The sequence below is a fragment of the Streptomyces sp. NPDC005799 genome, assembly GCF_040630525.1.
In the GTDB taxonomy this organism is placed as follows: domain Bacteria; phylum Actinomycetota; class Actinomycetes; order Streptomycetales; family Streptomycetaceae; genus Streptomyces; species Streptomyces griseorubiginosus_B.
Window position 1 is genome coordinate 1 of record NZ_JBEXXQ010000068.1, and the last position, 52,243, is coordinate 52,243.

71 protein-coding genes and 4 pseudogenes are annotated in these 52,243 nt (G+C 69.5%); 67 read left to right on the forward strand and 8 right to left on the reverse strand.

Annotation, left to right across the window (positions count from 1 at the left end):
* The first annotated feature begins 185 nt into the window (after positions 1–185).
* The 15 genes and pseudogenes from ABZ453_RS43245 to ABZ453_RS43315 all read left to right on the forward strand — a co-directional run bounded on the left by ABZ453_RS43245 (position 186) and on the right by ABZ453_RS43315 (position 9,181).
* Positions 186–506: a hypothetical protein gene (locus ABZ453_RS43245; protein ID WP_359024291.1), complete on the forward strand. Its 321-nt coding sequence runs from the start codon at positions 186–188 to the stop codon at positions 504–506.
* Entirely contained in the window at positions 503–946 is a 444-nt protein-coding gene (locus ABZ453_RS43250) for a hypothetical protein (protein ID WP_359024293.1), read from the forward strand. Before ABZ453_RS43245 ends, ABZ453_RS43250 begins: the two co-directional genes overlap by 4 nt.
* Positions 943–1,389: a hypothetical protein gene (locus tag ABZ453_RS43255; protein WP_359024295.1), complete on the forward strand. Its 447-nt coding sequence runs from the start codon at positions 943–945 to the stop codon at positions 1,387–1,389. Before ABZ453_RS43250 ends, ABZ453_RS43255 begins: the two co-directional genes overlap by 4 nt.
* A 181-nt stretch (positions 1,390–1,570) precedes the next feature.
* A complete protein-coding gene (locus tag ABZ453_RS43260) occupies positions 1,571–2,173 on the forward strand; it encodes a hypothetical protein (RefSeq protein WP_359024297.1) in 603 nt (200 codons plus the stop codon).
* A gap of 179 nt (positions 2,174–2,352) precedes the next feature.
* The gene (locus tag ABZ453_RS43265; RefSeq protein WP_359024299.1) at positions 2,353–4,191 is read left to right on the forward strand and encodes a hypothetical protein; all 1,839 of its coding nucleotides are present in this window, start codon (positions 2,353–2,355) and stop codon (positions 4,189–4,191) included.
* On the forward strand, positions 4,191–4,553 hold the full coding sequence (locus tag ABZ453_RS43270; protein ID WP_359024301.1) for a hypothetical protein: 363 nt from the start codon (positions 4,191–4,193) through the stop codon (positions 4,551–4,553). Before ABZ453_RS43265 ends, ABZ453_RS43270 begins: the two co-directional genes overlap by 1 nt.
* Positions 4,550–4,765 (forward strand): annotated as a pseudogene (locus ABZ453_RS43275) (WhiB family transcriptional regulator); the annotation flags it as partial. The gene ABZ453_RS43270 and the pseudogene ABZ453_RS43275, both read left to right, overlap by 4 nt.
* A 406-nt stretch (positions 4,766–5,171) precedes the next feature.
* On the forward strand, positions 5,172–5,912 hold the full coding sequence (locus tag ABZ453_RS43280) for a hypothetical protein (protein ID WP_359024423.1): 741 nt from the start codon (positions 5,172–5,174) through the stop codon (positions 5,910–5,912).
* On the forward strand, positions 5,909–6,124 hold the full coding sequence (locus ABZ453_RS43285; protein WP_359024303.1) for a hypothetical protein: 216 nt from the start codon (positions 5,909–5,911) through the stop codon (positions 6,122–6,124). The genes ABZ453_RS43280 and ABZ453_RS43285 overlap by 4 nt, the downstream gene beginning before the upstream one ends.
* Positions 6,121–6,339 carry a hypothetical protein gene (locus ABZ453_RS43290; protein ID WP_359024305.1) on the forward strand — a complete coding sequence of 73 codons (219 nt, stop codon included), beginning with the start codon at positions 6,121–6,123 and terminating at the stop codon, positions 6,337–6,339. The genes ABZ453_RS43285 and ABZ453_RS43290 overlap by 4 nt, the downstream gene beginning before the upstream one ends.
* Positions 6,340–6,434: 95 nt before the next feature.
* Entirely contained in the window at positions 6,435–6,734 is a 300-nt protein-coding gene (locus tag ABZ453_RS43295; protein ID WP_359024307.1) for a hypothetical protein, read from the forward strand.
* A complete protein-coding gene (locus ABZ453_RS43300) occupies positions 6,731–7,309 on the forward strand; it encodes a hypothetical protein (RefSeq protein ID WP_359024309.1) in 579 nt (192 codons plus the stop codon). Before ABZ453_RS43295 ends, ABZ453_RS43300 begins: the two co-directional genes overlap by 4 nt.
* A gap of 4 nt (positions 7,310–7,313) precedes the next feature.
* Positions 7,314–8,024 carry a hypothetical protein gene (locus tag ABZ453_RS43305; RefSeq protein WP_359024311.1) on the forward strand — a complete coding sequence of 237 codons (711 nt, stop codon included), beginning with the start codon at positions 7,314–7,316 and terminating at the stop codon, positions 8,022–8,024.
* On the forward strand, positions 8,021–8,461 hold the full coding sequence (locus ABZ453_RS43310) for a hypothetical protein (RefSeq protein ID WP_359024313.1): 441 nt from the start codon (positions 8,021–8,023) through the stop codon (positions 8,459–8,461). The genes ABZ453_RS43305 and ABZ453_RS43310 overlap by 4 nt, the downstream gene beginning before the upstream one ends.
* A 42-nt stretch (positions 8,462–8,503) precedes the next feature.
* Positions 8,504–9,181, forward strand: a complete 678-nt coding sequence (locus tag ABZ453_RS43315) for a hypothetical protein (protein WP_359024314.1) — start codon at positions 8,504–8,506, stop codon at positions 9,179–9,181.
* 12 nt (positions 9,182–9,193) lie between these two features.
* Here ABZ453_RS43315 and ABZ453_RS43320 read toward each other — a convergent pair whose 3' ends face one another.
* On the reverse strand, positions 9,194–9,529 hold the full coding sequence (locus ABZ453_RS43320; RefSeq protein ID WP_359024316.1) for a DUF6233 domain-containing protein: 336 nt from the start codon (positions 9,527–9,529) through the stop codon (positions 9,194–9,196).
* 309 nt (positions 9,530–9,838) lie between these two features.
* Between ABZ453_RS43320 and ABZ453_RS43325 the strand changes: the two genes are divergently transcribed.
* The 3 genes from ABZ453_RS43325 to ABZ453_RS43335 all read left to right on the forward strand — a co-directional run bounded on the left by ABZ453_RS43325 (position 9,839) and on the right by ABZ453_RS43335 (position 11,570).
* Positions 9,839–10,219: a hypothetical protein gene (locus ABZ453_RS43325; protein WP_359024318.1), complete on the forward strand. Its 381-nt coding sequence runs from the start codon at positions 9,839–9,841 to the stop codon at positions 10,217–10,219.
* The gene (locus ABZ453_RS43330) at positions 10,203–10,409 is read left to right on the forward strand and encodes a hypothetical protein (protein ID WP_359024320.1); all 207 of its coding nucleotides are present in this window, start codon (positions 10,203–10,205) and stop codon (positions 10,407–10,409) included. Before ABZ453_RS43325 ends, ABZ453_RS43330 begins: the two co-directional genes overlap by 17 nt.
* A gap of 978 nt (positions 10,410–11,387) precedes the next feature.
* Positions 11,388–11,570, forward strand: a complete 183-nt coding sequence (locus tag ABZ453_RS43335; RefSeq protein WP_359024322.1) for a hypothetical protein — start codon at positions 11,388–11,390, stop codon at positions 11,568–11,570.
* Between the two features lie 6 nt (positions 11,571–11,576).
* On the opposite strand, the gene ABZ453_RS43340 is transcribed toward ABZ453_RS43335, so the two are convergent.
* From ABZ453_RS43340 to ABZ453_RS43350, 3 genes are read right to left on the reverse strand one after another with little or no spacing between them, the layout of a single operon-like run.
* Positions 11,577–11,858, reverse strand: coding sequence for a WXG100 family type VII secretion target (locus ABZ453_RS43340; protein ID WP_359024324.1), 282 nt, complete (start codon positions 11,856–11,858; stop codon positions 11,577–11,579).
* A gap of 59 nt (positions 11,859–11,917) precedes the next feature.
* Complete coding sequence (locus ABZ453_RS43345) at positions 11,918–12,310, reverse strand: GIY-YIG nuclease family protein (RefSeq protein WP_359024421.1); 393 nt, start codon at positions 12,308–12,310, stop codon at positions 11,918–11,920.
* Positions 12,258–12,605 carry a hypothetical protein gene (locus tag ABZ453_RS43350; protein ID WP_359024425.1) on the reverse strand — a complete coding sequence of 116 codons (348 nt, stop codon included), beginning with the start codon at positions 12,603–12,605 and terminating at the stop codon, positions 12,258–12,260. Before ABZ453_RS43350 ends, ABZ453_RS43345 begins: the two co-directional genes overlap by 53 nt.
* 147 nt (positions 12,606–12,752) lie before the next feature.
* On the opposite strand from ABZ453_RS43350, the gene ABZ453_RS43355 reads away from it, so the two are divergent.
* The 12 genes from ABZ453_RS43355 (at position 12,753) to ABZ453_RS43410 (ending at position 19,343) form a co-directional block, all read left to right on the forward strand.
* A complete protein-coding gene (locus ABZ453_RS43355; RefSeq protein ID WP_359024326.1) occupies positions 12,753–13,058 on the forward strand; it encodes a hypothetical protein in 306 nt (101 codons plus the stop codon).
* Positions 13,055–13,321, forward strand: a complete 267-nt coding sequence (locus tag ABZ453_RS43360) for a hypothetical protein (RefSeq protein WP_359024328.1) — start codon at positions 13,055–13,057, stop codon at positions 13,319–13,321. Before ABZ453_RS43355 ends, ABZ453_RS43360 begins: the two co-directional genes overlap by 4 nt.
* On the forward strand, positions 13,321–13,506 hold the full coding sequence (locus ABZ453_RS43365) for a hypothetical protein (RefSeq protein ID WP_359024330.1): 186 nt from the start codon (positions 13,321–13,323) through the stop codon (positions 13,504–13,506). Before ABZ453_RS43360 ends, ABZ453_RS43365 begins: the two co-directional genes overlap by 1 nt.
* 55 nt (positions 13,507–13,561) lie before the next feature.
* Positions 13,562–15,211, forward strand: coding sequence for a hypothetical protein (locus ABZ453_RS43370; RefSeq protein WP_359024332.1), 1,650 nt, complete (start codon positions 13,562–13,564; stop codon positions 15,209–15,211).
* A gap of 3 nt (positions 15,212–15,214) precedes the next feature.
* Positions 15,215–15,919, forward strand: coding sequence for a nuclease-related domain-containing protein (locus ABZ453_RS43375; protein ID WP_359024333.1), 705 nt, complete (start codon positions 15,215–15,217; stop codon positions 15,917–15,919).
* Positions 15,920–15,965: 46 nt separating this feature from the next.
* On the forward strand, positions 15,966–16,604 hold the full coding sequence (locus tag ABZ453_RS43380; protein ID WP_359024335.1) for a hypothetical protein: 639 nt from the start codon (positions 15,966–15,968) through the stop codon (positions 16,602–16,604).
* Positions 16,601–17,104, forward strand: coding sequence for a hypothetical protein (locus ABZ453_RS43385; RefSeq protein WP_359024337.1), 504 nt, complete (start codon positions 16,601–16,603; stop codon positions 17,102–17,104). The genes ABZ453_RS43380 and ABZ453_RS43385 overlap by 4 nt, the downstream gene beginning before the upstream one ends.
* Positions 17,101–17,691 carry a hypothetical protein gene (locus ABZ453_RS43390; RefSeq protein WP_359024339.1) on the forward strand — a complete coding sequence of 197 codons (591 nt, stop codon included), beginning with the start codon at positions 17,101–17,103 and terminating at the stop codon, positions 17,689–17,691. The genes ABZ453_RS43385 and ABZ453_RS43390 overlap by 4 nt, the downstream gene beginning before the upstream one ends.
* 143 nt (positions 17,692–17,834) lie before the next feature.
* Positions 17,835–17,996 (forward strand): hypothetical protein, encoded by a 162-nt coding sequence (locus ABZ453_RS43395; protein WP_359024341.1) that lies wholly within the window; start codon positions 17,835–17,837, stop codon positions 17,994–17,996.
* Positions 17,997–18,009: 13 nt separating this feature from the next.
* Positions 18,010–18,225: a hypothetical protein gene (locus ABZ453_RS43400; RefSeq protein ID WP_359024343.1), complete on the forward strand. Its 216-nt coding sequence runs from the start codon at positions 18,010–18,012 to the stop codon at positions 18,223–18,225.
* Positions 18,226–18,389: 164 nt separating this feature from the next.
* Positions 18,390–18,764 carry a hypothetical protein gene (locus ABZ453_RS43405; protein ID WP_359024345.1) on the forward strand — a complete coding sequence of 125 codons (375 nt, stop codon included), beginning with the start codon at positions 18,390–18,392 and terminating at the stop codon, positions 18,762–18,764.
* Positions 18,765–18,914: 150 nt separating this feature from the next.
* Positions 18,915–19,343, forward strand: coding sequence for a hypothetical protein (locus tag ABZ453_RS43410; protein WP_359024346.1), 429 nt, complete (start codon positions 18,915–18,917; stop codon positions 19,341–19,343).
* 364 nt (positions 19,344–19,707) lie between these two features.
* Here the strand turns inward: ABZ453_RS43410 and ABZ453_RS43415 are convergent.
* Positions 19,708–19,914, reverse strand: a pseudogene (locus tag ABZ453_RS43415) (IS5/IS1182 family transposase); the annotation flags it as partial.
* 1,125 nt (positions 19,915–21,039) lie between these two features.
* On the opposite strand from ABZ453_RS43415, the pseudogene ABZ453_RS43420 reads away from it, so the two are divergent.
* From ABZ453_RS43420 to ABZ453_RS43595, 36 genes and pseudogenes are all read left to right on the forward strand, one after another.
* Positions 21,040–21,165: pseudogene (locus ABZ453_RS43420) on the forward strand (IS5/IS1182 family transposase); the annotation flags it as partial.
* Between the two features lie 172 nt (positions 21,166–21,337).
* The gene (locus ABZ453_RS43425) at positions 21,338–21,553 is read left to right on the forward strand and encodes a MerR family transcriptional regulator (RefSeq protein WP_359024348.1); all 216 of its coding nucleotides are present in this window, start codon (positions 21,338–21,340) and stop codon (positions 21,551–21,553) included.
* Positions 21,554–21,930: 377 nt separating this feature from the next.
* The gene (locus ABZ453_RS43430; RefSeq protein WP_359024350.1) at positions 21,931–22,143 is read left to right on the forward strand and encodes a hypothetical protein; all 213 of its coding nucleotides are present in this window, start codon (positions 21,931–21,933) and stop codon (positions 22,141–22,143) included.
* Positions 22,144–22,190: 47 nt separating this feature from the next.
* Positions 22,191–22,421 (forward strand): hypothetical protein, encoded by a 231-nt coding sequence (locus ABZ453_RS43435; protein ID WP_359024352.1) that lies wholly within the window; start codon positions 22,191–22,193, stop codon positions 22,419–22,421.
* A gap of 27 nt (positions 22,422–22,448) precedes the next feature.
* Complete coding sequence (locus ABZ453_RS43440) at positions 22,449–22,739, forward strand: HNH endonuclease (RefSeq protein WP_359024354.1); 291 nt, start codon at positions 22,449–22,451, stop codon at positions 22,737–22,739.
* A 4-nt stretch (positions 22,740–22,743) separates the two neighbouring features.
* Entirely contained in the window at positions 22,744–23,190 is a 447-nt protein-coding gene (locus ABZ453_RS43445) for a DUF6221 family protein (RefSeq protein ID WP_359024356.1), read from the forward strand.
* Positions 23,187–23,441, forward strand: coding sequence for a hypothetical protein (locus tag ABZ453_RS43450; protein ID WP_359024358.1), 255 nt, complete (start codon positions 23,187–23,189; stop codon positions 23,439–23,441). The genes ABZ453_RS43445 and ABZ453_RS43450 overlap by 4 nt, the downstream gene beginning before the upstream one ends.
* 1 nt (position 23,442) lies before the next feature.
* A complete protein-coding gene (locus tag ABZ453_RS43455; protein ID WP_359024360.1) occupies positions 23,443–23,982 on the forward strand; it encodes a hypothetical protein in 540 nt (179 codons plus the stop codon).
* A 22-nt stretch (positions 23,983–24,004) separates the two neighbouring features.
* The gene (locus ABZ453_RS43460; RefSeq protein WP_359024362.1) at positions 24,005–24,355 is read left to right on the forward strand and encodes a hypothetical protein; all 351 of its coding nucleotides are present in this window, start codon (positions 24,005–24,007) and stop codon (positions 24,353–24,355) included.
* 288 nt (positions 24,356–24,643) lie between these two features.
* The gene (locus ABZ453_RS43465; RefSeq protein WP_359024363.1) at positions 24,644–24,862 is read left to right on the forward strand and encodes a hypothetical protein; all 219 of its coding nucleotides are present in this window, start codon (positions 24,644–24,646) and stop codon (positions 24,860–24,862) included.
* Complete coding sequence (locus tag ABZ453_RS43470; RefSeq protein ID WP_359024365.1) at positions 24,850–25,086, forward strand: hypothetical protein; 237 nt, start codon at positions 24,850–24,852, stop codon at positions 25,084–25,086. The genes ABZ453_RS43465 and ABZ453_RS43470 overlap by 13 nt, the downstream gene beginning before the upstream one ends.
* Positions 25,087–25,102: 16 nt before the next feature.
* Complete coding sequence (locus ABZ453_RS43475; RefSeq protein WP_359024367.1) at positions 25,103–25,543, forward strand: AAA family ATPase; 441 nt, start codon at positions 25,103–25,105, stop codon at positions 25,541–25,543.
* A 302-nt stretch (positions 25,544–25,845) separates the two neighbouring features.
* Positions 25,846–26,127: a hypothetical protein gene (locus tag ABZ453_RS43480; protein WP_359024368.1), complete on the forward strand. Its 282-nt coding sequence runs from the start codon at positions 25,846–25,848 to the stop codon at positions 26,125–26,127.
* Positions 26,090–27,679 carry a terminase gene (locus ABZ453_RS43485; RefSeq protein ID WP_359024370.1) on the forward strand — a complete coding sequence of 530 codons (1,590 nt, stop codon included), beginning with the start codon at positions 26,090–26,092 and terminating at the stop codon, positions 27,677–27,679. Before ABZ453_RS43480 ends, ABZ453_RS43485 begins: the two co-directional genes overlap by 38 nt.
* Positions 27,680–27,696: 17 nt before the next feature.
* Entirely contained in the window at positions 27,697–27,906 is a 210-nt protein-coding gene (locus tag ABZ453_RS43490) for a hypothetical protein (RefSeq protein ID WP_359024372.1), read from the forward strand.
* Positions 27,903–29,231: a phage portal protein gene (locus tag ABZ453_RS43495; RefSeq protein WP_359024374.1), complete on the forward strand. Its 1,329-nt coding sequence runs from the start codon at positions 27,903–27,905 to the stop codon at positions 29,229–29,231. Before ABZ453_RS43490 ends, ABZ453_RS43495 begins: the two co-directional genes overlap by 4 nt.
* Positions 29,228–30,124 carry an HK97 family phage prohead protease gene (locus tag ABZ453_RS43500; RefSeq protein WP_359024375.1) on the forward strand — a complete coding sequence of 299 codons (897 nt, stop codon included), beginning with the start codon at positions 29,228–29,230 and terminating at the stop codon, positions 30,122–30,124. Before ABZ453_RS43495 ends, ABZ453_RS43500 begins: the two co-directional genes overlap by 4 nt.
* A 67-nt stretch (positions 30,125–30,191) precedes the next feature.
* On the forward strand, positions 30,192–31,439 hold the full coding sequence (locus ABZ453_RS43505; protein WP_359024377.1) for a phage major capsid protein: 1,248 nt from the start codon (positions 30,192–30,194) through the stop codon (positions 31,437–31,439).
* 67 nt (positions 31,440–31,506) lie between these two features.
* Positions 31,507–31,911, forward strand: a complete 405-nt coding sequence (locus tag ABZ453_RS43510; RefSeq protein ID WP_359024379.1) for a hypothetical protein — start codon at positions 31,507–31,509, stop codon at positions 31,909–31,911.
* Entirely contained in the window at positions 31,911–32,570 is a 660-nt protein-coding gene (locus tag ABZ453_RS43515; RefSeq protein WP_359024381.1) for a hypothetical protein, read from the forward strand. The genes ABZ453_RS43510 and ABZ453_RS43515 overlap by 1 nt, the downstream gene beginning before the upstream one ends.
* A gap of 12 nt (positions 32,571–32,582) precedes the next feature.
* Positions 32,583–33,398 carry a hypothetical protein gene (locus ABZ453_RS43520; protein ID WP_359024383.1) on the forward strand — a complete coding sequence of 272 codons (816 nt, stop codon included), beginning with the start codon at positions 32,583–32,585 and terminating at the stop codon, positions 33,396–33,398.
* On the forward strand, positions 33,398–33,862 hold the full coding sequence (locus ABZ453_RS43525; RefSeq protein WP_359024385.1) for a hypothetical protein: 465 nt from the start codon (positions 33,398–33,400) through the stop codon (positions 33,860–33,862). The genes ABZ453_RS43520 and ABZ453_RS43525 overlap by 1 nt, the downstream gene beginning before the upstream one ends.
* A 9-nt stretch (positions 33,863–33,871) precedes the next feature.
* On the forward strand, positions 33,872–34,183 hold the full coding sequence (locus ABZ453_RS43530; protein ID WP_359024387.1) for a hypothetical protein: 312 nt from the start codon (positions 33,872–33,874) through the stop codon (positions 34,181–34,183).
* 3 nt (positions 34,184–34,186) lie between these two features.
* Positions 34,187–35,173 carry a phage tail tube protein gene (locus ABZ453_RS43535; protein ID WP_359024389.1) on the forward strand — a complete coding sequence of 329 codons (987 nt, stop codon included), beginning with the start codon at positions 34,187–34,189 and terminating at the stop codon, positions 35,171–35,173.
* Between the two features lie 9 nt (positions 35,174–35,182).
* Positions 35,183–35,692 (forward strand): hypothetical protein, encoded by a 510-nt coding sequence (locus ABZ453_RS43540; protein WP_359024391.1) that lies wholly within the window; start codon positions 35,183–35,185, stop codon positions 35,690–35,692.
* Positions 35,693–35,700: 8 nt separating this feature from the next.
* A complete protein-coding gene (locus ABZ453_RS43545) occupies positions 35,701–36,261 on the forward strand; it encodes a hypothetical protein (RefSeq protein WP_359024393.1) in 561 nt (186 codons plus the stop codon).
* 85 nt (positions 36,262–36,346) lie between these two features.
* Positions 36,347–40,000 carry a hypothetical protein gene (locus tag ABZ453_RS43550; protein ID WP_359024395.1) on the forward strand — a complete coding sequence of 1,218 codons (3,654 nt, stop codon included), beginning with the start codon at positions 36,347–36,349 and terminating at the stop codon, positions 39,998–40,000.
* A complete protein-coding gene (locus ABZ453_RS43555; RefSeq protein ID WP_359024397.1) occupies positions 40,001–42,445 on the forward strand; it encodes a hypothetical protein in 2,445 nt (814 codons plus the stop codon).
* 14 nt (positions 42,446–42,459) lie between these two features.
* Positions 42,460–42,900 carry a hypothetical protein gene (locus ABZ453_RS43560; protein ID WP_359024399.1) on the forward strand — a complete coding sequence of 147 codons (441 nt, stop codon included), beginning with the start codon at positions 42,460–42,462 and terminating at the stop codon, positions 42,898–42,900.
* Between the two features lies 1 nt (position 42,901).
* Positions 42,902–43,411: a hypothetical protein gene (locus tag ABZ453_RS43565; protein ID WP_359024401.1), complete on the forward strand. Its 510-nt coding sequence runs from the start codon at positions 42,902–42,904 to the stop codon at positions 43,409–43,411.
* Positions 43,412–43,477: 66 nt separating this feature from the next.
* Entirely contained in the window at positions 43,478–43,771 is a 294-nt protein-coding gene (locus ABZ453_RS43570; RefSeq protein ID WP_359024403.1) for a hypothetical protein, read from the forward strand.
* Complete coding sequence (locus ABZ453_RS43575; protein WP_359024405.1) at positions 43,771–44,700, forward strand: N-acetylmuramoyl-L-alanine amidase; 930 nt, start codon at positions 43,771–43,773, stop codon at positions 44,698–44,700. Before ABZ453_RS43570 ends, ABZ453_RS43575 begins: the two co-directional genes overlap by 1 nt.
* 56 nt (positions 44,701–44,756) lie before the next feature.
* Positions 44,757–45,068: a hypothetical protein gene (locus tag ABZ453_RS43580; protein ID WP_359024407.1), complete on the forward strand. Its 312-nt coding sequence runs from the start codon at positions 44,757–44,759 to the stop codon at positions 45,066–45,068.
* 51 nt (positions 45,069–45,119) lie between these two features.
* Positions 45,120–45,452 carry a hypothetical protein gene (locus ABZ453_RS43585; protein ID WP_359024409.1) on the forward strand — a complete coding sequence of 111 codons (333 nt, stop codon included), beginning with the start codon at positions 45,120–45,122 and terminating at the stop codon, positions 45,450–45,452.
* Positions 45,449–46,126 (forward strand): collagen-like protein, encoded by a 678-nt coding sequence (locus tag ABZ453_RS43590; RefSeq protein WP_359024411.1) that lies wholly within the window; start codon positions 45,449–45,451, stop codon positions 46,124–46,126. The genes ABZ453_RS43585 and ABZ453_RS43590 overlap by 4 nt, the downstream gene beginning before the upstream one ends.
* 135 nt (positions 46,127–46,261) lie before the next feature.
* Entirely contained in the window at positions 46,262–46,900 is a 639-nt protein-coding gene (locus ABZ453_RS43595; protein ID WP_359024413.1) for an HAD family hydrolase, read from the forward strand.
* A 797-nt stretch (positions 46,901–47,697) separates the two neighbouring features.
* Here the strand turns inward: ABZ453_RS43595 and ABZ453_RS43600 are convergent.
* Both ABZ453_RS43600 and ABZ453_RS43605 read right to left on the reverse strand, forming a co-directional pair.
* On the reverse strand, positions 47,698–48,393 hold the full coding sequence (locus ABZ453_RS43600) for an ISAs1 family transposase (RefSeq protein ID WP_359024415.1): 696 nt from the start codon (positions 48,391–48,393) through the stop codon (positions 47,698–47,700).
* A 211-nt stretch (positions 48,394–48,604) separates the two neighbouring features.
* Positions 48,605–48,904, reverse strand: a pseudogene (locus ABZ453_RS43605) (transposase family protein); the annotation flags it as partial.
* Between the two features lie 425 nt (positions 48,905–49,329).
* Here ABZ453_RS43605 and ABZ453_RS43610 point away from each other — a divergent pair.
* Positions 49,330–50,511 carry a helix-turn-helix transcriptional regulator gene (locus tag ABZ453_RS43610; RefSeq protein WP_359024417.1) on the forward strand — a complete coding sequence of 394 codons (1,182 nt, stop codon included), beginning with the start codon at positions 49,330–49,332 and terminating at the stop codon, positions 50,509–50,511.
* Between the two features lie 1,102 nt (positions 50,512–51,613).
* Here ABZ453_RS43610 and ABZ453_RS43615 read toward each other — a convergent pair.
* Positions 51,614–51,850: a helix-turn-helix transcriptional regulator gene (locus tag ABZ453_RS43615; protein WP_359024419.1), complete on the reverse strand. Its 237-nt coding sequence runs from the start codon at positions 51,848–51,850 to the stop codon at positions 51,614–51,616.
* Positions 51,851–52,243 lie beyond the last annotated feature (393 nt).

Below are 52,243 nucleotides of genomic sequence, written 5' to 3' on the forward strand. Positions count from 1 at the left end.
CCAGATCGAGGGCTACACCCAGCTGCCCGACGACGAGGCCGCCGCCTGGCGCTCCCAGCAGGACCAGGCCGCCGAGGACGGTGGCAGCTGATGCGCCCCGAACACCTGCTGCTCGCCACCGCGTTCACCGTCGCCGTCGTGATGGTGGCCTGGGCGGCCCTGCTCGGCACGGATGGTGAGCGCTGATGCCCACCCCTGCCCAGCGTCCTCGTCTGCCCGAGACCAGCGAGGCCCAGATCAAGGCCCGCTACGCGTGGAACGAGGGCAAGGCCGGCAAGCCCCGCAAGGCGGCGGACATGGCCGTCGTCGAGCCGTGCACCGTCGACGGCTGCGGCACACCCGTCACGGACACGTTCCGTCCGCCGGCCGACGGCATGACCCGTGTCACGAGCTACGCCGATGGCGTCGCCGAAGAGCACTGGTACTGCGTCGGCCGGTGTGCGGCGATCGCCTGCGCCCGCGCCGAGCTGCGCGCCATCCCGATGCGCTCGGACGGTGACCGGTGACCGCCTCCCGCGTCGACGTGATCCTGAGGGTGCTGCGCGCCGAGCAGCCCGTACGGCCGTTGTTCGCCTACGAGTTGGGTGAATCGCTCGTGCAGCTGCTCGGTCCCCACAGCAGCGATCCGACCTGGCAGGCCCCGCCCGGCCTGCTCGCCGCCTCGATCGACGCGGCTCTGACCCGGGCTGAGGAGAAGGACATCTCCGCCGACACCAGCGTCGGCGGCGGGACGGCGTTCACTCCTCACGCCCTGGTCCTCGAGCTCGACGGACCCGACTTCCGCGCGACCTGCAGGTGCGGCCAACCCATCGGCCGCACCCCGCAGGACCGGCCTGTTGACGGCCTGGTCGGTCTGTGGGAACAGCACGCCACCCGGGCCGACCCGGACGCCGCGTGGGCCGACGCGCTCACCTCCCTTCACCCGACCTCGATCGGAGCGTCATGACCACCCGCGAACTGCCGCACGACCCCTACATCACCGCTGTCGTCAACGCTTTGACGGCGGCCGGCCTCGAGCCGTCCGATGCCGAGACCCGGGACACCGAGGAGAACCGCTTCGCCCCGGACGCCGGAGCGGAGCTGGACGCGCTCCTCGTCTGGGACGGCGACGCGAGCGGCCTCAACACCGACGTATACGAGGACGGCTTCGTCCTCCTGTGGGAGCACCCGGCCGAGCAGTGGCAGTGGGGGCCCCGCAAACGGCACGGCGAGCTGGTGCACGAGCCGGAGTTCCTGCCCTTGCACCGGTGGGCCGACCCGGCTGCCGTCGTCGACGTCGTCCGCGTCCTGTCCGCCGGGCTCGCGGTGCCCGGCGGTCAGGACGCCCGGCTGTGGGCGGGCTACATCGCCGCCGCCGAGGCCGTCACCGCGTGGGACGAGGGGCCGTGAGGGGCGGCAAGCCGCCCGCCTGCGAGTGGCGCGCGGTGTCGCTTCACAGCCTCACCTACGCGCGCCTCTACACCTCCGGCTGGTGGTGCGACCGGCACGCGCCCCGCACTTGGCCCACCCACCAGCGCCTATCCGAGAACGCTGCCCCACCAGCGCCGAGCACCGACAAGGACACGACGACATGAGTGCACCGGCCAAGCCCCGGATCCCGACCCCCGGCGACCTCGCCCGCCGCCACACCGACACCATCCCTGCGCCAGCCCCGGCATCCCAGCCCGACGCAGCGGCCGCCGAGCCCAGCCCCGCACCGGCACCGGCACCGGCACCGGCACCGGCACCTGACACTGCGGACACGGCCGCCGTGCTGGAGGAGCGGTCGGCGCAGCTGCGCCCGATGTACGTGCCGCGCCAACTCACCGTCGAGGAATCCATCAAGCCCGGAGTGCTGGCGGACACCGAGTACTTCCGCTCGGTCTTCCGCTGGTGCCTGACCCACAGCGTCCTGCCGCCTCACGCCCGCCTCCTCGCGCACGACCTGCTGCATCGGGCGAACGCCAAGAGCGGCCTGCTCGGGTCGGCCCACCAGCCCGACGTCGAGCAGCTCGCGCTGGCCACAGGCCTCACCGAGATGCAGACCACCGTCGCGCTGCAGGTCCTGCACACCCGCGGATGGATCGCCTACCGGCCCGACACCGGCACACGGCGCCTGTACGACCTCGTGATCCCGGCCCTGGTCCTCGAGCAGGCCCGCGGCCACCGCTACCTGCACCAGCAGCGCGAGTAATCCCCCGACGGCTGGTCGGGCGATGACCACACCCCGCCCGCCCAGCGCCCAAGGCCAACCGGCCGGCGGCCACCCCCGAGGGCGTCCCCCGCGCCCCGGCCGCCACCCGGGCCCCGCTCCGCCTCTCCCCCTGGCGGGCGGGGCCCGGCCCCCACCAACTGCCTGGAAAGAGACCCGTCTTGTCCACCGTCGCGCTGGCAGCCGCCCCGGCTGCACCGCACCCCCAGCCGCCCCGCGCGGCTGCCGGGGCGCGCCCGCGTAACGGCGGACTCACCATCCGCGTGCCCCTGCGCCTGGTCGTAGGAGCTCAGTACCCCGATGCGGCCCTGAGCTCCTACGTCAAGGTGGCAGCGCTCTCCCTCCGCCCGGAGGGATGCACCGCCAAGGTCGCCACCCTCGCCGCCTACCTCGGCCTGTCCAAGTCCGCGGTGGAGCGAGGCCTGCGCACCCTCACCCAGCCGGACCCGGTCGACGGCCTCACCGAGGTCCCGTCCGTACGGCGCACCCTGCGCGGCGGCCGCGGCCAGTCCGCACACCGCACCGTCCGCCCCCTCACCGAGGGCGAGTTGTGGGTACGCATCCCCGTCCGCGCGGCCGAGACCCTCAGCCCCCGGCTGCTGCGCCTGTACGCGCTCCTCGCCTACTCCACCGCCCGCCACATCCCCGTCACGGCCGCCGAGCTCGGCGAGATGCTGCACCACCACAGCGGGCAGAAGGCCGGCGAATGCCTCGGCGAGCGTCAGGCCCGCCGCCTGGTCGACGACCTCGAAGAGACCGGCTGGCTGAGCGTCCACCGCCGCGAGGGCGAGCAGGGCCGCCACGCCTACGAAACCCACCGCCACCCCCTGCACGCCATCCCCAGCAGTCCGGCCCCGGCCGGGGCCCTCGAGGACCTGACACCCGACAACGGTGGGCAACTGCCGTTGTGGGAGGAGGCGTCACCAGTCGTCTATGACGGATCGGGTCCGGGCGATCATGACGGATCCCTCGCGTCTAAGGAAGATCACCCGACTGACCGACGTGATGAGACGGCCCCTGTGGGGGTTTCCCGCCGTAGGCGAGGTGACCGTGAGTGGGGTCCCGCGCCTGTGGACAACGCGGCCGCAGCCGTGCCCGACACGTTCCGGCCCGGCACGGCTCGCGCTCCGCGCGGGAACCACCCCACCGCCGCCAGCACGCCCGCCCCGCACGCCGGGCCGGACCTGCGCTGGACGCGCCGTATCCACGACAGCCTGGCCCCGGTCCGCCATCTCCTCGACGACGTCAGCAGGTTCATGCTGCGCCGAGTCGCACGCGAGATCGGCCGCCAGCTCGACGGCGCCGCCCACAACCTGATGACCCCGCAGCGGATGGCCGACCGGATCGCCGCCCGCTACCGCGACGCCCGCACCATCGGTGACGTCGGCGCGTGGCTGCTGGCCGTGGCCATCGTCCCCAAGGGCTGCGGACTGCCGCTGTGCGAGGACGGGCGGACATGGCCGACCGGCCAGCCATGCGAGACCTGCGCCCACAAGCGACAGATCACCCGCGAGGAGTGGCGGCGAGCCCGGGCGTGGGAGGAGCGGCTCGCCGAGCTCGGCCACCACGATCAGGCGCCGCCCAAGGCCACCTACCAGGAGCGCTCGCAGGCCTCCGGCGCGGAGGTCCTCGCCGCGGCCGCCGAGCACGGGCCGGCCGCCGCGCTCCACCGCTACGGCGTGCTGCGCGCGGGCGAGCTGCTGCGCGCCCACTACGGCGCGCTCCCCCAACTCCCGGTCACCGCGCCCCCGTCGGCGCCGACCGTTCCGCCGTTCCCGCGTGTCCTCGAGGAGGCGTCCATGCGCGACGACTACATGCCCGCCACGTTCCGCGCGGCAGTCGGCCGCGCCGAGCTGACCGGGGCCCAGACGATCGCCTGCCCCGTGGCGGGCTGCCTCGCCGACGAGGGCCAGCCCTGCACCAGCCCGCGCGGGCGGCGCCGCAGCGAGCCCCACACCGCCCGAACTGCCGCCGCCTCGCAGCGCGGAAAGGAGTCCTGATGCCCACGATCCCGCACCCCACCCAGGGCGTGACCAGCTGCACCCGGTGCGGCGCCCAAATCCGCTGGGCCACCGGCTCCGGCACGCTCAAAGGCCCCCGCATCCCCCTTAACGCCCTGCCCAGCCCCGCCGGCGGACTCGCCGCGCACACCACCGGGCTCGGCGGCCTGGTCGTGCGCGAGCTCGACCAGGAGCGGCCCGAGCCGGAGCTGCTGGAGTGGAAGGCCGTCGCGCACTGGAACACCTGCACAGGCGGCAACAACAGCCAGCAGACTCCGCCCGCCCCCTCGCGGTCACGGCCCGCGCGGCGCAGGCCCACCGCCCAGCCCCCGCTGTGGGGCCAGCAGCGGTGGGGCCGATGAGCGGCCAAGCCCCGGCGGCGGCCGCGGACTGGCACGCCTCCGCAGCCTGCGGCGGCACCAACGCCCGGTCGTTCTTCACCGCCCAGGGAGAGACGGCGAGGAAGATCTGCGGCGGCTGCCCTGTCCGCGCCGAGTGCCTGTACGACGCCCTCGACAGCAAGGCCCCTAACGGCATCTGGGGCGGCCTCACCTACAAGGAACGCCGCGCCCTCCCAATCCTGCCCACGGGACGAGCCGCCGCGATCACCATGCTGCGCGAGCACCTGCCCACGATGGCCCCGGCCACCCCAGCCGCGGCCACCAGGCCGAAGAAGCCGAAGACTCCCGTACGGCGGAAGAGGACCCCGGCCACGCGGAAGCGGCAGGCAGTCCCGGCCCCGCGCGAGGACGTCGCCCAACTCCTTCGCCAGGGCCTATCCATGCGGAAGATCATGAGGGAACTCAAGGTCTCCCAGCGGGTCGTCACCGCCACACGGGACGCCTACAAGATCCCGTACCAGACGGGACCCGGCTTCCGGTATTCGCCGGAGCGGCGGGCGGAGAACGAGCGCCGCACCATCGAGATGCTGCGCACCGGGGCGACCTACCAGCAGGTCATGGACGAGGTCGGCATCACCGATGCCGACCATCACCGCTATCCGCCGCAAGGCCGGCCTACCCCCGTCCGACAACCACGGCGGCCCGCCCGCACGCTCCCGGACGCAGGCCCTCGCCGAGTCCGTCGAGTCGTACGGCGAGGGGCACGCCCGTTGGACAGGGCCGATGGCCGGCCGCATGCCTCAGCTGTACGCCGAAGGCAGCCGGTTCAACGCCCGCGCCGTGGCCTTCGAGCAGCACCACGGCCGCCCGCCCGCCGGCCGCATCCGCAGCAACTGCGGCGTCACCACGTGCATGACGGGCGCCCACCTCACCGACCGCACCCTGCGCCACGCCCAGCCTGAAGAGGAGCCCGACACCGTGCCCACCCCTCCCGCCGCAACCCCGGCCCCCTCCACGCCCCCCGTCGATGACCTCCTGGCATGGGGCGACAACCACTCAGACCCGGAGATCCGGGCGCAGGCGGCCCGTGTCCGAGGCGCCCTCACCGGGCTGCGGCAGCGGTACGCCGCCGACCAGGAGCTGAGCGCCATCAGCACCGAGGCCGCCGACCTTGAGAAGCGCCTCGCCGAGCTCCGCGCCCGCGAAGCCGAGCTCGCGCCGAAGAAGCAGAAGAAGGTCACGCTCGGCTACTCCTCGCCCGAGGTGCGGGCCTGGGCCAAGGCCAACAACGTGGACTGCCCAGCCACCGGGCGCGTGCCCAACAGCGTGGTCACGGCATGGCGCGCGGCCACAAGTAGCACCAGCGGAGCCACCCCGTGAGCGACGTCCCCGAGTGCGCCCTGTGCCACCAGCCGATCCGGTCCGCCGCCGCCCGCGAGCGGCGGGTCGGTGGCCGCTGCTGGCGCAAGCTCCGCCCCGACCAGCGCGCAGCGATCCGCCAGGACCCCGCCCGCTTCCGCTCCGCCCTCTCCCGGCCCGCCCCGGTGGCCGATGCACAACTCCGCCTGGAAGAAGAGGAGTCCAGCCAGTGAGCAATAAACAGACCACCACGACCACGCCGTGCCCGTCCTGCCAGCAGCCCAAGGGCCCCGGCAAGTACCTCTGTTACCCCTGCTGGGGAAACCTGCCCGGCCTCGCCCGCCGCGCCCTGTCCCGCCGGGACAGCAAGGCCATGGCCCGCCTGCAGGAGCTGCGCCTCCAACTCGCCATCGGCGTTCCCCTCGCCGAGATCGAGGTGACGCCATGACGCCGCATCAACGATCCGCCCGTGCCTTCCGCCTGGCCGCCCTCGGGGCCCTCGGCAGCGCTGGGTGGCTAGCCACCCATCACGAGTGGATTCCTATGGCCAGCCTGTTGTGGGGCGCCTTCGTCCTGGCCGTCCTCGGCGGACGCTGCCAGGAGATCCACCTCACCAACCGGGCCCTGCATGAGCGGGCACGCCGAGCCGCGCACACCGACGCGGCCACGCTCGCAAAGCCCGTGCCCTGCTGCTCTTTCTGGCGGCACTCAGGCCGAAAAGTCCACGGGCCTGAGTGCACCCGGCCGGCCAGATTCCGGCGAGACGACTACCGCCTGGACCCGGCCAGCGCTGCCGCATTCACCGAGATCACCGCCCACTTCGACGACCGGAGCCCAGCATGAGCGACACCCGATGGAACGGCGAACCCTGCACCGCCCGCCGTATCACCGCGATCGTCGCGGACAACCAGAACTTCCCCCTGTACTGGGCCCGCCACCTCGTCGGCACCCGCCGCAACATCGTCGAAGTCGTCTACGGAAAGTCGACTTTCTACCTGGACGACGAAGACGGCTCGGGCTGGAACAAGGTCACCCACGGCGGATCCCCGCACTGGGCACACAGCAACATCAGCATCGAAGCCGCCAGCATCGAGCCCCGCAGCACCGCTCAGACCGACCCCGACAAGGCCTGCCCGCACGACAACTTCGGCGCCTACGTAGCGGTTAACAAGGTCACCGCCAGCGAGACCGACCCCACCGTGGTCGGCTACCACGCCGACATCAAGGTCACCTGCTCGGACTGCAATGAGCCCTTCCGGTGGACCGGCGTTCCCGCTGGCAGCTCACCGCGACAGCCAATGTGCAGCGTCGACGAGACCGAGCTCCGGGCACCGCTCCGCCCAGCCTCCGCAGACCCGGACTTCGGCATGGGGCTACCTGGCTTCTCCATCAGCTACCGCGGCCCGAAGGAGGGCTGACGCCATGAGCAGCACATTCCACATCGCCTGCCTCTCTCACGATCCGGCCGTCTCGGTGACGGACCTCGGTTACAACTCCGCAGGCGAGGCAGAGGCCCAGATCCGATCGGGAGTTGAGGGGCATCCGAACTGCGATCTTCTGATCATTCGCTGGTCAGGGGCACCGGTAGAAGTCGGCTGCCCTGGCCACGACCGCGCTGCCGGCACCCGGCCGCCGGCGCACTGGTGCCGCATCTCGCACTCTCACACCAAGTGGGTCCACACGACCTGGCTGCGCGTCCTCGTCCATGCGCGCCTGGGCGCAGGGTTGCCCGACAAGATCGCGAACCATTTCGACGTGGCGTGCTGGACCGAGCAGAGAGTCTGGCGGCTGCGCGAGGAGATCGGCCTCGACCTGACCGAGCAGGTGGACGAGTCCAGCGCCGCGCCCGTCGACGTCGTCCACCCAGGGACGAGCCCGCAGGTAGACGACGCATTCGGGGTGGACGAACAGCCGCTCGATGCGCTCGGTACGACGAGCCTGCTCCGCAGCTGGAGGCATGAGCCGGACGGCACCTGGTCCGTGCCGGTCGGCGGCGGCGTCCTCACTCTGCCTGCCGACACCAGCCCGGCACGCCGCGACCAGCTGCGCTTCCTCCTCGCCACCTACCCCACTACCGGCTATACGACAGACGCCCAGGCGCGCGCCGACTTCACAGGAAAGGACGGCGCATGAGCGCGCCCCGCGGCCGCCGGGGCTACCAAGCGGACGCTGTCATCGTCGACGAGGTCAATACCACCCCGCTCAGGACGGTGACCTTCGACGAGGACGGTGTCGAGCACGTCGTCTTGGACTGGCCCGCCATCGAGTGGCCCCGCAAGTCCGGCAAGAAGAACCTGCTCAAGCAGCTGTCCGGCGAGATCACATTCGAGGTCTCCACCAGCGAGGCCCTGCTCGCTGCGCTCAGGCCTCTGTTCGCGGAGGCGCTGTCCCGTCGCGAGCGGATGCTTGCCCGCCTCGCCGCCGATCTGCGGATCCCGGTGCATCTCGCCCGGCAGCGGTTCAACACGGTGCTGCAGGTCCTCGAGAACGCCGGCCTCGCCGACGGCTACGGCCACCTCACCATCACCCAGCCCGTACGGCCGCCGGTCCTCCTCCCAACCAGACGCTGACCAACCCACCCACCCCGCACCACCAGCAGGAAGGCGGACCCCATGATCTGCACCCTGTGCACCACCCGCGAACTCGAGTACGGCAGCCTCTGCCACGCCTGCACCGAGGCCACCCACCACCGCCTCGTCCGTCTGCCCCGCATGTGGGAATCCCTCGACGCGTGGCTAACCCCAGGCGCCGCCGGTCCGGCCCAATACGGCGGACGCGTCCGCCGCGCCGAGGCCCCGCTCCCCGTCGACAGCGAGGTCCTGGACCTGCGCGTCGGCGGCGGCATCGTCGGAGTCCTCGAAGACTGGCGGGAAGCGGTCTACGAGACGCGCAGCTGGGCGCAGCCAGCCCTCGCCGCCTCGCTCGCGCACCGCGTCACCATCGCCGCATCGGACCTTGACGACCAACTCGACTTCATCGCCCGCTGGTACGCCGGCGCATCGTTCGGCTGGGACATCCGCCGGCTGGTGGAGCGCGTCCGCGCCGTCGTCCAGCCCGGCCGCGACCTCGAGGAACCTCAGTTCCTCGGCTACTGCATCGCCGTCGACACCGGCGGCATCGTCTGCGGCAACCGCCTGTACGCGGACATGACCAAGGCCGTGCAGTGCGAGTGGTGCCTGTGCACATATCCGCCGGACTCCTGGCTGGCCCTGCGCCACTTCCAGCCCGGACAAAGCCAACTTGTAGGCGAGCCGACCCGGGACGCCAGCGGCCTCGAGCCCGCCGCCTGACACTTGGCCACGTCAGTCCAGGACGCCAAGTGCGGTGTCCGGCCGGCAAGCGGGGCATGCCTTCACTCCGTCGACGAGTGCACGCACCGCCTGCTCGCGGGTGATACCACGGCCCCGCTTGCCCGCGTTCCAGCAATCCCCGACGTGGACATACACCGCCTCCCGCCCGGACAGGCCACGCTCGAGGAGCCACTCCGGTGCGGGCGGTCGTGCCTCGAGACCGCGCTGCCGCTCTGCCTCGCGGCGCTCTTCGTCAGCGATCCATCGGCGAGTGCGTTCCAGGTCCCGCAGCTGCACGCGCTCGAGGAAGCGGAGCAGCAGGAGTCTCGACAGGCCTGGATAGTTCACACGTTCGATTCTAGGAGCTAGGGTGGCGGGCGCACACTCAGGGGGACGGGATGTCCGGTGCCACCGAACCTTGACCGCGTGCCATCGAACCTTGACGGCCGCGAGTTTGTGTCATCGAAGTTTGATCACTCCTGGTAGAGGCTCGGCAAGACCGGATGCGGCACTCAAGGACGGACTCCCGGGGCTGCCGGGCCGGCCGCCGGGCCAGGAGTCCGCGCGACACCAGCAGGCTCGTGACCAGGGCTTATGTCGATCAAACTTCGATGGCACACGATCAAGGTTCGATGGCACAGGACACGGGAGGTCATCGTGGAGCGCATGCGCGCCGAGGAGCTGCGCCAGCACGGCATCGACCCGGCCGCCCTTCCGCTGGCGCCGGGGCCAGAGCCGACGCGCCAGGAGTTCCGCACCCGGCTGAACACCCTTCCGCTCGCACCGTGCGCGGTGTGCGGCGAGCCGGGGATCACGACGAAGGTCATCAATGCAGGCGACGGACCACGCTGGCTCCACTTGTGCTGGCCCCATGCCCGCGAGATGAGGCCTCCCCACCCCGGCGGCCCGACGACCGTCGAGGAGATCCTCGGCCTCCTGCGCGAGGTGGCGAAAGAGGCAGCAGCGGAGATGGGGCTGAGCGTCCCGCTGTCCATCTGGACGGACGAGGAATGCTGGCACGATGAGCACGCCGGTTGACCCGCGGCGCTTTCACCTCACTCTGTCCGGCACCGGCGGTCCGATCATGCACGGCTGGTGGCGGCGCGAGGTGACAGCGCACAGCAAGTTCTCATCCTGGGTGGGCAGCTGGGGCCGGCCTGGTACGCGCATCACCCTCGTCGACGAGCAGGAGGGCGCGGTGTTGACGAGCTGGTCGGACAACACTTGATCGTCTGCCATGCTGAGGATCATGGCTCACCGCCCATACCCGGACCGCGGCCGCGCCCTGCGCCAGGTCCTGCGACGCCACAGCAACCAACCTGCCGTCCCCCATGCACGAGACGCGGCACCGGCAACAGGCCGCACTCGCCGCCCTGCCGCACGCCGGTGAATACCGACTCTCCACCCGCTGACCGCATACACCGAAGCCTCCAGCGCGCCGAGCGCCGATTCACTCTCGTCGAGACGCCCGCCTCGCGGCCATCCTCTGCCGGTGCAAAACAAGGAAGAGCGCCAGGAGGAGGTCATCGGACAGCGACGGACTCTCGCCCGGCAGCCTGACCAGATTGGGACGCGAACCGAGCCGGTCGTAGAAGATCTCAAGAGGACCGATCGCACGCACTCGGCTACCCCGGCGGTCGTGCCTCAGCTCATAGGGGCCAATCCGCAGCAGCCGCTGGCCGAGCCTGCTGTACTCGCAGCTCCACTGGCCGACAGCGAGAATCCGGCCCAATCTGCTGTACGTGATCTGGGCGCCACCCACTGTACGCAGACGCCCACCCAGGCGGTCATACCCAAGCGCCCAACTCCCCAGGGCACAAGGCCGGTTCCCCAACTGATCGTAGGAGATTGTGGCATCACCAATCTTCCGCAATCGGCCCCCGAGCATGTCGTAAGTCAGCTCGATATCCACGCGCCGCCTCACCTCCGAGAAGGGCGCCGTTCCCCGGCCAGAGCGTCAATCATCGGACCGCTCCGGGCTCGCCTGTTCTTGAGGCGGGAACAGGGAATCTTCCAGGGCAGGCAGCCCGAAGAGCATGAGAAGCAGTACCACTGGGACGAGCAGAGCTATCACAGCCACGGCACCTCCCCGGTAGCTGGCGAACACTGCTGTCGCTCAACGGCAAGCCAGCCACGTTCACCGTGCGTCCAAACGGGGGGCGCCGCACACCGGGACTGGGCCTACATCGGCCGATCGGGTGATTACTTGTCGTCGGATGCCCGGGCCCATGGCTCACCGCCCGTACCGGACCGCGGCCGCGCCCTGCGCCAGGTCCTGCGACACCACAGCAACCAACTGCCGTCCCCCATGCGCGAGATGCGGGACCGGCAGCAGACCGCGCTCGCCGCCCTGCCGCACCCCGGCGAGTACCGGATCTCCACCCGCTGACCCGCGTCAACTCTCGGCAGGCTCAGGATGCCGAGCGGCCTTCTTCACTGCACCCTCGACGTCATGGCGCGCCTTCTCCGCATCCTTCGCGTGCGCGGTGACGGCCGCCTGCACCACCTCGGCCGCGGTGCGCCAGGCCCGCCACGACTCGTCGTACGCGTCAGCCTGCTCGCCACTCCAGCCGCCCTGAGTTGACGGGCCGTACTCGTCACGCAGGGAGAGGACACGCGCGTGCGCCTCGTCGGCCGCGCGCTGCAGGTTCACGAGTTCTTCGAAGGTGTGTGCCACGTGCAGGGATCCTAAGACGGGCAGATGACGTCTCCACCTCGACCTGCAGGCATGGGCCATCAGCGTCGCCCGCTCGCGCTCCTCCACTCAGGGTGAGCATTGGCCCAGTCGCGGTGCGCCTTGTTCCCCTGTACGCGGCACTCTGCGGTCGCCCGAGCAAGGAATGCGCCCCAGCCCGGCGTGCCGTGGATGTTGCACGCCGGCCCGTCCTCGCGGAGCGCCCGCCGTTCTTCGGCTGCCGCTTCCTCGCGGCTCGGGTACCAGGCAACTTCGAACGAGGTGACCCGCGGCCACCACGCGTGTTGATCGGCATGTGACGCCCAACGCGCCATGGGGTTCCGCCCGATCCCCACGTACAGGAGATTGCCGTCAGCGTCACTGAGCCGGTAGACGGCAGTCTCACCGGCGCCCTTGTCGCCCACCCCCGGCTGCGGCATCTGACCCTGCATCATCGACCGCGTCACGCGTCGTCCCCTCCGTCTTAATGTCGGTGCGCTGCCCTTGCCGCGACTTCCTGTTTCGGAAGTACGGCTCGATGACCCGCCAGTCGAAGAGGCGCATGCGGCCGACCTTGAGCGCTTGATCCATCGGGACGGGCCACTCGGGATCTTCCTCGGCTAGCTGGCGGCACCTCTGCGCGCTGACCTTCTTCAGGCCTGCAGCCTCGAGGCGGGCGGGCATGTCCGCGAAAGAGATCAAGTCCGGGCCTCCCGTCTCGTCGACTTCCTCCGGCGAGGAGTCGGGCATAACTCCATCCTTCCAACTTCCTTGTTTTAAAACAAGGAAGTTCGCTACTCTCGGACCTGCACAACGGAAAACCCCTCGCCCCATGTGGAGCTGGCACTCCGGGGCGAGGGGGGACCCGTTCCCAGCGATCAAAGGAGCAGGTCCGCCATGGACCTTACCCAGCCCAACCCCACGGACGAAGCCCTCCGCCGACTGATCGACCAGCCGTCCTACGGCGCCCAGGTCCTCATCGTCACCGCCCGCATGCTCGAGCTGGACCCCACCGAGCCCATGACCAACCGGGCGGGCGGCATGGCGATGAACATCGCCGTCGACGCGATCCTCAAGCCGCTTCCCCAGGTCGTCCGAGACGACAGCTTCGAGCGAGCCACCCGCGTGCTCCCGGACCTGACCGGCATCACCCGAGGTGAAGCCGCTCTTCGCCTGCGCGCCGCCGCCGAGGCCCTCGGATGAGCGCCCCCAACGGCCGCTACGGCCGCCCGCGCTCCCAGACGACCACGCTGGTGAGACGGATGCTCGGCGAGATGGCCGATCGGCTCGAGGCCAACCGGCCCGACCAGCCGATCACCACCATCGGCCGTCACGCCCTGATCCAGGCCACCACCATGGACCCGGCCCTCACGCGCGCCTTACGCGAGCAGGTCCCCGAGATCGAGGGATCCGTCATCCGCCGCGACTTCGGCACACGGCTGCGCGAGATCGCGGAGGCCCTGTGATGACGCGCCGCATCAGCACCCGCCAGCCCAACCAGATCGCGAGCCAGCCCACCACCACGCAGGACTGCGCCAGCGACCACCGCTCGAGCGGCGAGCAGCTGCGCGCCGAGGGTGCGGCCCGCGACCAGCTCGCGTTCACGCGCATCGCCGCCCGCGGCGACGCCACCGAATCCGACGACAGCTGACCCACCAGATCGGTCACCCTCGCGCACTCCCCCCGGCGGGGGCGGCCTCTCTCTCTTGGAGTCCTTCGTGTTCCTGGACCAGCCCATCGCGTGGACGGACGGCCACTGGCCCACCGTCGCGGCCGCGGGCGTCCTCGTCGCGCTCCTGACCGGCCTCGTCGCCTACATCGTCCGCCGCACCAGCGGCAACGTCCTCGCGGCCGGCATCGGCGCGCTCGTCTGCACCGGCTTCTCCGCCGACACCAGCTGGCGCTTCGCCGACCACCGACTGCACATGGCCACCCGCGAGCGACTGTGGCTGTTCGCGGCCGGCGAGGTCGTCCTGATCGTCTGCGCGGTCATGGCACGCGCCAACAAGCAGGCCACCGCCACGGACACCCAGGCCGGCACACCGGGCGTCCAGGGCGTCATGGTCTGGTGCATCGCCGGCGTGCAGATCATCCCGGCATTCACCGAATCCGGCCTGGTCGGCGGTCTCGTTCGCGCCGTCTTCGGGCCAGTCATGGCCGCCCTGCTCTGGCACCTCGCCATGGACCTGGAGATCCGCGTCGCCCGGCCCGAGGCCCTATCCACCGGCCTGCCCGCACAGATCGGGCACGAGCTGCGCGAGCGCCTGCTGTCCCACCTCGGCCTCGCCGTCCGTGGCCGCAGCGCCGCTCAAGTCACCCGCGACCGTGCCACCGCCCGCGCCGTACGCCTCGCCTCCCGCGCCCACCTCGGACCGTGGGGGCGTGCCGCCCTCAAGGCCTCCGTCGCTCGCTCCGGCGCCGCCACCGACGCCGGCCAGCGTCACCGGCTCCTGCAGCAGCTCGCCGCCCGCCGCAACGCGGCATCCCTGCGCAACGTCGAACTGCCCACCCCATGGGCCGCCCTACCCGAACCTGAGCCCTACCCGAGTACACCGCTCGGCGTGACCGGCGCCGAGCTGCGCCGCATGGACCCGGTCGATGCCGTACTGCAAGTACACGCCGCCCATCCGGACGCGTCACCCGCCGAACTCGCCTCGCTGTGCACCCAGTACGGCGTCCCCGTATCTGAGGCCCAGGTACGCATCGCCCTGCACGCCGTACCCGAGGTACCCCTACCTGAGGTACGCGCCGCCGTACCCGCCGCACAGACCCCGCGCCTCGAGTTGTTCGCCTCCCCGCCGGTCGACCCGGCCACCCAGAGCGGCCCACACGAGGCCATACCCGACAGCATCGAGTACGCCTACCAGTCGGGTGACCTGCACCTGGCCCTCACCACCGAGGCCCGGGTACGCCCCGAGCACGCCTGTGCCGTACCCGCCGAGATGCTGCGTACCCGGCGTACCCGCACCGAGGTACACGCCCGCGTACCCGACCTGCCCAGCAGCCTCGAAGACGACAGAGCATTCGCCCGCTGGATCGCAGGCGAGGAGGGGCCGGCTCCGGCCGAGCACCCGCGTACCCGGGAGGTAGGGGACGTACCCGTACTCGACGGCCTACCCGAGCCGCAGGTACGCCGCGTACCTCGGGCCACAGGTACGCCGGGTACGGCCGTACCCGAGGAGCTCCTCGATCGGGCCCGGCGCGTCCATGCCGACCACCGCCGCATCCACGGCCGCCCGGCCTCCATCCAGGTCCTGAAGTCCGAGCTGGGCATCGGCCAGCCCAAGGCCCAGCTGATCCGCGAAGCCCTCGCCGGTGTCGTCACGGATGCGCAGCCGCCTGCCAGAGAGGCCTGACGAGTGACCGCCCTGATCACGCTCCTCGCGATCGCCGCGTTCCTGTACTCGCGGCGCGGATCGCGCTGGCTGCGCAGCCTCACCGGCCGCAACCGCATCCGCCCGGGCAGGGCGGGCGCATCCGCAGCGGCCCGCGCCCGCCAGCTGCGCACCCCGGCCGTCCGTATCGCCGAGGCCTTCGGCATCCCCACCCAGGCCGGGGCACTGGCCGCCCGCTCCGAGGCCGGCGCGGAAGGAGAGCGTCGTACCGCCGCTCGCCTGGCGCCGCTCGCCCTGTACGGGTGGCGGGTCCTGCACGACCGCGCGCTGCCCCGCGGCAACGCCAACATCGACCACCTGGCCGTCAGCCCGCGCGGCGTGGTGATGGTCCTGGACACCAAGCGCTGGTCGGCACGCTGGCCGGTCGCGGTCCGCGCGGGCCGCCTTCTTCACGGCGGCCGCGATGTAACCGACCGCCTGGACGGCCTGCAGCACGAGGCCGCCACCGTCGCCGCCACCCTCGGCGTGCCCGTCATCCCGGTCGTTGTCATGGACGGTCCCGCCCTCCGCGGCGAGCCCCTCGAGCTCGACGGCATCCACGTCATCCCCGCCGAATACGCCTGCAACCGGCTGCGCACTCTGGCCGCCGCCCACCGCGGCTACGGCCGACGCATCGCCGACCAAGCCAACCGTCTGTTCCCGCCCTATGTGAACGGACCCACCCGATGACCCACCTCCCGCAGCCGCAGCCGCGCGCAGCTTGGCAGGACCCGTGATGGGTGCGCAGCCGTCGACCGGCGGCGACGAGCTGCGCGCCCGCGCCTTCCTCCGCCGCCTCCACGTACGCCCCTTCGGCCACCAGGACCCCGCTGTGAGCACTCCCGACAACCAGCCCCAGCCGATCACCCCGACCCGCGTCATCCCCGCGGGCGCGCCGCTGCCCGCGCGTCCGCCAAGGCCGGACGAGGCGCCGCCCTGGCGTACCCCACCGCCCCCGCCGGTGACCGTTCCTCCGCCGCCTCCGGCACCCGTCGAGGTCCGGCACATCCACGAAGTCGTGCTCGTCGCACCAGAACCCACAGCCGAGGAACCACCGCGCCTGTGGGAGCGGCTGTGGGACGCGCTGATCACCTGGCGCCTGCTCGTCGCCGTGCTGGCCGCGCTCCTGCCCTGGGCCTATGGCCGCAGCCCGGTCGGGGTCTGGGGCCACACCGTCCACCAGGCCCGCACCGAGGCCGGCATCGGCGCCGCGTACGTCATCGCTGGCGTCGCCGCGACCGCGGCGTGGGGCCTGGACCGGCACTCCGGCGGCCGCCTCATACCCCGCTTCCTCCTCGTCACCGCCCTGATCGGTGGCCTTGGGGTCCTCGACTGGTTCGACTCGATCACCTTCCTCACCGGAGTAACCCGATGACCGGCCTCACCCTCGGCGGCCTGCTCGCCGCCCTACTCGTCCTGACCGCGAACCTCCACCCCTGGTGGACGGGCAGCCGCGAGATGAAGCAGCTCGCCGCGTTCGGGAAAGGCTTCGCCGCCGCGGCCTGCGCCGCCGCCTGCCCGGGCGGCATGCTCGGCTGGGCCCACACCCACTCCGGCTCCGTCGCCAACGGCGCCGGCGAACGCACCAGCTCTGCCGCCGCCGGCACGAGCTCGGCCGCCAGCCTGACCAGCGGCCAGTTGGTCGGTCTCGGCGCCACGGGCGCGGTCGTGGCTGTGATCGTGGTGTTTCTCGTCGCCCTCTCCTACAAGAGCGCCGGCCGCAAGGACAAGCGGCGCATGGTGGGCGGTGCGTTCGTCGGCTCCGTGCTGCTGCTGACCGCCGGTGTGGCTGGCGCCTTGGCGTGGCTGCCCGGTGCTCTCAACGCGGCCGGATCCAGCGTGGTCGCCGCCGTCGAAGGGGCGGGGATCCTGTGAGCTGCCTTGCCCGCCACGCGGACCGTCTCGCCACCGGCTCCACCGTCCTCCGGCGCCGCCTCACGACAGGCCTGCAGGCTTGGGTCGCCCGCGGCCGCCGCGACGACCTGACCGGCTGGCGCGTTGCCCTGGGCTGCTGGGCGCGCCTCGCCCTGCTCGGCCTCGCCGGGTACCTGCTCTGGCGCCTGGTCCGCGCCGTCCCCAACCTGCTGTGGCTGCTGAGCACCGCCTGGATCCTCGCCGCCTGCCGGGCGGGCAAGACCGCCCCCGAGGACCAGGACGAGCAGGGCGGCGACGCCTCGCGCGATGCCTCCGTCGAGGCCGTTCGCCGCCTCCTGCTCGAGGTGATGGGGGACGCCGACGCGGTGCACCTGCGGACCGTCCTCGCCCGCCTCCAGCAGGACGGCCAGTGGGAGGGCCGCACGGTCACCGACATGCGCGCCCGTCTGACCCTGCTGGGCATCCCCGCCGACCGCAACGTGAAGGTGGGCGGGATCCCCACCTGGGGGGTGCGACGCAGAGACCTCGAGGCCCCTTCCCCAACTGACGCCGAGCAGACGTCTACCGAACCGTCTACCGCCGCCTGACCTGCACGTCTACCACCGCGTCTACCGCGATCTACCCGGCATCTACCGGCTCATCTACCCCGGGGCGGGCCGCCCCGACTGCCAAGAAGAGCGCGGCCCGCCCCGGTCCTCCCACCCCATCGAAGAGACAGGAGAGCGCCATCATGGCACTCGGATTCAAAAAGCCCATCGAGCCCGACGACGAGCGGCTGCAGGGTCACGAGACGACCTACCAGGCCTCGCGCGGCGGCCACTTCCCCACGCGCAAGCCTGCGCCCGGATGGAATCAGGACGAGTACACCGTCGAGCTGACGCGTGAGGACTGAGAGGATCCGCCGCATGAGCGAGCGAGTGAACGCACGGGTACTGCTGTTGTTCGGCGACGAGGCCGAGGTCGTGGCCGACGCCGCGCCAGAGGACCGGGCCGAACCGGAGCGGTACCCGGCGGAGGAGATCGCGGCCGCTGTCGGGCTCGAGGTGAAGGACCTTCCGGGCCGGAGGCTCTCGGCTGACGTCGGCGGCGATGGCCGGTTGTCCGGCTGGCAGCTGGCCTGACCGGACCGTATGGCCCCGGCCCTTCGCGGGCTGGGGCCGTTTTCTTCACCCAAGGGTGTTGCAATCCACTACTCAAGTGTTGTAAAGTACTGCTCAAGAGGTGAGGGGCCGCGAACCCCGAAGCCTCGGATCCATCTCAACTCAACAGTGGAAGGACAGTCACCATGGCTGACCACAACGACGAGGTCCTGAGGGAAGTAGCCCTCGCGATCTCGACGGTCTACACCATCCTCGTTGACGTCTGCAGGGCCCTGCCCGTGCCGATCGGCCTCCCGACCGACCAGCACATCCCGGTGCAGGAGGCCTACCCCGCAATCCAGCGGGTGGCCGACCTCGCAGGCGAGCAGCCCATGGGCGAGCTCCAGGGGATCCAGCTCTACACCGGCTGCATCCACCTCCTGGCCGCCATCGACCTCTACGCGCTCTGCGCCACGAGGTACATGGACACACGAGCCGAGGGAGCCAGCGCGAACCTGATCATCGCTCAGGAATCGCTCAAGGCACTCGCCCTCTGGCTGGTGATCAACGAGGCTGACTGATCCAACACCGCCCCCGGCAGCCAGCCGGGGGCGGCACCCACTGAAGACGAGAGAACCGGCAGAGGCCGGACCGAAGCCCTCGGCACACCGTGCCGTCGCGAAACCTCTGCCGGTTGGATCCATCCCTCCCACAGGAAGGACAGAACACCGATGGTAGACCGCCGCGAGCAGCCCACAGCGCCCCGCAGGCCGCCCGAGACCATTGAGGAGATCGCGGCCCGTATCGGACGCCCGCTCACCACCGTCAAGACCACCTGGCGGCGCCACCCCGACTGGCCCGCACCCCTGCCCGAGAGGCGCGGCCGCTGGGTCCAGTACGACCCGGACGCCGTCGACGCGTTCATCCGAGAGCAAATCGACCGCCAGGCCGTGACCCTCGAGCCCCGCCGCCTCTACACCGCACCCGAACTCGAGGCCGCCGGAATCGGCATCACCGCCGGCACCATCCGGGCCGACCTCACCCGCCGCCGCTGGCCCGAGCCTGACGCCACCGACGGCGGTACCAACCGCTGGTACGGCGCCACAGCCGCCAAGGCCCTCGAGGGGCGCCGCGGCTACCGACGCGCACGCGAAGGATGACCACGCATCACTGCGGCCGATCTGGCATCGACAGCACCCGCCCCTGGGTCAAGAAGAGAGGGGACGGATACCCCCAGTCCATGGCCATGACGACGAAGGCATCCAGGATCGCCGGCCCCCAGTCGTCTCCTTCTACGAGTTCCCCATCGAGGACTTCACCGGTGCTGTAGAACGGACGAGCGTCCTCCCGAGCCCCGATTGGCGTCACGTCGATTACTGCCTCGATCGCCTTGTCCTGCTCACCCAGGCGGGACGTCGACAGATGGATCTCCACGACAGGCGGCGGCAGGGTCACGTTCCCGACGACACTGGACACGCACTCCGGCAACAGCACATTGGCAACGGCGGGCACCAGCTCATGGTGCCCTTCGTGAAGGTAGCGGTATGCGGTGGAGGCCGACAGGCCGTTGTCGCAGGCGAGTTGGGACAGACGAGTGCCGTCGAGAAACCAGCGCAAAATGAACACCGCCTGACGGAAGCAGCCCAGCACACGCCTGCCCTTGCGGGTTCCGGTCGCGATGCGGTGATCTCGCAGCAGTTGGGCCAGGTGCTCGGCTGTGGACCGCTTCACATCGAGCACGGCGGTGTATGTGACACTAATCGACACGTGAGGCCCCTCGGTCGGATCTTTCCTTCGCAAGATCGTTCCTACCAGGGGCCTTACGCCTGTCCGGACTTGGGGACCACACGGGGCACAGCACCACCGACGCGATCACAGCGAGCGACGGGCACTTACCGGAAAAGGCTCACTGTGCGACCTGGTGCAACCCCCGCCGCTCCCCCGCCGCGGGGAAGTCAGAGGTGCAACTCTCGGTGCACCGGTGGGCGCCCTCTCACCTCATGAACGATCGAGCTGGTGAGTTGCCTCACACGTGATCTCTGACCCTACCTAGGCTGGGTTGTGCCCGGGAATCATTGCTATTCTCCCGGTTTCTTGCTTATCCTGAAAGGGATTGTGATGCGTAAAGTAAAGCAGTGGTTGGCCAAGGTCTCAACGGTCGGCATTTTGGCCGCCTCAGCTGTTGTGGTGATTCCTGGCAGTGCGTCGGCAAGCCCTCCGTGCGACTGGAAGCAGAACGACTGTAATTTCGTCTTGTTCAGCAATAAGTCGCCGAACATCTACCGCTGGTGCGTCAAGGCGTTCAATTCATCAGGTTATATAGTTGGCGGTGACTGCGACCGGGTGGGGACCCATATGAAATCGACGTATTGGGTCCCCAGTGGTACAACGACGTTGTACATTGACGCTAGCGACATAGCCCGCCCTGGGAATTCAAAAGAGTGGTCGGAGAACAATAATCAGGACTATTGCTTCCGGGCCTCCCTTTCTGGCAGCCTCCACCAGGCCACGGAGCAGCCATGCACGCCTTCATGAACGTGGTGTCCCAGAGGTGATCAGATAAGCGGGGCGGCCCGGGGGACCGGCCGCTCCGCCACAACGGCCGTGCCGACGCCCCGGCGGAGCGAGCAGCCATACGCCACCGGGTCGGCGATCGTCGTCGAGCACGACGCGGCTCGACGACGACGGTCGGCTCTACCTTTGATCTTGGCCGGTGAGCCTTTTCCGGTAAGTGCCCGTCGCTCGCTGTGATCGCGTCGGTGGTGCTGTGCCCCGTGTGGTCCCCAAGTCCGGACAGGCGTAAGGCCCCTGGTAGGAACGATCTTGCGAAGGAAAGATCCGACCGAGGGGCCTCACGTGTCGATTAGTGTCACATACACCGCCGTGCTCGATGTGAAGCGGTCCACAGCCGAGCACCTGGCCCAACTGCTGCGAGATCACCGCATCGCGACCGGAACCCGCAAGGGCAGGCGTGTGCTGGGCCGTACAACGTCACCCCGGAAAGCGGCACGCTCCGTATGGCCGACCAGTACGTCACTGCCTTCAACGCGCTGGCAGCCCAGCTCGCCAACGAGGCCGGACAGCAGTAGACGCGCCCACGGCGCCCGAGGCCGCTACACGCTGCAACGGGCGCCCCTGCTGCACCATGGGACGCATGCGCTACGCGTCCATACCGCCCGGCTACCTCACCACCCAACTCGCGGCCAAGGCCTGCGGCGTAGAGCCCGCCACCATTCGCGACTGGGTACGCCGAGGCCTCCTTCAACGCGCGGCCGGCAGTTCCCGACACCCCCTGTACCTCGTCGACGCCGTCACCGCCGCCAAGGTCACTGCCAAGCCCACCCGGCCAGGTCAACGCGCCACACGGTAAACTCCGCTTGACGTGCAACGATCCATGCGCCACGATCTTCTCGCACAACCATGTCCAAAATCGGACACCCAGAACGCACCACGAAGGCCCCGGAATCGGCGAGATCCGGGGCCTTCGTCGTGCCCGGCGCCCGCCGCACGGGCCGCTCACACGGCACTCACTTCCGGGGGGTTGGGAGCGCCGGCAGCTGCGCGGCGGGCGCCCCCTCCCGCCACCAGGAGCCCGCATGGCTGACGCCCGCCCGTCAACTTCGACCGGGCCACCGCCCTCAGCACCGCCCAGCACTGGGCCTTCCACCACGCCCAGGAAGCACAGGACCACTTCGACCAGGCCGAGGCCTCCGCACCGACTCCGACCGCACCGGCATCGGCAGCGCAATGCAGGCCGGCCCCCACGCCCTCGCCGAGCGATCCCGCGTCATGGCCGACACCTGGGCTCACGTCGCCACTGCGCTCGCCGCTCCTGCGATCGCCGACGGACAACCCGTCACGTACGACGTCAACGTCGCCGTGGACCCCAAGGCCGCCGCGGAGGCCTTCGAACGCCACCTGCTCGACGCCCACCGCAAGGGCGGCACCAGCAGGACCTAACCCGTCCCACCGCCGCCCCGCGCGCCTGCTGACCCCGAAGGAGCACCATGCGCTTCCGTACCGCGCTCGTCACCGCCGCCCTGGGCGCCGCGCTCGTCGCCTGCAGCAGCAACGACTGCCCCGCGCCCGGCCCGACCACCACCCGCCCGCCGACCAGCCCGGCTCCCTCCACCGCACCGCCCACGAGCCCCGCACCGAGCCCGAGCACGGCACAGCCCAGCCCGGCCCCCAGCGGCCCCGCGCCTTCGACCAACCCGTCCGGCATCGACGGCGCCTGACACACGCAGGCCGAGGAGGTGGGCCCCATGGCCGCCAACCCCCGCAACGGTCGTCCCTACCGCCGTCTCTGCGCGCAGCAACGCGCCCTACTCCTGCCCTGTTGGTGGTGCGGCGGCCCCATCCGCTACGACCTCACCGGCCGCACAGCCCAGCGCCACAGGGACGCCTTCACCCTCGACCACGCCCTGCCACTGTCCAAGGGCGGAGACCTCCTCGACCCCGCCAACGCCCGCTCAGCGCACCGGCGTTGCAACAGCGCCCGCGGCAACCGCAACGATGGCGCACGGCAGCCCGTACGCTCCTCCCGCAGATGGTGAACCCATGACATACGACCTCGTCCAGTGGCTACACAGCCAGCTCGACAGCGACAAGCAGGACGCCGAGGCACGCCGCGGCATCTTCCCATCACCCGCCGTGGACGATGACGGTTCTGTGTGCCTCCATGTGCGCCCGGGCGGCAACATGGTGGTCACCTGGTATCGCCACCCGGCTGAAGGCTGGGACGACATGGCGAAGCTGCGGAACTGGGCGAGCGCGGAGCACGGCTGGACGCAGCAGCGCGTACTGGGTGAGATCGACGCCAACCGACAGCTGGTCGACGAGCACCAGGACGTCAACGACGGATCATGCGGCACCTGCGTGGACGGCCAGTGGGGCTACCCAACCCACGGTGGCAGCAACCCCCAGCGCTTCCCCTGCCGGACCCTGCGGCTGCTCGCCCTGCCGTACGCAGACCGTGACGGCTACCGAGAGGAGTGGCGGCCGTGACGTACGAGGACGACTACGCCGAGCTCGCGCGACGCTTCAAGGCCGCCCACGCACGCGGCAAGCTCCGCGTCCTCACCCCGCATAACTCAGCGTGGCAGGCACGCGCCGGCCTCGCCCGATGGATCGGCTACGCCCTCCACGAGCCCCGCGACTTCGCGTACACGGCGCCCCGGCGCCTCGCCTGTCGCCTCTTCGGCTGGCACAACCCCACGTGCGTCGGACGTCCCGCACCCCACCCACGGAGGTGGTGACTTGACGGTCATCGTCGGCCTCGTCCACCGCAAGCGCGTCCACCTCGCCGCTGATTCAGCCGGCGTGAGTGGCTACCGGCTGACCATCCGCCGGGACCCCAAGGTCTTCACCAACGGCCCGTACGCCTTCGGGTTCACAACCTCCTTCCGCATGGGCCAGCTGCTGCACCACGCGTTCGAACCCCCGCACCCCGAGGGCGACCTCAACCGGTTCATGGCCACGTCCTTCATCAACGCCGTCCGGACGTGTCTCAAGGACGGCGGGTGGGCCCGCAAGGACAGCGACCAGGAGCAGGCCGGCACCTTCCTCGTGGGCGTCCACGGCCGCCTCTTCGCGGTAGACAGCGACTATCAGGTGGGCGAACCAGACGACCAGTACGCAGCCGTCGGCTGCGGAGACGAGCTCGCCCTCGGCGCTCTCCACGCCACCGCGGACCTCGACCTCACCCCACGCCAACGCCTCACGGCCGCACTCCGTGCTTCAGACCACCACAACGCCGGAGTCGCAGCCCCGTTCGCCTACGTCAAGACCGCACGCTGACCCCGACGGAGGTGGAGACGACATGACGGGCACACAGACCCCCTACGAACGTATGCTGAGCCGTGCTCACACCCGATGGCTGGAGCGCAAGACGAAGGAGCTGATGAGCCGCAGAATCAGGGAGATGACGGCTCGGCTCCGTGCCGAGCACGTCACCGTCCACCTGGACAACAGCGGCGCCGTGCACACGTCATTGCGCCCGCTCGTGTCGCTCATGAGCCACGATGCCTCCATGACGAACTACGACGGACCTGCCACGGTCACCGTGGACGGCGCTCAGCACGAAGTCACGGCCCGGCTCATCGCCACCATCAGCGGCGGCTTGACGGAATGGCATGGCACCCTTGAGGCCCAGACCGAGGAAGCAGCCTAGCTGATCTGGGATGCGGACGCCGCAACCGTACGAACTGATCAAGACCGCGAAGGGCCCTTCATCTCGACCCGCTATTCGGCGGGCGACACAGTGGTAGAGATCCAGGGCAATGGCCCAGCGCCCTTCGGTAACTGATCAAGCACTCCAGATGTCCCGACACCGGCCCAGGTCCCTCCCGTCGCACCGTGGTGCACACCTGGGCAACGGCGGGATGCGGCGACCGTGAGGCCCGCAACGGCGCCCCGTCCTAGGCAACGGGGCGCCGCTCACCGTACGAAGGTGGTGACCATGGCCTCTGGCGAGACCACGTCGACCGTGCAATGCCCAGAGTGTGAAGAGCCCATCGAGTTCCCGGTGCGCGCTTGTCATCTCAGCAAGACCGAAGTAGCCCTGGCTATCGACCTCGCACCAGTCCGCGAGCACATCGACGGGCACCAGGTGCCGTTCACCGCAGAGTTGCCGATGCCCGTCCACCTGGACGCGGATGCGTGGCCATGGCGGACGTGACGGGCATCCTGTCGTTCATCAAGCAGAACCTGGCGCAGGACGAACGCGCCGCGGCCACGGCGCGTGACCTACGCCAGGTCGCAGCAACTCGAGCAGTGCTCCGCTGGCATGACGAGACCGGCTGCCCCGAATGTGCGACCGACCCAGACGGCTGCAGCCTGCTTCGAGCCACCGCGTCGGTCTGGCCCGATGCAATCGGCTACCGCGAGTACTGGCAGCCGTAGGGCCAGGAGGTGACGCGTGCTGTACGTAGTCACCGGTCCGCCGGCCGCGGGCAAGTCCAGTTGGATCGAGGCCCACGCCAAGCCACGCGACATCGTCATCGACCTGGACCGCATCACCCGCGCCCTCACCGGCCCCGGCGCTCCACAGTGGAACCACGACCCGATCGCCAGCCGCATCGCGCTCCGCGCTCGCTACGCAGCCATCGACGAGGCCGTGAAGCACCTGAACGACACCGACGTGTACCTGATCCACACCATGCCCAGCGACACCTGGCTTACCCGATACCAGCGGCTCGGCGCCGAGATCATCACTGTCGATCCAGGCGAGCAAGTGGTACGCGAGCGGGTGCGAGCAATGCGATCAAGCGCGATGGAACGCGTCGTCACCCGCTGGTACCGGCACTACCGAGGCGGTGCCTCGCGGCCGGCTACCGCGCAGTCGTCCCGCGACTGGTGACCCGCCGCGACCGCCCTACTTCCCGTCACGGAGTGCTACGCGACGCCGTGTTCGAGTGCCGTCGCGCGGGTCGTTCGTGATCGCTCGTGCGGTCGACGGGAGGGAGTGGATTAAAAGTTGGGCGGAAGGGCGGGCGACCCAAACGCCCTTGTCGCCCGGTTCTCTCCCCGAGCGGATTCTTATTTCGCCGGCCCGCGCTTCAGCGATTTAGCGGACCATGATCACCGCCCCGGCGCCCGTCACGCTCCGTGATGATCGCCAGCCGTCACCGTCTGCGACGGCTCGTCAGATCGGAGGCGATCATGAGCGAGCCCGGAGCCAAACGCGTCCGCGCCGGCGCCGTCGCGAAAGCGACCAAGACCGAGCTCGATGACCTCGGCGTATCCCCCGAGAAGAACGCTTCGGCCGCCGCCTCCATGCGCCTCGCCAAGATCATGGACTCGTCGGTGGATTCCAAGGAGGTCGCGGCAGCCGCCCGCGAGCTCCGCCAGGCCATGCACACAGTGCGAGCGCTGGCGCCTCCGAAGAACAGGGGGGACATCGTCGATGAGCTCGCTTCTCGCCGCCCCCGCCACAGCGCGTAGCGGCCCCGACCCGATCGGCTGCCAGAGCCCGCGGATCATCTCCACCCCGCACTACAAGCGCATCGAGACCGGGCGTTGGAGCGGCGTCGAGGACCAGGAGGCGCTGTCCTTCCGCTCTCCCGCGGGTCAGGAGGCCATTGAGCTGGCGGCGGATGCGGGGCTGCACCTGGATCCGTGGCAGCAGCTCGGTCTGCACCACTCCCTGGCGGAGGACGACGAGGGCCGGTGGACCTCCTTCGAGGTCGTCCAGAACGTCACCCGGCAGAACGGCAAGGGCGGTTACCTCGAGGCGCGGCAGATCGCCGGCGTCATGCTGTTCGGCGACAAGCTGGTCATCCACACGGCGCACGAGTTCAAGACGGCGCGGGAGTCCTTCCGCCGGCTGGACCAGTTGATCGAGGGCTCGTACGCCCTCAGCCGCCGCGTGAAGCGCGTCATCCGTGCGCACGGCGAGGAGGGCTTCGAGTTCCACAACGGCGCGCGGATCCTGTTCCTGGCGCGTACGGGCGGCTCGGGGCGTGGTTTTTCCGGGGATCTGGTCGTGATGGATGAGGCGATGTCGCTGCGGGCGGCGCCGATTGGCGCGCTGCTGCCGATCATGTCGGCGCGCCGCAATCCGCAGCTCGTCTACACCTGCTCGGCGGGCATCGGCCAGGAGAGCGAGCAGCTGGCGCTGCTGCGGGCCCGGGCGTTGGCGAACTCGCCGCTGCCGGATGAGTCGTTGACGTACCTGGAGTGGTCGGCCGTACTGCACACGCGGGAGTGCCCGCGGGACGAGGACGGGCGGATTGTGTGTGCCGAGCACGACGACCGGGCGGACGTACGGACGTGGCAGCGGGTGAACCCCGCGCTCGGGATCCGGATCCGGGTGCAGGCGGTGCGGCGTGAGCTGGCGACGATGCGGCCGGATCTCTTCAACCGCGAGCGGCTCGGGATCGGTGACTACCCGGCGCAGGCCGAGGAGTCCTGGCAGGTCATCGAGGAGGCCACGTGGCGGGCCCTGCGGGTGCGCCAGTCACGCCTTACAGACCCCGTTGGGTTCTCCATCGACACGACCCCGGAGCGGACCTGGTCGGCCATCAGCGTGGCCGGCGGGACCGAGGACGAGGGGCGGCACATCGAGGTGGTGGACCACCGGCCCGGTACGGACTGGGTCGTCGAGCGCGCCGCCGACCTGGACGCGAAGTGGTCACCGTGCGCGTGGGTGATCGACGAGGGCGGTCCGGCCGGATCCCTGGCCCCGCTGCTGCGGAAGAAGCTCACCGAACGCGGCCGTGACCACCTGGTCGTCGCGCCGAAGGTTCGCGAACTCACGCAGGCCTGCGGCCAGTTCTACGACCGAACGCAGAACAGCAGCCTGCAGCACCTGGACCAGGCGCCGATGGCGACCGCGCTGAGCGGCGCGACGAAGCGGGACGTGGGTGACGCGTGGCTGTGGTCGCGGCGCAACGACGGCGTGGATGTGTCCCCGCTGGTGGCCGGGACGTACGCGCTGTGGGGCTGGGAGCAGTACCACGACGTCGAGCCGGAAGGGGCGCCGAACCTGTGGTGAAGAAGGAGCCGGCGGAGTTGTCGGCTCGTACGGGCGGCCGCGGGCTGCTGGTGCTCGAGGTGGTGTTCGTCCTGGTGGCGGTCGCTGGCCTGGCCCTGTGGAGCGTTCCTGGGGCCTTGGTGGTCGGTGGCGTGCTGGGGGTGCTGGCGTGCGAGCGTACGTCGGCCAACAGGCCTGCCGTTGAGGGGCGGCAGGGCAGGGAAGCGGCGGGGGGTGAGCGGCAGTGAGCGGGCTCTTCGGGTTGTTCGACGGGCGAACACAGCGAGGGCTGGAGAGCCCGGCTCAGCCGCTCACCTCCGCCGCGCTGACGGAGTTCCTCGGCGGGATGTGGTCGGACGCCGGCATCCCGGTGTCGGAAACGACGGCGCTGCGGACTCCAGCGGTGTGGCGCGCCGTGAACGTGATCGCCGGTGTGTCCTCGGCTCTGCCCATGCCGGTGTACAAGGTCGGCACGAAGCAGAAGCAGTCGTCGACGTTGCTGGAGAATCCCCACCCGGACCTGACCCCGGTGGAGCTGTGGCGGTACGCGTATACGTACCGGGCACTGTGGGGCAACGGGTACCTGCAGAAGATCCGCGACGGGGCCAAGCAGATCCGGGAACTCTGGCCGATCTCCTCGGACCGCGTGCAGGTCGACCGCGAGAGGCCGTACGAGGGCAATCCCTCCGGCAAGATCTTCTGGGCCACGGACGACTGGGGCACTGTGCACCGGCTAACCCCGTACGAGGTCCTCCACATCCCCGGCCTGGGCTATGACGGCCTGACCGGCTGCTCCCCCGTGCGGATGGCCGCGCAGGGCATCGGGCTGGCGCAGGCCGCGGAGAAGAGCGCGGCCCGCCTGTTCGGCAACGGCAACATGCTCGGCGGCGTGCTGCAGACCGAGCAGCGCCTGGACCAGGACCAGGCCGAGCGGCTCAAGCAGCGCTGGAAGGCCAAGATGGCCGGCGTCCACAACAGCCATGAGGTCGCCGTCCTGGACAGCGGCGCCTCCTTCAAGCCCGTCACGATGCCCAACACCGACGCCCAGTTCCTCGAGTCGAGGGAGTTCGAGAACGCCGAGATCGCCAGGATCTTCGGTGTGCCGCTCTTCCTGCTCATGGAGACCCAAAAGTCCACGTCGTGGGGCACCGGGCTGGAGCAGCAGGCACAGGGCTGGGTGACGTTCGACCTCCATCCGACATGGCTGACGCCGACCGAGCAGCGGGTGACGAAGGAACTGCTGCCGCCGTCGCAGTACGCGAAGTACCAGATGGGCGGCCTGCTGCGCGGCGACTCGGCGGCCCGATCGACGTTCTACCGCGCGATGCGGGACGTGGGCGCGTACTCGGCGAACGACATCCTCGACCTCGAGGACAAGCCGCCGATCGACGGGCCCGAGGGCGACCTGCGGCTGCAGCCGCTGTATATGGCCCCGCTGGGCGTCAACCCGCTCGCCCCCGACGGCAGCCAGCCGGCAGGGGCGAGCTCAAACAGAGCGCGGGCGGCCGCGCTGATGGCGGAGGCGCAGCGGCTGCTGCAGACCCCGGACGACATCGAGGAAGGCCTGCAATGAGGACCCTGACGACGACGACCGAGGAGCGCCGCCGCCTGCCTCTCTCGACGGCGGACGTGGTGATCCGAGCCACCGAGGGCGACACCGCGGATGAGCGATTCCGCGGGTACGCCGCGAAGTTCAACTCCCGTACCGCGATCGGGAATCCCCTCCGGTGGGGGTTCTACGAGGAGATCGCGCCGGGCGCGTTCACCAAGACCCTGCAGGAGGGCGACGCCCGCTTCCTCGTCGACCACGACTCCTACTACGTGGTGTCACGGGTCACGGCCGGCACGCTGACCCTCGCCGAGGACGAGGTGGGGCTGCCAGTCGACTCGGCCCTCGACACCGCTCTGTCGTACGTCAACGACCTCAAGGCCAACGTCCGCAACGGCAACATCACCGGCATGAGCTTCGGCTTCTACGTCGTCAAGGACGACTGGACGACCGAGACGGTGGAGACCTCCGACGGACAGACCGCCGAGGTTGAGGTACGCCGGATCCTCGAGGTCCGGCTGATCGAGGTGTCCGCGGTGACCTTCCCCGCGTACGAGGACACCGAGGCCGAACTCGCCAGCGTCGCCTCCGCGCTCGTCCAGCGCGGCGACCGGGCAGCGATCGAGCAGCGGGCCCGGTTCCGGCCGGAGCTGCGCGACCTCCTGCAGCTCGTCGGCGACGCGCCCGCCGGCGACTCCGCCCCGGCCGGTCGGGACGACGCGGGGGCAAGCACCCAGGAATTGACGGCAGTTGGCAGCGAGCCGGGTGAGTCCACTCGCGAGACCAGCACACCGGAGCCCGCCGCGGCCCCGGCCGCCACCGAGCCGGCAGCGACCACTCGGAGCGACCTCGACGCGCGCGCACTCCGCATGAGGGGCTTGGCCGCCCGCTACGGGCTGCCCACGTCCCGCTCGTAACCAGTACTCACCCGAAGGCCCCACACCCCTGGTGTGGGGCCTTCGCCATGCCTGAAGGGAACCGAGCATGAGCGTGCAGCTCAGGCGACTCATCGACGAGCAGAACACGCTGTGGCAGCGGATGCAGGACATCCAGGCCGCAGCCGAGACCGAGAACCGGGACCTGACCGCCGAGGAGCGGCAGAACTGGGACCAGGCGGAGGAGCGGCTCACCGTCGTCTCCGGCGACATCGACCGCCTCAACCGCATGGCCCAGCTGCAGACCATCGACCGCAGCCAGATCGTGTCCACCACCGGCGAACCCGGCAACGACAACCGCGGCACCGACGCCGAGGAGCAGTCCCGCCGCTACAGCGGGGCCTTCGGCCGGTATCTGCGCGGCGGCATGGACCGGCTCACGCCAGACCAGCGCAACCTGATGATGGACAACGAGGTCGACCTCCGCGCGATGGGCGCGGGCATCGACACCGCCGGCGGCTTCACCGTGCCGGACGAGTTCCGCAACATCATGACCGAGACGATGAAGGCCTTCGGTGGCCTGCTCGGTCTGGCCGACGTCATCCCGACGTCGACGGGCGCGGACCTGAAGTGGCCCACCAACGACGACACCGGCAACGAGGGCGAGATCCTCGGCGAGAACCAGCCCGCCGGCGAGCAGGACCTGAACCTGGGCGGCCGGACGCTGAAGGCGTACATCTTCTCGTCCAAGCAGGTCAAGCTGTCCACGAGCCTGCTGCAGGACAGCGCGTTCAACCTCGAGCAGTGGGTACCGCGCAAGCTCGGCGAGCGCATCGGCCGCCGCGCCGCGCGCGCCTGGACGACGGGCACCGGCGTGGACCAGCCCGAGGGCCTGACCACCGGAGCCGTGGTCGGCAAGACTGGCGCCAACGGGCAGACCACGAGCGTCATCTACGACGACCTGATCGACCTTGAGCACAGCGTCGACAGCGCCTACCGGCCCAACGGCCGGTACCTGATGCACGACTCCACGCTGAAGGTGATCCGTAAGCTAAAGGACGGTCAGCAGCGTCCGCTGTGGGTGCCGATCCCCGCCCCGGGCTTCCCGGCCACCATCAACGGCTTCGAGTACACCCTCGACAACTCGATGCCCACCCCGGGCGCGAACGCGAAGACCATCGCGTTCGGCGACTTCAAGGCCGGCTACGTGATCCGCCAGGTCCAGTCCGTGCAGACGCTGCGCCTCGTCGAGCGGTACGCCGAGTTCCTGCAGGTCGCGTTCCTCGGGTTCTCCCGCCTGGACGGCATGATCCAGGACTCGGCCGCGATCCGCCTGTACCAGCACTCCGCGACCTGACCAACTCCGCTCCCGGGCCCAGGACTTCTCTCCTGGGCCCGTCGGCTTTCACAGGAAGGAGCGCGTCGTGAGGGACGCGTACAGCAACGTCACCGTGCGGGAGACCCTGGCGATCGCCACCCGCACTGCCTCGGCGAACGGCACGGGCGTGGACCGGTACCTCAACGGGGCCGGCTTCCAGGACGCCCTGTTCATCGTGCACACCGGCACGATCACCGACGGCACCCACGCCATCGACATCCAGGAGTCCGACGACAACGCCACCTTCACGTCGGTGGCGTCCTCCGAACTGCAGGGCGCCGAGCCGTCCATCGGCGCCGCGGACGACAACAAGATGTACGTCGTCGGCTACAAAGGCACCAAGCGCTACGTCCGCGCGGCCGTGACCGCCTCGGGCACGTCGTCCGGCGGCACGTACGGGGCGTCGGTGCTGCTGGCCAACCCACGCGTTGCGCCGGTGGTGCACCCCTGATGCCGCGTATCAGGGTGCTCGAGGCGATCGCCGGGGCCGACTTCTCGTGGGCCCCCGGCGACGTCATCGAGGTGAGCGACGTCGAGGCCGCGGCGTGGGCGGACGGGCACCGCGCCGAACTCGCCAACGAGCATGACCAGTTGCCCGCTGACGGGCCGCTGGCGTATGTCCAGCCGCTGGTGGTCGACGAGGACGGCCAGGCGCTCGAGATCCTCGCCGCCACCATCGAGGACACCGACCCGCCGGACGGCACCGAGGACGACGGCCGGCAGTGGGTGCGCTGGTCGGTGACCGTACGCCTGCCCGTCCCCGCCGCGGCCGCCGAGGACGGCACCGGCCCGGCGGATCCGGCGGACCTCGAGAACGAGGATCCCGAGCAGGAGGCAGACGTGCCGAAGCTGTTCGACCCCCAGGAGCACACCAACAAGGAAGTGCTCGCCTACCTCAGCACGGTCGGAGAACAGGAGGCGCTGCGCGTGTTCGAGGTCGAGGCGCAGGGCGAGAACCGGACCGGCATCTCCAAGAACCGCGAGCAGATCCTCGAGGCGTCCCGGTCCCGGGACGCCGCCGAGGGCGGCGGCCAGCTGGGCGCGGAGAAGGCGGCCGACTTCTCCCGCGGCGGGGGCGGCGAGGCAGCGCCCGAGACCCGCGACTGGTAAAGGAGGCGAGAGGTGCCGTACGACCTCGGCGCGACCGCGCGCCTAACCGCCGACTGCCGAGACCCGGGCGGCGCCCTCGTCACCGCGGGCACAGCCACCGTGACCGTGACGCTGCCCGACGGCACGACCGCCACCCCCACGCCGACCGAAACGCAGACAGTGGGCGTGTACCAGGCCGACTACGTCACGGCGGCCGCCGGGCGGCACACGGTGCGCTGGCTCTTCACGGGCCCGGCGCACGCCTACACGGACAGCTTCGACGTCCGCGAGGAAGCCTCGCCCACGGTGCTGTCCCTGCAGGACGCCAAGAGCCTGCTGAAGAAGCAGGACACCGCCGACGATCCACTCGTGCGGTTCTGGCTCGAGGCCACCACGTCCGCGGTGGAGTACTTCGTCGGACCGGTCGTGGTGCGCACGGTGACCGAGGACCACCAGGTCGGCCTGGTCAAGGCGCTCGCCCTACGCAAGACCCCGGCGATCTCCCTCGTGTCCGTAACCTCACTGCGCGCCGGCGGCTACGACTACGACACCGCCGACCTGCACCTGGACCCGGTCACGGGGGCGGTGACCCGGACGGACGGCGGGCAGATGGTCGGGCCGCTACAGGCGGTCTACCGCGCGGGCCGGCTGATCGTCCCGGCGAACATCCTCGCCGGCGCCCAGCTGATCCTGCAGCACCTGTGGCGCACCGTCTCCGGGCCCGGACGCCCGCAGCGCGGCATGGACGACTTCGACGTCACCGAACCTATCCCGGGCTTGGGATACGCGATCCCCAACCGGGCCCGGCAGATGCTCAACCCCAGCGACGACGGACCAGGAATCGCCTGATGGCCACCTCAGCCGTACCCGCCGCCATCACCCAGCTGCTGGCCATCCTGCGGGATCCGCCGATCGACAAGGTGGACGTCATCGACGGACCGCCCACCGAGGACGTCAACACGCAGGACATCATCGCCATCGGCTGGGTGCCCGACAACGACCAGGCCGCCGAACTGACGCAGACCTTCAACGCGGCCGGCGCCCGCACCCGCGACGAGGACTTCGCCATCTCCGGAGTCGTCGACGTTTGGTCCGGCGACACCGACTTCACGTTCGTACGGGCCCGGGTCTTCGAGCTGCTCGGCGAGCTCGAGCAGCGCCTGCGCGCCACGAACACCAACCCCGAGGCGCCGACTCTCAACGGTGCCGTGCTGTGGGCGCATCTCACCGCTGGCGTGCTGCGCCAGTACTTCGCCGAGCAGGGTGTACGGGCTGCCCTGACCTTCACGGTGACCTGTCACGCCCGGATCTGAGGAGGAGACATGGCGCGTGTGCGCTTCATCGGCCCGGAGCCGGTGACCGTGCCGGAGCTCGGCGGTCGGGAGGTGCAGCCGGACGAGGTCGTCGACGTTCCCGACGAGCGTTATTGGGGCTACGCCTGCCAGACCGCCAACTGGGAGGAGATCGAGCCGCCGGTCGACTTCACCCCGCCGGGCGCCGAACCGCCCGCCGAGCCACCGGCCGCTGAGCCTGCACCTGAGCAGCAAGTCGGAGAGCTGCCGCCTGCCCAGCCTGCCGCGGCGAAGACCCCGGCGAAGAAGACCGCGGCCAAGGCGTCGCAGAAGGAGAGCTGATCCATGGCGATCGGATCCGGACTCGGCGCACAGATCGGGATGGCGGCCGAGACCACGTACGGAACTTATGTCGCACCGACGAAGTTTCCGGAGTTCACCAAGGAATCCCTGGTCCTGAAAAAGACCACGGCGCAAAGTGCCGGCATCGCAGCCGGCCGTCTGCTGCCGCTGTCGGCCCGGCGGGTCGTCACCCGCAAGGAAGCCCAGGGGACGATCGAGATGGAGATCGCCAATAAGGGGCTGGGGCTCTTGTTCCAGGCGCTGATGGGGACCACCGTCACCCCGGTCCAGCAGGGCGCGACCACCGCCTACCTGCAGACGCATACGTTGGCGTCCGTCGCGGGCAAGAGCCTCACGATCCAAAAGGGTGTTCCGCTGACCACGGGTGTGGTGACAGACAAGAGCTTCGTGGGCTGCAAGGTGGTCTCGGGCGAATTCGCCTGTGGTGTCGGAGAGATGCTCACCGGCAGCTTCGAGATCGACGCGAAGGACTGCGACGAGAGCCAGACCTTGGCAGCCGCCAGCTACGTCCAGTCCTCGCCGTTCCACTTCGGGCAGATGGCGCTGAAAACCGGGGCTTTCGGCTCGGAGGCAGCGCTCGACGGCATCCGGAAGGTCTCCTGCAAGATCGAGAGGCCCCAGGATGTCGAAAGGTTCTACGCCGGTCAGGCAGGGCTGAAGAAAGAACCGGTGGAAAACGATCAGGTCAAGATCACCGGATCGTTGGAGTCGGACTACGTCGCCACCACCCTGGACGACCTTCACACCAGCGACGGAGCGACCTCGTTCGTGTGGGAGTTCATCGGAGCCAACATCGCGTCGACGTTCTTCGACACCTGGCGGCTCACCCTCCCCGCGATCAAGCTCGACGAGGGTCCGCCGGTCGTCGATGGCTTCGGGGTGGTCAAGCCGACCTTTTCCTTCACCGGCCTCTTCGACGGCACAAATCAGCCCAAGCTCGAGGTCATCAGCACGGACGTGTCCCTGTGAGGTGACCTCATGGTGCAGAACGTCCGCGTGATCGGCACCGGCCAGCTCCTCGAGCTGTCGGCCAGGCTGCGCCGGGCCGGTCACGAGAACATCCGCAACAGCTTCCAGCGCCGCATCCGCCGGGCCGCCGAGCCACTGCGCAACGACCTGCAGGACACCATCCGTCGCCTCGACATCCGCTCGCAGGGCCGCAACGCCGGCAAGCGAGGCGGTCCCTCGCCGACAACTCGCCCTATGCGGGCGACGATCGCCGAGGCGATCCGCATCTCGGTACGCACCACCGGCGACCCGGGCGCTCGCGTGTGGGTGGACAAGGGGCGCCTTCCGCCGGACCTGCGCCGCATGCCCGACGTCATCAACACCGGGCGCATCCGCCACCCCGTCTTCGGCAACCGCCGCCGGTGGGCGCAACAGTCCGCCAACGCGGGCTGGTGGGACAGGACCGTGCGCGGTCACACCGACCGCATCACCCGCGAAGTCGAGCGCGTCGCTGACGACGTACGCCGCCACCTCGAATAGGAGCCACCTTGATCATCCAGTACGCGCCGAAAGAGGGCGAGCCGGAGCAGTTCGACGCCCGCAGCCTGCGCACCTCCGAGGCGTCCATCGCCCAGCGCACCACCGGCATGAAGTGGGGCGAGATCGAGGGCGGCCTCGACACCGACGACCCCGAGGCGATGCGCGTGATCGTCTGGGTGATCAAGAAGAGGTCTCAGCCGTCGCTGCGCTACGGCGACTTCGACCCGCTCATCGGCGAACTGACCACGCGCATGGACCAGCGGGAGGTCACCGAGTACGTCGAGAACGCCTTCGCCATGGCCGAGACCGACCCCGAAGTCTCCCGCGAGGACGTGGCCAAGGTCCTGCAGCGCGTCGTCACGGTGGCCGCCGACCCGGAGCATGCTGAGCGGCTCATCGCCGAGATGGCGCGCGGCCCAAAAGAGCCGGCCAGCGACGACGCCCCGGAGCAGCCGCCGCAGGAGTCCAGCCCCTCGAGCACAACGCCGACATCGACGTCGTCCGAGGAGAGTGGCTCGGACTCTTCGCCCACCTCCTCCACATCCCTCCCGGAGCCGTCGACGACCTGACGCTCCCGGACTTCTTCGGGCTCATCGCGTGGATGCACCGCCATCAGTCCCAGCCAGCGGAAGGGGGTGGTGAGTGATGCCCTCGATGAGCTTTCTCCTCACCGGCCGCGACGAACTCTCCCGCCTCCTGGACCGGGCCGGCGACGCGAGTGACCGGCTGGCGCGCCGCCTGTCCCGGCTGGACCAGGACAGCAAGGCGGGCGGCAAGTCGCTCGAGGAGCTGCGGAAGACTGCGCTGCTGCTGGCGCCCGCAGCGATTCCGGCGGCCGCTTCGCTGGCGCCGATCGCCGCCGGGGCGGGCACCGTTGCGGTCGCGGTCGCGGCCATGGGCGCCGCGCTCATCCCGCAGATCTCCGCACTCAGCGACGCTGCGGACGCGCAGAAGAAGTACGACGACTCGGTCCGGAAGAACGGGGCCTCGTCGCAGGAAGCGATCCAGGCGCAGATCCTGTACGCCAAGACCGTGGCCGACTTGCCTGCCCCCACACGGCGGGCGGCGGCCGCCCTGGGAGTGCTGAAGGACGACTACAAGGAGTGGTCCAACAGCCTGGCCGGCGACACGATGGCGCCCTTCATCAAGGGCATCGCCATCACTAACGCCTTGATCCCCAAAACGTCCGGGCTGGTCAAGGCCGCCAGCACCGAGGCCGACCGGTTCGTGACGATCATCGGCGGTGAGATGGCCTCCCCTGGCCTGGACCGCCTCGACGGCAAGTTCACGTCGTTCGCACAGAAGACATTGCGCGGCGTCAACAACGAGATCGTGCACCTGCTGAACGCGGGACAGGGCAAGGACTTCGGCGGCCCGGCCCGGGAGTTCATGGACTGGGCCAAGGCCCAGGGTCCAACCGTGGCGAGTGTCCTGACCAGCGTGGCCACAGCGCTCGTGCACGTGCTGCAGGCTGGCAGCGACGTCGGGGTTGGCCTCCTCCAGGTCGTGAACGTCGTCGCCAGGCTCGCCGACGCGGTGCCCCCCAAGGCCATCGGCCTGTTCCTGCAGCTGGCGTTCGCCCTGAAGGCGACGAAGGCGGCAGCGCTCGCGTTGGCGGCCGGCCGTACCGCGGTGGCCGCGTTCGCCACGCAGATCGTCGCGATGCGGACCGCGGCGGCCGGGACGCCCGGTGCTCTCGCCGGTGCCCGGGCGGCCATCGGCGCCTTGTCGCTCAGCGCGAAAGCGGCGGTCGCCGGAACTGGGATCGGGCTGCTGGTCCTGCTGCTGACGTCTCTGTCACAGAGGAGCAAGAACGCGCCCCCCGACGTCGACAAGCTGACCAACTCGCTCAAGCAGCTGGGCTCCACCGGTCAGGTCACCGGCGAGGCGTCCCGAGCGTTCGGCAAGGACCTGGACGGCCTGTACGCCAAGGTCCGGTCCCTCACCGATCCCAGCACGACCGACAAGATCCAGCAGTTCCTGGTCGGCTGGACCGGGTGGGACTCCACCCCGGTCAAGGACGCCAAGGACAACATCGACTCCGTCGACAAGGCCTTGGCCGGCCTAGTGCAGAACGGCCAGTCGGACCTGGCGGCGGCCGCCCTGAAGCGGCTGATGGCCGAGTACGGCAAGGGCGGCCGGGACACCAGCAAGTTCACCGGTCAGCTCAACGACTACAAGGACGCCCTGTCCGACAGCCGGTTCGAGCAGCAGCTCGCCGCCGACTCGATGGGCGTCTTCGGCGCGCAGGCAAAGTCCGTGCAGCAGAAGCTGGACGCGCAGAAACAGTCGACCGATGGGCTGCGGCAGAGCATCCAGGCCCTCAACGACGCGCAGCGGGCCGGGCTCGGCGGGATGATCGGCTTCGAAGCGAGCATCGACGCCGCTGCGAAGGCAGCCCGCGAGAACGTCGGCGCGCTGTCGATGTCGCACGGGCAGCTCAACCTCAACAGCGAGAAGGCCCGCAACGCGGCCAGCGCGCTGCAGGACCTGGCGTCGAAGACGGACGAGGCCGCGGCAAGCGCGCGCCAGTCCGGCTCGTCGTGGGAGACGGTCAACGGCATCTACAGCCGCGGCCGCGCTCAGCTGATCAAGTCGGCGCAGGCCATGGGCCTGACCAAGAGCCAGGCTGAGCAGCTGGCGTCCCAGATCCTGCAGATCCCGGACAAGACCACCACGGTCACGATGCGGAAGGAGGACGCGCAGCGGGACCTCGAGGCGTTCAACGCGGCGGTCAGGGCCGCTCCGGGGTCGAAGAGCGTCACGCTTAAGACGCTGTCGAAGGCGGCCGAGCAGCTACTGGACGGCTTCGGCCTTAAGGTGCGGCGGCTGCCCAACGGTTCGGTCACCGTCACGGCGAAGACCGGTGCCGCTCTCTCCGCGATCAAGAACGTGAAGGGTGCTGTCGACAGTCTAAAGAGCAAGACCATCGGCATCGGCATCTACAAGACAAAATATCTAAATACGGTCCATAAGGGGCCGAGCATCCCGGGTATCACCCCCTACGCCAGCGGCGGTACGCCGAGGGCCGGGGAGCTCGCCATGGTCGGCGAGGAGGGCCCGGAGCTGGTCGTTTTCGGCAAGGACGCTCGGGTCTTCGACGCCAAGACGACCCAGTCCATGCTGCGCGGCTCCGGCTTCGCGGCCCACAGTGCCAGCAGCTCGGGGGCGGCCGTCGCCCAGGGCCTCGCCGCCGGCATGCTCGGCGCGCAAGGGCAGGTGAACGATGCTGCCCGGGTGATGGCTGGCGCGGTCACGGCCGGCATCCGCGAGGAGCTGGAGATCGCCTCGCCGTCGCGGAAGGCCAAGGCTCTGATGGCCGACGTCGGCAAGGGCATGGTCATCGGTCTGACCGGCACCCAGGCCAAGATCAAGTCGACGGCTGCCGACCTGGCCAAGGACATCCGTACCGCCTTTTCCGGCAAGAAGGAGTCCGGCCTGCTGAAGATGGTCGACCGGGACACGAAGAAGCTCCTGGACCTGGCGGCCAAGCGGGACAAGGTCGCTGCGACGATCGCCGCGGCGAAGGCCTACGCGTCCGACGTCACGAAGAACGCCCGGGAGGGCGCGGGCCTGTCCAACCTCGGCATGGACGCCGACCAGGTCACGGCCGGCGGCATCAAGGCCGGGCTCGCCTCCAAGCTGGCGCAGATCAAGCAGTTCACCCGGTACATCGACATCCTCGCGAAGAGGGGCCTGAACAAGGGGCTGCTCCGGCAGATCCTCAACATGGGGCCCGAGGCCGGGTACGCCTACGCCAGCGCGCTGGCCGGCGCGGACAAGACCACCTTCAAGACGGTCAACTCGCTGCAGTCGCAGCTGGACTCGGCGACCACGACCCTGGGCAAGTCCGGCGCCGACAAGCTGTACGACTCCGGCAAGAACGCCAGCAAAGGCTTCCTCACCGGCCTGCTCTCCGAGGAGAAGAACCTCGAGAAGACCATGGAGCGCCTCGCCAAGAGCATGCAGAAGTCCCTGCGCAACGCTCTCGGCATCAAGTCCCCGGCAACCAAGGTTGTCCCGGACGGGATCAACACCGCCCGCGGCGTGGCCAAGGGCGTCCTGGCCGGCCTGCCCTACGTCGACCGCGCCATGGACACCCTGGCCGGCCGGGTGATCGGACGCGCGGCCATCGCGCCGACGGCGGGCAGGGCCGCGGTCATGCGGGGCGGGGCGGGCCAGGTCATGCAGGTCCAGGTCGACATCCACGACGCCATGGACCCGGTGGCGGTCGGCCGGGAGCTGCAGCGCGTGCTGCTCATGTTGAAGAGGACGCAGGGACTCAACGTCTCGCTGGGGGTGGGGTAGTTGGCGCTGTTGGTGGAGATGGGCTGGGGCGGCCTGGTACAGGCCCCCGACACCATCACGTGGACCGACATCAGCCAGTACGTGGACCAGGTGAAACGGGGGGTGACGATCACCCGGGGCGCGTCCGACGAGTTGTCGGAGACACAGCCCGGATCGGCCACCCTCCTCCTGGACAACACTGATGGCCGCTTCACCCCGGGCAACGCGGCCAGTCCCTACTACCCGTTCGTCCGGCGCAATGCGCCAATCCGGATCAGCGTTGCGTTCATCCCGACTCAGTCCGGGTCGGCGCCTTACCCGCTCGAGCAGCTCGGCGACGACTTCGACGACGGCCGGATCAACACCACCCGGTGGTCGGGCAACTTCGGGACCGTGAGCGAGACCGGCGGCCGAGCTCGCATCAGCGCCATCGCCGGAACCTCCAGCGGCTTCTTGTCGGCCCGCCAGTGGCGGCTGCAGGGCAGCAGCACCACCGTGCGCCTGGCGACGGTCCCGGCCGGCGGCACAAACGCCCGCACCTCGTACATGGTCAACGCCATCACGTCAGGAACGCGGGTCGGCTTCGAGTACAACGCCACCACCGGAAACCTGGCGTGCAAATCCGACGTCGGATTCTCCGACGGGGCGCAGGTCAACCTCACGTACAGCGCCATCGATCACGCGTGGCTGCGAGTGCGCGAGACGTCGGGGACCGTCTACTGGGAGACGTCGGGAGACGGGTACTCCTGGACCGTGCGCCGCTCCCTGGCGACACCCGCCTGGGTGGGCACCGACCAGGTCGCCCTGGCCATCGGCGCCACCCGCGACTCCGGCACCACCGACTTCGCCGAGTACGACCTCGTCGGCGCCATCGTCAAGCCCAGATTCTGGGGCATGGTCAACGAGTTCCCCGTCGACTGGGAAGGCTTGTCCTCCACCGTCACGATCTCGTGCACGGATCTCTTCAAGCGGCTCAACCGGCTTCCCGTGCTGCGGTCCATGCTGACCGAGGAGATCTCGACTTTCCTGCCCACGGCGTACTACCCGCTGACCGAGTCCGACGACGCCACCAGCGCCGGTGACATCTCTGGTACTGGTCTGCCGTCCATGGCTATCACGCAGGCCGGATCCGGCGGCACGCTCACCATGGGCACCGACACCGGGCCAGCCGCCACCGGCGACAGCACTCCGACACTCACTCCGTCCTCCGCGACCGCCGGGAAGTACTTGAGCGTCGACCTGGGCGCGACGGTCCAGCAGCAGCTGACGACCAACACCTTCGGAGTCGAGGGCTGGTTCAAAACGACCACCACGGGCCGGGCCATCCTCAGCCTGTACTCGCCCAGCCTGCAGTGCGTGCAGGTCGTGTCCCTCTCGGCCACCGGCGCCCTGCAGATCGAGTGGACCGACTCGGGGTCCAGCACCCTGACCGTGGAAACCATCGCCGGCACCTCGGGGCTGAACGACGGGAACTGGCACCACTTCGCGTGGGACCAGAGCCTGAGCGGAAACGTCTCCGTCGACGGCGTCAACGTCGATGCCTCCGTTCCCGTCACCGACGGCTTCGACCAGCAGCTCCTGCACATCGGCGGCTACCGCGGCACACGCCTGTGGTCCGGCTCCATCGCGCACGTCGCCCTGTACGCACGCAGCACGACCGGCAGCGTCATGGCCACCCACTACGACGTCGGTCAGAACGGCGCAGCGGGCGAAACCGCCGATACACGGATCGACCGACTGTGCGCCTACGCAGGCCTGCTCACCACCATCATCGAGGGCAGCACCTTCGACCCGATCGCCTCCCAAGGCCCCGGCGGGACCGGTGTGGTGGCGCGGATGCGCGAGGTGGAAAGCACCGAGTCCGCGAGACTGTTCGCGGCGCGCGACGCGTATGTGATGGTTTTCCAGTCCCGGGACCTGCGCTACAACCCGGCTCCGAGCGGGGAGGCGTTCACCATCGCCTACGCCGACCTGGAGACCACAAGCGTCGAGCTGGCCGACGACGACCAGAAGATGGTCAACAGCATCGAGGCATCCCGCCCGGGCGGCGCCACACAGAAGGTGACCGCCCCGTCCTCGGTCCTGGCGTTCGGGGTCTACGACCCCGGCGCCCTGTCCATCCTCAAGACCACGGACAACAAGGTGTTGGACGCCGCGTACTGGCGGGTGTCCCGTTACGCCAACCCCAGCGTCGAGTTGCGTGAGGTGCCGATTGAGGCGTTCACGATGCCCAACTACCTGAACATCCTCGACGCCGACATCAGCTCGTACTTCTCCGTGACCAGCCTGCCCACGCAGGCGCCAGCGTCTTCGACGCGGGTCACCGTCGAGGGCTACACGGAGACGATCAAGAACAGCAGTCACTTGATCCAGTTCCACACCTCGGCCACGAGCACCGACTCCGTCTGGGTTTTGGACGACCCGGTCTACAGCGTTCTGGACTCCGCCACCCGCCTCGCCTACTGATAGGGGGCACTGCCGTGGCCATCGCCGTTGTGCGTGCCGAGACGTTCTACACGCCGCCGCCCAACATGCCTGCCGACTCCTGGGCGGGCGTCCCCGCCGCCGAGTTGGTGTGGCGCTGGTACGAGGTCAGGATGGGCCGCCGCGCCACCCCGCCCGAGGACCCGGTCGACGAGGTCTACTTCGCGCGGATCAACCAGAACCGGTGGATCGCCGACTGCAGCAGCTGCGGATCAGCCGCCGTCATCTCGCCGGCAGACCCGCGCTACGCCTGCACCGAGTGCGGCTGGGGCTGGTGCGGGATCACCTTCCCTGCTGACGCCGCCGCCGTCGAGGCGAGCCTGATGGGGCTCAAGCCGGCGTTGCGGAACTGGTGGAGCGACGTCGACCCAGCCAACCCCAACCCGCCCGCAGGGCCGCCGATCCCGGACCCGCCGGACCCCAAGAAGGTGGTGTGAGGTGACGTTCGCCCCGCGCACGTGGGTGGTCGGTGAGGTGGTCTCCGCCGCGCTGATGAACCAGGAGATCCGCGATCAATGGAACACCGTCCTCGGCGCCTGGACGCCCTACACGCCGACGTTGGGATCGAGCGGTACCGCACCCGTGCTGGGCAACGGCACGCTCACCGGCCAGTACATGAAGATCGGCCGTACCGTGCACATGAGCCTCACTCTCACGGTCGGCTCCTCCACCACGTTCGGCAGCGGGAACCTGAACTTCACCCTGCCGGTCACCGGGGCCAGCGTCTCGGGCGGCACCGCGCTGAACGCCAGCGTCTCCCGGACGGGCACCCAGAACTTCATCATGGGCGCCATCCCCCTCACCAACAACGCGGTCAACACCAGCACGATCTGGTTCGCGTCGACCAGCACAGCCGGCGACTGGGACGCCTGGACCGCATCCGCCCCCTGGACCCTCGCGGCCAGCGACATCGTCCGCGTATGGGGCAGCTACCAAGCCGCCTCCTGACCCACGCCACCCCCCGTACGCCCCGCCTGCTGGCCGGGGCTTTCGTCATTTCTGGAGGAGATCACCATGCCTGTGCGAGCGAAGTTCCTGTGCCGCAGCGTCGAACAGACCAGCCCCGAGCCCGTCGACGTGATGCGCTACGACAGCGGCAGCCCGGAGCCGACCGGTGAGAAGACCTGGCCACGCACCTTCCGCTTCAACGCCGTCTACGACACGTCGATCCCCGAGGACCAGCGGTACGCCAAGTACACGCCGTCCGGCGAGCTGAAGATCCAGGTGGACAACCCGGCCGTCAGCTTCGAGCCGGGCAAGCAGTACTACCTGGACTTCACCCCGGCTGACGAGGCGGCGAGCGCCTGATGGCCACCCCCCTCACTGCCACGCAGATGCTCGCCGCACTGAAGGCCGAAGGCCTCACGGTGCACGAGCACGCCAGCTGGAAGACCCACAACCGCGACGGCGCCACCGGGAAGACCTTCGGTCCCGTGATCGGCGTACTGATCCACCACACCGCCGGCCACAACGACAAGGAGATCTGCTACAACGGCAGATCGGACCTGCCCGGCCCACTGTGTCACGCCTGGCTGGGCAAGGCGGACGGCCTGTGGATGATCGCCAACGGCCGCGCCAACCACGCCGGGCTGGTCGACCTCGACGTCCTCAACGCCCTGCGCGCCGAGGCCTCGCCGCTGCCACACGACGACCAGGCCAACGCCGACGGCAACGACGTCCTGTACGGCCTGGAGATCGAGAACCTCGGCACCGGCAAGGACCCCTACCCGGACGCCCAGTACCGCCAGGCCGTGCTGTGGGCCGCCGCGATCTGCCGCGCCCACGGCTGGACGGAGAAGTCGGTCGCCGGGCACAAGGAGGTCCAGCCCGGAAAGATCGACCCCAGCTTCGACATGGACAACTTCCGCGCCGACGTGAAGAAGCAGCTCGCCAGCAAGCCGCAGGCGGGCGGCACTCCCACCACGCCGAGCAAGCCGAGCGCGGCCCGCGTCGACCTGTCCCAGCTCATCGCCGCGGCGCAGACCGACCCCGGCGCCAAGCAGGGCCACGTCACCTACATGGCCGGCACCAACCTCGTCGAGGCCGCCCTGGTCAAGCTCGGCTACCTCGCCAAGACCTACGCCGGCGACGGCTCGTTCGGCTCGACCACCGTCACGGCCTACGCCGAGTGGCAGTACCACCTCGGCTACCGCGGTGCTGAGGCCGACGGCATCCCCGGCAAGACGTCCCTCGCCGCACTCGGCTCGAAGACCGGCCTGTTCATCGTCGTCGCCTGACCCTTCCCCCGGCGCGCCTCCCGGCCGCCGTTCACCACCGACAGAGAGAGGCCACGATGCCTGCCCTGTTCATCTCCACCATGAGAACCGTCGTCCCGTTCGTCGCTGGGTGGCTGCTCACCCTGCTGGTCAAGGCCGGCATCACCATCGACTCCGAGCGGGTGACGTACGTCGTCACCCTCGTCCTGGTCGTCGCCTACTACCTGGCCTTCCGGCTGCTCGAGGTCCTCGGAACGAAGCTGCGCGGCAGCAAGCTGCAGACCATCGCGGGCGTCCTGCTCGGCTGGGCCCGGCCGCCGCAGTACCCGAACGTCGACAACGCCCTGCCCCCGCTGACCGGCTACCGCAGCGAGACCCGCACGGAGTGACAGCGGCCGCAGACCACGGCCGCCTTCACCATCGACCACCAGGAGGGGCGCGTGGACGCTGCCACCGTCAGTGCCATCGGGACCATCGCCGTTGGGCTGGCCGCAGCGATAGGCGCGCTCGTCGGTAAACGGGGTGAGAACCGGGTCGGTGCCACCGGCCAGGTCCTCATCTCCTACGACTCGCTCGTCAACCAGCTGCAGGAAGAGCGGAACGCCGCGGTCACCAAGCTCGCCGAGACCGAGCAGCGCCTGACCGCGGCCTACGCCGAGCTCGCCAGCGAGCGGGCGGACAAGGCCGCGCTGCACACGCAGATCGCCGAACTCACCGCCGAGAAGGCCCGGCTGCTGCAGCGCATCACCGATCTGGGAGGGCAACCCCCGTGACCCGCGTACAAGCACAGAGCGCACTCACCCAGCGGTGGCGCTCGTTGGCCGTGGCCGCCGTGCTCCTGGTCCTCGGCGGCGCGGTCGTCCTGGTGTGGCTGCGCATCACCACCGAAGCCCACCGGGCGGATGCCCTCGAGGCGGAAGCCAATAGGAGGGGCGAGGCCGTCACCACCCTGGCCTCCGACGTCCGCGTGCTGCGCGCCCAGATCACAGCCAGGGGCGGCACCCCCGCAGCGCCCGACCCGTCACGCGCCGTCGACAACCTGCCCGACCGCGCGAAGGTCCCAGTCCCCATCCCGGGCCCCACCGGCGCCACCGGGCCGCGCGGTCCGCGGGGCCTGCCGGGCCAGGCCGCGCCTACCATCACCCCCTCTCCTGGGGCATCCGGAGCGTCGGGAGCGCCCGGCGAGGCCGGAGCGCCGGGCAAGGACGGAACGAACGGGACGGACGGCAAGGACGGAGCTCCCGGACAGCCGCCAGTGAGCTGGACGTGGCAGTACGGCGGCGTGACCTACACCTGCCGCCGGGCGGACGACTTCGCCCCGGACAACCCTCGATACACCTGCCTGTCCGACAGCCCGAGCCCCACCCCATCGGACACTCCACCAGGCGGCGGTTCGTCCAGCCCGCTCGCCGCGGGCCTTGACCCCACACGCCGCGAGTACACGTGAGGGTTCCATCCTCCGTAGCTCCTTGGCACTGGGTGTGTCTGAAGGTCCATCGCACTTGCAGAAGGGCCCCCTCCCGCCTCGGCGGGAGGGGGCCCTTTCGTCATCCCGTCTGCCATCGGCTCGTAGGCTCGCGGCGTGGAAACAATCGTGTTCGACGTCGGCGAGACGATCACCAGAGATGACCGGTACTGGGCGCTGTGGGCCGACTGGCTCGGGATCCCTCACCACACGCTCTCGGCCCTGGTCGGCGCAGTTGTGGCGCAAGGCCGCGACAACGCTGACGCGCTCCGCCTCGCTCGGCCTGGAATCGACATTGAAGCCGAGCGCGCGGCGCGGGAAGCTGGCGGCCATGGTGAGGCTCTCGATGAGAGCGACCTGTACGACGACGTCCGGCCAGCGCTCAACTGGCTCCGACGGCATGGGATCCGCGTCATCATCGCAGGCAACCAAACGGAGCGCGCCGCCCAGCTGCTGCGCTCCCTGGAACTGCCGGCCGACCTGATCGTCACGTCGGGTGAGTGGGGAGTTGCGAAGCCGCAGCCGGAGTTCTTCCAGCGCGTCCTGGAGGTGGCTCAGGCCGCGCCGCACGAGACGGTGTACGTCGGCGATCACCCGGCGAACGACTTGTTCCCGGCGAAGGAGGCCGGCCTGCGTGCGGTGCACCTCCGACGCGGCCCGTGGGGGCATCTGTGGGCGGACGACCCGGAAGTGGTGGCGGCGGCGGACTGGCGGATCGACTCGCTGCTGCAGCTGACGACAATCCTCAAGGACTGATCGTTCACACCTAGACGATGTGGAGGCGCGTGGTGGTTAATTACTTCAGTCACCACCGCCACCGAAGGCGCGGGAAACGAACTATCCGGAACCGCTTGCATCCGCGCCTTCATGTCCAAGCCCTGGACCGGCCATTGCCCGGTGGATCGAGGCTAAGGGAGAGGTCCCCATCCGCTTGGGGTAGTGATTACTGAAAAATTTTGCTGTGCAATTTTCGGCAAATGGAAGCCATGTATCCCATAGCGATCTATATAATTATTGCAGTCAGACGTGAAAGAGGCCTTTACGGTCGCAGGCGAGCCAAGAACCCCAACGAGGTTCCAGATGGGGCGTTTACCAGCAGAGACGTCAACGCACAGGTCCCGATCTGCACCGTTCGAGCCGTCCCAAGACATCTCGATAGCATGCACGTCTGGATCCGTAGTGCCGAATGTGACCACGGAATTACCCAAAACGCTGGCTGCATTCGGAGACCAGGGAGTAGCATCGTCGAGCTGGGTGATACTATGGATTGGAGCTGGCGCAATACTCTCCGAAGCATGGAGGTTGGCGGCAGTAGCGGCGCCGCCTGCACTCAATATCGTGACGGCCGTCGCGAGACCCACAGCAGCAATCGTTTTTGACCGATTAATAGACGGTCGCATATTTTCCCCTCATCTCGGTTTTGGAGATTAATATCTTATGAGCCCGACTGGGCGGCAGATAGAGCCAAATGCCCTCACCTGTGTTCCGCGTAATTCAGGGTTTCTGGAGTACCTTCCGGGCTGAATATGTACCCATGAGGGTTCAGGGCGGCTTCAAGTTCCCGGTAGGAGTGGGCTGTCGGTGATGCCCCAGATCCAGAGGGCGTGTTCGGGTGCGTCCCGGATGGCCCGGGTGGTCTTGGCGATGTTGTCGGCTCCGAGCAGTCGCAGCCTGCCGATGGCCAGGTTCCGCAGAGCGGCTATCGCCCGCGGTGCGCTGCCGGTGTGGACGGTGGAGGCGTCCTCGGCGAACACCACATCTCTGACGTGGTGGCTGGAGTTTTCGATTCCCCAGTGCCCGCGCACGTATCTGCCCAGCTCAGCAGGGCTGGCCTGGTGGGTGTCGAGGCTGGTGACGGCGTAGACCGTCTCCCGGGTCTGCCGCTTGCCGCTCTCCTGGCGGCGCCGGTGGATGCGCAGGGCCAGCCGTGCTTCCGGGAAGGCGATCCCGCCCAGGTTCGCCGCGATGGCCATGGTCTTGACCGAGCGGGACTCCCGCCGCCCGTGCCCGGCCTGGGAGACGGTGTGCGCCATGGGCACCTCCTCCCACGGCAGGGCCTTGAGCTGGGCCGATGCGGTCGGCTGATTGTCCTTGATCACCGCGATGTAGTGGGCTTTCTTCTCCTGCACCAGCCAGCGCACCTGGTCCTTGACGCTGTGCAGGGCGTCGAAGGTGACCACGGTGGCGGCCAGGTCGAGTGGTTGAAGCAGCGGGCGGAAGGCTGCCGTCTCGTTGGTCTTGGCCCCCACCTCCCGCTGGGCCAGGGTGATGGTGGGGGCGTGGGTGACGGCGGCGCTGGGTTGGGTGCGCGGAGCCGGACAGTGCCTTGCCGTCCACCGCGATCGCCGGCCGCGACGCCGGGCCGGTGATGGCGACGCCGGTGTGGTCGCGTTCGGCCAGGTAGGCGCCGATCACGTCGTCCAGCACATCGCCGTCGAGGGCGGCCAGGAGCCGGGTGAGGGTGGCATGGGACGGGGCGCGGCGGCGTCCGGGCAGGTGGGGGCGGATGCCGAGCTGTTCCAGCACCGTGGTGGTGGCGCGCTGGCCCCACTCGGTGATCTCGGTGATGGTCCGGGCGCCGGAGACGACTGCGCAGGCGCAGACCAGCAGCAGGCCGATCAGGGGATACCACCGCCCGCAGCGCGACCGCGGGTCGGGTACGCGCTGGAGGTGGACGCGCAGGCGGCCGGTGTCGTGCGGGTGAAGGGGCCCCAGTCTCACCAGGACGGCAGAGATCGGGGAGGATGGAACAGCAGGCACGGGACCTCAATGCGATCAACTGGCGTAGACACCCTGATGATCACCGGTCTCGTGCCTGTGCTGTTACCGCGTCAACCCCCGCCCCACACGGACGATCTACGCGATCCCGGAACTTGCAACCGCCCTGGGCGCTGATGCCCCTTGGTTTCCTGACCACGCTTTTGGTGCTGGCTGCGCCGAGTGGGCCTGGCGATCAGCCCGATCTTTGGCTGCCGAGTTCTCTAACCGCATGGGTTTGCGCCTTCACTACCAGATTGTCGACGCTGAGGATCCGCTCCCGCACTAGGAGTTGTTAGCGAACGCTTCTGCCGGGATTCCCGGGTTGTGCGCTCCGCGTCCACGCGTCCCCTCGGCAAGTCAGTTCACGTACACGCTGCGTTTGGGTGCGAGTACGGTTCGGAGTGGACGCACCGAACGGGAGCAGCATGCCCACCAACACTCCGCGCGAGGTAGGCCAGAGAATCGCCATCCTCCGGCGCGCGAAACGCATGACCCAGGCCGACCTCGCCCGCGTTGCCTTCGTCTCTCACGCAACCATCCGCGCCATCGAGCGGGGCGGACGTTCACCCAGCGATGACACCCTCGACTCCATCGCAGCTGCCCTTGGTGTGGACCCCAGCCGCATCGTCACAGGCAACACCCGCACCGACAGCCGCGTGCACGCCGCCATCCCCGCCATCTCAGCAGCGATCGCCTCCTACGACGTCCCCACCGACGCACCCGAGCGGCCACTGCCTGAACTACGCGACGCCGTACAGCAGCTGATGGACTGGCGGCTCGGCGCCCAGTACGCCCGCATCGCCAAGCATGCGCCAGTTCTCCTCGACGACGTGCTCTGCACCCTGCACCACTCAACGGGCGCCGGCCGCTTGGAGGCCGCGCAGCTGGTCGCCTCAACCGCGCGCGCGGCAGACGCCGTGGCCTTCAAGTACGGGTACCGTGACTTGTCCGCGCGGCTGGTCGACCTCATGCGGTGGGCCGCCCAGCAGACCGAAGATCCGTTGACGGAGGCCGCGGCAGCGTACGTCCGCACCGAGACATTCTTCGTGGCACGCGCCCACACCGCAGGCCTGCGCGCCCTCGAGCAGGCGATCGACGCCAGCCCGTCCACGAACGGTCGCGCCGCACGCGCGAGCCGCGGCGCCCTGCACATGAGGGCCGCCGTAATCGCCGGCCGGTCCGGAAACGCCGACGCCGCCACCGCCCATCTGCAGGAGGCCCGACAGTTCGGCGACATGTTGCCCGAAGCCGAATACAACGGCACGGCCTTCGGTCCAGACTCTGTGCGGGCACACGAGGTGTCGGTGGCCGTGAGCCTCGGCCAAGACCATGTACAGATGGCTCTGAACGTGGCGAAGGAGTGGACACCTCCCACCGATCTACCCGCCGAGCGGCAGTCCGGGTTCTGGATCGAGCTGGCGCGCGCGCAACTGTGGGCGGGACGTGGGGACGACGCTTTCGAGTCGTTGAAAGTCGCCCGGTTGATTGCCCCCCAGCACACGCGGGAGCACCCATGGGCTCGAGAGACTGCCGCGACGCTCCGACGGTTGAAGCGTTCCGACGCGGAGACGCTGACGAGCTTCGCCGAGTGGATCGGCATCGTCTGAGATCTCTTCCCGGCAGGTGCTACAAGGTGTAGCACTTATGCCCCTTGCCCGGGTCCATGCTCTGTCTGTCCGCGAGAACAGGCAGATGGGAGCAGGGGATGAGCGACGTCGACGTCGTGCAACCGATTCGCGTCGAAGGACCGGTGAGCATCGCACGTCTCCATGGCCGCGCCTGCTGGGACTGCGGGGCCGTCGCCCGGACCTTGCGCCCGGCGGGGCGTGTGCAGGCAGCTGGGCGCGACCGTGTGTGGGAGATCGCTTCGTGCGGCTGCAAGGCCGGGGCGGTGGCGTCGTGAGCGAGGACATCACAGCCGTGACCGATCGGCTCGCTGTGCTCACGCTCCCCCCGATCGGACGTCTCACTGAGCAGCAGGTCCGCGGTATCACGTGCGTGTGGGACGGGGCCCCGCTCCGTAACGGCGCTGCTGTGGACCTCGGCGCTCAGTCGGCGACCCGGGCCGGCGCGGACGTGGCCTGGTACCCGCGGGCATGCGGCCGCGCCTGTGTGAACAGAGCGGCGCTTGCACAACTGCACGCGCATGCGCCGGGCTGCGACGAGTGCCGTCACCAGGGTGGCCGCCCGTGCAGCACGGGGCTGGCCTTGATCCGTCTGATGCGGGAGTACCGGCCGTGACCGTCATGACCGTCGAGTCGACGGCGTTGGAGATGCTTCCGCTGCCTCGCGTGGCCACCCTTGGTGCTCCGCGTCGAGACGGGCAAGTGTGCGTGTGGTGCAGCGGTGAAGCCGCAATCGATCTCGGCCCGCGCATCGGCGAGGTGCGCGGATACCTCGAGCGGTTCCTGCCCCGCGCTTGCCTTGCCTGCGCGTCCCGGGAAGCCGGACGTGTGTACGGCATCCACGTGCGCCAGTGCCGCCGGTGCGGTGGCGGCCAGTACTGCCCTGATGGACGCGCTCTGGACGCCTTCGCACATCGGCCTGCGGCCACTGTCATCCGTACAGCAAGACAGCGTGGTGAGCTCCCCGATGCCAGCCTTGACGCCGATCGGGCCAGCAGCGGGTGAAGCGGCGGCCGCCCCCGCGTCCCCCGTCGGGGGCGGCCGTCTCGGGGGCTCGTCGCCGAGGCAATGCTCTGGCGGCGGGTCACCGCACAAGGTCGGCAAGCGGGACGCCGATCGCGTCAGCGATGCGGATCAGCGTGTCCAGGAGCGGCGAGGAGTGGCCCTGCTCGATGCGGCTGTAGGTCGCGACATCGATTCCGGACCGCTCGCAGACATCGAGCTGCGTCAGGTCATGGTGTTCGCGCACGTGGCGGATCCGTTCCCCTACCTGGCGGCGGCGGGCGATGACCCGGTCGTCGGGCGGGGTGGGACGTGGCACGCGTCCACGCTCCCGACGTCATGATCGAAAAGGATTAGGGTCGACCCTAATTTATGTGATCTTGGAGTGGGGTGGAGATCCAAGCGGAGCGCCCCCCTCCACGTACGGCCCTCTCGTACCTGCTCCCCAGGCGGTTGAGAGGGACCGCGGCGCCCCCGCCCCGTGCGGGGGCGCTGTCATGTCTGGAGATTGCGGACAGGCCGTTTCCTACTCACCCCGCGGGTGGCCTGCTGGAGATCGCCAAGGTCGTGTGGCCACGGCCAAACAGAGGCTCAGTAGCCGACATTGAGCGACACCGAACAGCATCGAACGGCACGCTTTTGTCCCGATTTTCAGCATCGCCGCAGGTCACAGTATGGCTAGAAAACTGGTTCGAGTCCCGTCACTCACCCT

Coding starts and splice junctions, on each gene's coding strand:
- ABZ453_RS43355 (WP_359024326.1), top strand. CDS start 12,753: ATGGACCTTACCCAGCCCAACCCCACGGACGAAGCCCTCCGCCGACTG.
- ABZ453_RS43365 (WP_359024330.1), top strand. CDS start 13,321: ATGACGCGCCGCATCAGCACCCGCCAGCCCAACCAGATCGCGAGCCAG.
- ABZ453_RS43405 (WP_359024345.1), top strand. CDS start 18,390: ATGGCTGACCACAACGACGAGGTCCTGAGGGAAGTAGCCCTCGCGATC.
- ABZ453_RS43270 (WP_359024301.1), top strand. CDS start 4,191: ATGCCCACGATCCCGCACCCCACCCAGGGCGTGACCAGCTGCACCCGG.
- ABZ453_RS43485 (WP_359024370.1), top strand. CDS start 26,090: ATGAGCTCGCTTCTCGCCGCCCCCGCCACAGCGCGTAGCGGCCCCGAC.
- ABZ453_RS43500 (WP_359024375.1), top strand. CDS start 29,228: ATGAGGACCCTGACGACGACGACCGAGGAGCGCCGCCGCCTGCCTCTC.
- ABZ453_RS43310 (WP_359024313.1), top strand. CDS start 8,021: ATGAGCGCGCCCCGCGGCCGCCGGGGCTACCAAGCGGACGCTGTCATC.
- ABZ453_RS43550 (WP_359024395.1), top strand. CDS start 36,347: ATGAGCTTTCTCCTCACCGGCCGCGACGAACTCTCCCGCCTCCTGGAC.
- ABZ453_RS43480 (WP_359024368.1), top strand. CDS start 25,846: ATGAGCGAGCCCGGAGCCAAACGCGTCCGCGCCGGCGCCGTCGCGAAA.
- ABZ453_RS43610 (WP_359024417.1), top strand. CDS start 49,330: ATGCCCACCAACACTCCGCGCGAGGTAGGCCAGAGAATCGCCATCCTC.
- ABZ453_RS43295 (WP_359024307.1), top strand. CDS start 6,435: ATGGCCAGCCTGTTGTGGGGCGCCTTCGTCCTGGCCGTCCTCGGCGGA.
- ABZ453_RS43330 (WP_359024320.1), top strand. CDS start 10,203: ATGAGCACGCCGGTTGACCCGCGGCGCTTTCACCTCACTCTGTCCGGC.
- ABZ453_RS43345 (WP_359024421.1), bottom strand. CDS start 12,310: ATGATGCAGGGTCAGATGCCGCAGCCGGGGGTGGGCGACAAGGGCGCC.
- ABZ453_RS43260 (WP_359024297.1), top strand. CDS start 1,571: ATGAGTGCACCGGCCAAGCCCCGGATCCCGACCCCCGGCGACCTCGCC.
- ABZ453_RS43435 (WP_359024352.1), top strand. CDS start 22,191: ATGCGCTTCCGTACCGCGCTCGTCACCGCCGCCCTGGGCGCCGCGCTC.
- ABZ453_RS43410 (WP_359024346.1), top strand. CDS start 18,915: ATGGTAGACCGCCGCGAGCAGCCCACAGCGCCCCGCAGGCCGCCCGAG.
- ABZ453_RS43440 (WP_359024354.1), top strand. CDS start 22,449: ATGGCCGCCAACCCCCGCAACGGTCGTCCCTACCGCCGTCTCTGCGCG.
- ABZ453_RS43430 (WP_359024350.1), top strand. CDS start 21,931: ATGCAGGCCGGCCCCCACGCCCTCGCCGAGCGATCCCGCGTCATGGCC.
- ABZ453_RS43315 (WP_359024314.1), top strand. CDS start 8,504: ATGATCTGCACCCTGTGCACCACCCGCGAACTCGAGTACGGCAGCCTC.
- ABZ453_RS43570 (WP_359024403.1), top strand. CDS start 43,478: ATGCCTGTGCGAGCGAAGTTCCTGTGCCGCAGCGTCGAACAGACCAGC.
- ABZ453_RS43300 (WP_359024309.1), top strand. CDS start 6,731: ATGAGCGACACCCGATGGAACGGCGAACCCTGCACCGCCCGCCGTATC.
- ABZ453_RS43280 (WP_359024423.1), top strand. CDS start 5,172: ATGCCGACCATCACCGCTATCCGCCGCAAGGCCGGCCTACCCCCGTCC.
- ABZ453_RS43380 (WP_359024335.1), top strand. CDS start 15,966: ATGGGTGCGCAGCCGTCGACCGGCGGCGACGAGCTGCGCGCCCGCGCC.
- ABZ453_RS43575 (WP_359024405.1), top strand. CDS start 43,771: ATGGCCACCCCCCTCACTGCCACGCAGATGCTCGCCGCACTGAAGGCC.
- ABZ453_RS43255 (WP_359024295.1), top strand. CDS start 943: ATGACCACCCGCGAACTGCCGCACGACCCCTACATCACCGCTGTCGTC.
- ABZ453_RS43525 (WP_359024385.1), top strand. CDS start 33,398: ATGGCCACCTCAGCCGTACCCGCCGCCATCACCCAGCTGCTGGCCATC.
- ABZ453_RS43305 (WP_359024311.1), top strand. CDS start 7,314: ATGAGCAGCACATTCCACATCGCCTGCCTCTCTCACGATCCGGCCGTC.
- ABZ453_RS43350 (WP_359024425.1), bottom strand. CDS start 12,605: ATGCCCGACTCCTCGCCGGAGGAAGTCGACGAGACGGGAGGCCCGGAC.
- ABZ453_RS43385 (WP_359024337.1), top strand. CDS start 16,601: ATGACCGGCCTCACCCTCGGCGGCCTGCTCGCCGCCCTACTCGTCCTG.
- ABZ453_RS43460 (WP_359024362.1), top strand. CDS start 24,005: ATGACGGGCACACAGACCCCCTACGAACGTATGCTGAGCCGTGCTCAC.
- ABZ453_RS43470 (WP_359024365.1), top strand. CDS start 24,850: ATGGCGGACGTGACGGGCATCCTGTCGTTCATCAAGCAGAACCTGGCG.
- ABZ453_RS43445 (WP_359024356.1), top strand. CDS start 22,744: ATGACATACGACCTCGTCCAGTGGCTACACAGCCAGCTCGACAGCGAC.
- ABZ453_RS43535 (WP_359024389.1), top strand. CDS start 34,187: ATGGCGATCGGATCCGGACTCGGCGCACAGATCGGGATGGCGGCCGAG.
- ABZ453_RS43505 (WP_359024377.1), top strand. CDS start 30,192: ATGAGCGTGCAGCTCAGGCGACTCATCGACGAGCAGAACACGCTGTGG.
- ABZ453_RS43360 (WP_359024328.1), top strand. CDS start 13,055: ATGAGCGCCCCCAACGGCCGCTACGGCCGCCCGCGCTCCCAGACGACC.
- ABZ453_RS43540 (WP_359024391.1), top strand. CDS start 35,183: ATGGTGCAGAACGTCCGCGTGATCGGCACCGGCCAGCTCCTCGAGCTG.
- ABZ453_RS43580 (WP_359024407.1), top strand. CDS start 44,757: ATGCCTGCCCTGTTCATCTCCACCATGAGAACCGTCGTCCCGTTCGTC.
- ABZ453_RS43515 (WP_359024381.1), top strand. CDS start 31,911: ATGCCGCGTATCAGGGTGCTCGAGGCGATCGCCGGGGCCGACTTCTCG.
- ABZ453_RS43465 (WP_359024363.1), top strand. CDS start 24,644: ATGGCCTCTGGCGAGACCACGTCGACCGTGCAATGCCCAGAGTGTGAA.
- ABZ453_RS43395 (WP_359024341.1), top strand. CDS start 17,835: ATGGCACTCGGATTCAAAAAGCCCATCGAGCCCGACGACGAGCGGCTG.
- ABZ453_RS43425 (WP_359024348.1), top strand. CDS start 21,338: ATGCGCTACGCGTCCATACCGCCCGGCTACCTCACCACCCAACTCGCG.
- ABZ453_RS43400 (WP_359024343.1), top strand. CDS start 18,010: ATGAGCGAGCGAGTGAACGCACGGGTACTGCTGTTGTTCGGCGACGAG.
- ABZ453_RS43530 (WP_359024387.1), top strand. CDS start 33,872: ATGGCGCGTGTGCGCTTCATCGGCCCGGAGCCGGTGACCGTGCCGGAG.
- ABZ453_RS43245 (WP_359024291.1), top strand. CDS start 186: ATGCCCACCCCTGCCCAGCGTCCTCGTCTGCCCGAGACCAGCGAGGCC.